General features: G+C 38.9%; 42 protein-coding genes (1 of these 42 running past the window's edge). 19 read left to right on the forward strand and 23 right to left on the reverse strand.

The genetic code is table 11. The annotated features are described in order from the left end of the window. Nucleotides 1-342 (reverse strand): GTP-binding protein (locus Q0486_RS07815; protein ID WP_299231848.1); only part of this gene is annotated, 342 nt, incomplete at its 3' end. Nucleotides 343-635: 293 nt separating this feature from the next. Between Q0486_RS07815 and rpsO the strand changes: the two genes are divergently transcribed. From rpsO to Q0486_RS07845, 6 genes are all read left to right on the forward strand, one after another. Beyond that, the gene (gene rpsO / locus Q0486_RS07820) at nucleotides 636-905 is read left to right on the forward strand and encodes a 30S ribosomal protein S15 (RefSeq protein ID WP_154043767.1); all 270 of its coding nucleotides are present in this window, start codon (nucleotides 636-638) and stop codon (nucleotides 903-905) included. A 177-nt stretch (nucleotides 906-1082) separates the two neighbouring features. Further along, nucleotides 1083-1772, forward strand: coding sequence for a response regulator transcription factor (locus tag Q0486_RS07825; RefSeq protein ID WP_299231852.1), 690 nt, complete (start codon nucleotides 1083-1085; stop codon nucleotides 1770-1772). Next, nucleotides 1769-3139, forward strand: coding sequence for a HAMP domain-containing sensor histidine kinase (locus tag Q0486_RS07830; protein WP_299231854.1), 1371 nt, complete (start codon nucleotides 1769-1771; stop codon nucleotides 3137-3139). The genes Q0486_RS07825 and Q0486_RS07830 overlap by 4 nt, the downstream gene beginning before the upstream one ends. 124 nt (nucleotides 3140-3263) lie before the next feature. Further along, the gene (gene mgtA, locus Q0486_RS07835; RefSeq protein ID WP_299231855.1) at nucleotides 3264-5909 is read left to right on the forward strand and encodes a magnesium-translocating P-type ATPase; all 2646 of its coding nucleotides are present in this window, start codon (nucleotides 3264-3266) and stop codon (nucleotides 5907-5909) included. Between the two features lie 19 nt (nucleotides 5910-5928). Then, complete coding sequence (locus Q0486_RS07840) at nucleotides 5929-6978, forward strand: hypothetical protein (RefSeq protein WP_299231856.1); 1050 nt, start codon at nucleotides 5929-5931, stop codon at nucleotides 6976-6978. A gap of 85 nt (nucleotides 6979-7063) precedes the next feature. Further along, a complete protein-coding gene (locus Q0486_RS07845; RefSeq protein WP_299231858.1) occupies nucleotides 7064-9715 on the forward strand; it encodes a beta-N-acetylglucosaminidase domain-containing protein in 2652 nt (883 codons plus the stop codon). Nucleotides 9716-9823: 108 nt separating this feature from the next. Here the strand turns inward: Q0486_RS07845 and Q0486_RS07850 are convergent, their stop codons facing one another. Next, nucleotides 9824-10303 (reverse strand): S-ribosylhomocysteine lyase, encoded by a 480-nt coding sequence (locus tag Q0486_RS07850; RefSeq protein ID WP_299231860.1) that lies wholly within the window; start codon nucleotides 10301-10303, stop codon nucleotides 9824-9826. A gap of 32 nt (nucleotides 10304-10335) precedes the next feature. Further along, a complete protein-coding gene (locus Q0486_RS07855) occupies nucleotides 10336-11034 on the reverse strand; it encodes a 5'-methylthioadenosine/adenosylhomocysteine nucleosidase (protein WP_299231862.1) in 699 nt (232 codons plus the stop codon). Between the two features lie 122 nt (nucleotides 11035-11156). Here Q0486_RS07855 and Q0486_RS07860 point away from each other — a divergent pair, with 122 nt between their 5' ends. Then, entirely contained in the window at nucleotides 11157-13646 is a 2490-nt protein-coding gene (locus tag Q0486_RS07860) for a hypothetical protein (RefSeq protein ID WP_299231865.1), read from the forward strand. Nucleotides 13647-13832: 186 nt separating this feature from the next. Here Q0486_RS07860 and uraH read toward each other — a convergent pair whose 3' ends face one another. The 5 genes from uraH to Q0486_RS07885 form a co-directional block, all read right to left on the reverse strand. Further along, nucleotides 13833-14249, reverse strand: a complete 417-nt coding sequence (uraH, locus tag Q0486_RS07865; RefSeq protein WP_299231867.1) for a hydroxyisourate hydrolase — start codon at nucleotides 14247-14249, stop codon at nucleotides 13833-13835. Between the two features lie 143 nt (nucleotides 14250-14392). Then, complete coding sequence (locus Q0486_RS07870) at nucleotides 14393-15169, reverse strand: glycosyltransferase family 2 protein (protein ID WP_299231869.1); 777 nt, start codon at nucleotides 15167-15169, stop codon at nucleotides 14393-14395. Further along, a complete protein-coding gene (locus Q0486_RS07875; protein WP_299231871.1) occupies nucleotides 15162-16424 on the reverse strand; it encodes a glycosyltransferase family 4 protein in 1263 nt (420 codons plus the stop codon). The genes Q0486_RS07870 and Q0486_RS07875 overlap by 8 nt, the downstream gene beginning before the upstream one ends. Nucleotides 16425-16528: 104 nt before the next feature. Then, nucleotides 16529-17437: a glycosyltransferase gene (locus tag Q0486_RS07880; RefSeq protein ID WP_299231872.1), complete on the reverse strand. Its 909-nt coding sequence runs from the start codon at nucleotides 17435-17437 to the stop codon at nucleotides 16529-16531. A gap of 15 nt (nucleotides 17438-17452) precedes the next feature. Continuing rightward, nucleotides 17453-18553, reverse strand: coding sequence for a hypothetical protein (locus Q0486_RS07885; RefSeq protein WP_299231873.1), 1101 nt, complete (start codon nucleotides 18551-18553; stop codon nucleotides 17453-17455). Between the two features lie 157 nt (nucleotides 18554-18710). On the opposite strand from Q0486_RS07885, the gene Q0486_RS07890 reads away from it, so the two are divergent. Next, nucleotides 18711-19547, forward strand: coding sequence for a hypothetical protein (locus Q0486_RS07890; RefSeq protein WP_299231874.1), 837 nt, complete (start codon nucleotides 18711-18713; stop codon nucleotides 19545-19547). Between the two features lie 7 nt (nucleotides 19548-19554). Here the strand turns inward: Q0486_RS07890 and Q0486_RS07895 are convergent, their stop codons facing one another. The 4 genes from Q0486_RS07895 to metG all read right to left on the reverse strand — a co-directional run bounded on the left by Q0486_RS07895 (nucleotide 19555) and on the right by metG (nucleotide 25072). Further along, nucleotides 19555-20580 carry a glycosyltransferase gene (locus Q0486_RS07895; RefSeq protein ID WP_299231875.1) on the reverse strand — a complete coding sequence of 342 codons (1026 nt, stop codon included), beginning with the start codon at nucleotides 20578-20580 and terminating at the stop codon, nucleotides 19555-19557. Between the two features lie 4 nt (nucleotides 20581-20584). Then, nucleotides 20585-21511 (reverse strand): glycosyltransferase family 2 protein, encoded by a 927-nt coding sequence (locus Q0486_RS07900; RefSeq protein ID WP_299231876.1) that lies wholly within the window; start codon nucleotides 21509-21511, stop codon nucleotides 20585-20587. Continuing rightward, complete coding sequence (locus Q0486_RS07905; RefSeq protein ID WP_299231877.1) at nucleotides 21508-22953, reverse strand: lipopolysaccharide biosynthesis protein; 1446 nt, start codon at nucleotides 22951-22953, stop codon at nucleotides 21508-21510. Before Q0486_RS07905 ends, Q0486_RS07900 begins: the two co-directional genes overlap by 4 nt. 76 nt (nucleotides 22954-23029) lie before the next feature. Beyond that, on the reverse strand, nucleotides 23030-25072 hold the full coding sequence (metG, locus tag Q0486_RS07910) for a methionine--tRNA ligase (protein WP_299231878.1): 2043 nt from the start codon (nucleotides 25070-25072) through the stop codon (nucleotides 23030-23032). Nucleotides 25073-25381: 309 nt separating this feature from the next. Here metG and Q0486_RS07915 point away from each other — a divergent pair, with 309 nt between their 5' ends. Further along, nucleotides 25382-26380 carry a cation diffusion facilitator family transporter gene (locus tag Q0486_RS07915; protein ID WP_299231879.1) on the forward strand — a complete coding sequence of 333 codons (999 nt, stop codon included), beginning with the start codon at nucleotides 25382-25384 and terminating at the stop codon, nucleotides 26378-26380. A gap of 12 nt (nucleotides 26381-26392) precedes the next feature. Here Q0486_RS07915 and Q0486_RS07920 read toward each other — a convergent pair whose 3' ends face one another. From Q0486_RS07920 to xerD, 4 genes are all read right to left on the reverse strand, one after another. Then, the gene (locus Q0486_RS07920; RefSeq protein ID WP_299231880.1) at nucleotides 26393-27931 is read right to left on the reverse strand and encodes a YifB family Mg chelatase-like AAA ATPase; all 1539 of its coding nucleotides are present in this window, start codon (nucleotides 27929-27931) and stop codon (nucleotides 26393-26395) included. Between the two features lie 6 nt (nucleotides 27932-27937). Then, a complete protein-coding gene (locus Q0486_RS07925; protein WP_299231881.1) occupies nucleotides 27938-28945 on the reverse strand; it encodes a thioredoxin-like domain-containing protein in 1008 nt (335 codons plus the stop codon). A gap of 130 nt (nucleotides 28946-29075) precedes the next feature. After that, entirely contained in the window at nucleotides 29076-30749 is a 1674-nt protein-coding gene (locus Q0486_RS07930; protein WP_299231882.1) for a hypothetical protein, read from the reverse strand. Nucleotides 30750-30912: 163 nt separating this feature from the next. Next, the gene (xerD, locus tag Q0486_RS07935; protein ID WP_299231883.1) at nucleotides 30913-31830 is read right to left on the reverse strand and encodes a site-specific tyrosine recombinase XerD; all 918 of its coding nucleotides are present in this window, start codon (nucleotides 31828-31830) and stop codon (nucleotides 30913-30915) included. 65 nt (nucleotides 31831-31895) lie between these two features. Here xerD and aroQ point away from each other — a divergent pair, with 65 nt between their 5' ends. Genes aroQ through Q0486_RS07960 form a run of 5 tightly spaced genes read left to right on the forward strand, consistent with a single transcriptional unit; the run spans nucleotide 31896 to nucleotide 36053 of the window. After that, complete coding sequence (aroQ, locus tag Q0486_RS07940; protein ID WP_299231884.1) at nucleotides 31896-32318, forward strand: type II 3-dehydroquinate dehydratase; 423 nt, start codon at nucleotides 31896-31898, stop codon at nucleotides 32316-32318. A gap of 29 nt (nucleotides 32319-32347) precedes the next feature. Continuing rightward, nucleotides 32348-33808: a pyruvate kinase gene (gene pyk / locus Q0486_RS07945; protein WP_299231886.1), complete on the forward strand. Its 1461-nt coding sequence runs from the start codon at nucleotides 32348-32350 to the stop codon at nucleotides 33806-33808. A gap of 6 nt (nucleotides 33809-33814) precedes the next feature. After that, the gene (locus Q0486_RS07950) at nucleotides 33815-34456 is read left to right on the forward strand and encodes a class I SAM-dependent methyltransferase (protein ID WP_299231887.1); all 642 of its coding nucleotides are present in this window, start codon (nucleotides 33815-33817) and stop codon (nucleotides 34454-34456) included. A gap of 8 nt (nucleotides 34457-34464) precedes the next feature. Next, nucleotides 34465-34800 carry a 30S ribosome-binding factor RbfA gene (rbfA, locus tag Q0486_RS07955; RefSeq protein WP_235325624.1) on the forward strand — a complete coding sequence of 112 codons (336 nt, stop codon included), beginning with the start codon at nucleotides 34465-34467 and terminating at the stop codon, nucleotides 34798-34800. Between the two features lie 29 nt (nucleotides 34801-34829). Continuing rightward, nucleotides 34830-36053 carry an FtsX-like permease family protein gene (locus tag Q0486_RS07960; protein ID WP_299231890.1) on the forward strand — a complete coding sequence of 408 codons (1224 nt, stop codon included), beginning with the start codon at nucleotides 34830-34832 and terminating at the stop codon, nucleotides 36051-36053. A 2-nt stretch (nucleotides 36054-36055) separates the two neighbouring features. Here the strand turns inward: Q0486_RS07960 and murI are convergent, their stop codons facing one another. The 6 genes from murI to Q0486_RS07990 form a co-directional block, all read right to left on the reverse strand. Next, the gene (murI, locus tag Q0486_RS07965; RefSeq protein WP_299231891.1) at nucleotides 36056-36898 is read right to left on the reverse strand and encodes a glutamate racemase; all 843 of its coding nucleotides are present in this window, start codon (nucleotides 36896-36898) and stop codon (nucleotides 36056-36058) included. A gap of 88 nt (nucleotides 36899-36986) precedes the next feature. After that, nucleotides 36987-37544: an OmpH family outer membrane protein gene (locus Q0486_RS07970; protein WP_299231892.1), complete on the reverse strand. Its 558-nt coding sequence runs from the start codon at nucleotides 37542-37544 to the stop codon at nucleotides 36987-36989. Between the two features lie 75 nt (nucleotides 37545-37619). Further along, nucleotides 37620-38135: an OmpH family outer membrane protein gene (locus Q0486_RS07975; protein ID WP_299231893.1), complete on the reverse strand. Its 516-nt coding sequence runs from the start codon at nucleotides 38133-38135 to the stop codon at nucleotides 37620-37622. Between the two features lie 57 nt (nucleotides 38136-38192). Continuing rightward, a complete protein-coding gene (gene bamA / locus Q0486_RS07980) occupies nucleotides 38193-40817 on the reverse strand; it encodes an outer membrane protein assembly factor BamA (protein ID WP_299231942.1) in 2625 nt (874 codons plus the stop codon). Between the two features lie 36 nt (nucleotides 40818-40853). After that, nucleotides 40854-41585: an isoprenyl transferase gene (locus Q0486_RS07985; protein WP_299231895.1), complete on the reverse strand. Its 732-nt coding sequence runs from the start codon at nucleotides 41583-41585 to the stop codon at nucleotides 40854-40856. A 22-nt stretch (nucleotides 41586-41607) separates the two neighbouring features. Then, the gene (locus tag Q0486_RS07990) at nucleotides 41608-43014 is read right to left on the reverse strand and encodes a DUF6242 domain-containing protein (protein ID WP_299231897.1); all 1407 of its coding nucleotides are present in this window, start codon (nucleotides 43012-43014) and stop codon (nucleotides 41608-41610) included. 404 nt (nucleotides 43015-43418) lie between these two features. On the opposite strand from Q0486_RS07990, the gene Q0486_RS07995 reads away from it, so the two are divergent. Both Q0486_RS07995 and Q0486_RS08000 read left to right on the forward strand, forming a co-directional pair. Then, entirely contained in the window at nucleotides 43419-44717 is a 1299-nt protein-coding gene (locus tag Q0486_RS07995; RefSeq protein ID WP_299231899.1) for a BNR repeat-containing protein, read from the forward strand. Between the two features lie 16 nt (nucleotides 44718-44733). Then, the gene (locus tag Q0486_RS08000; RefSeq protein WP_299231901.1) at nucleotides 44734-47043 is read left to right on the forward strand and encodes a DUF2264 domain-containing protein; all 2310 of its coding nucleotides are present in this window, start codon (nucleotides 44734-44736) and stop codon (nucleotides 47041-47043) included. A 95-nt stretch (nucleotides 47044-47138) separates the two neighbouring features. Here Q0486_RS08000 and Q0486_RS08005 read toward each other — a convergent pair whose 3' ends face one another. Continuing rightward, nucleotides 47139-51191 carry a hybrid sensor histidine kinase/response regulator transcription factor gene (locus tag Q0486_RS08005; RefSeq protein ID WP_299231903.1) on the reverse strand — a complete coding sequence of 1351 codons (4053 nt, stop codon included), beginning with the start codon at nucleotides 51189-51191 and terminating at the stop codon, nucleotides 47139-47141. Between the two features lie 267 nt (nucleotides 51192-51458). On the opposite strand from Q0486_RS08005, the gene Q0486_RS08010 reads away from it, so the two are divergent. From Q0486_RS08010 to Q0486_RS08020, 3 genes are all read left to right on the forward strand, one after another. Next, on the forward strand, nucleotides 51459-52568 hold the full coding sequence (locus tag Q0486_RS08010) for a glycoside hydrolase family 43 protein (protein WP_363317984.1): 1110 nt from the start codon (nucleotides 51459-51461) through the stop codon (nucleotides 52566-52568). A gap of 246 nt (nucleotides 52569-52814) precedes the next feature. Beyond that, nucleotides 52815-56033, forward strand: a complete 3219-nt coding sequence (locus tag Q0486_RS08015; RefSeq protein ID WP_299231905.1) for a TonB-dependent receptor — start codon at nucleotides 52815-52817, stop codon at nucleotides 56031-56033. A gap of 12 nt (nucleotides 56034-56045) precedes the next feature. Beyond that, on the forward strand, nucleotides 56046-57671 hold the 5' portion of the coding sequence (locus Q0486_RS08020) for a RagB/SusD family nutrient uptake outer membrane protein (protein ID WP_299231907.1). 390 nt of this gene lie beyond the right edge of the window; only the first 1626 of its 2016 coding nucleotides appear in the window; it begins with the start codon at nucleotides 56046-56048; the stop codon falls past the right edge of the window.

Raw genomic sequence — 57671 nt, forward strand, 5'->3', positions numbered from 1 at the left:
TTTTTCAAGAACAAATCGTGTCTGTGGCATTGGACCTTCAAAGGCATCCACCAAAAGTAGACATCCGTCAGCCATATTAAGTACACGTTCAACTTCACCACCGAAATCGGCATGCCCCGGAGTATCAATAATATTAATTTTTGTTCCGTTGTAATTTATAGATACGTTTTTCGAAAGAATTGTTATACCTCTTTCACGCTCTAAGTCGTTGTTATCCAATACCAAATCACCATTTGTTTGGTCGTTACGGAACAGATGTCCCGCTAACATCATTTTGTCCACCAAAGTAGTTTTTCCATGATCGACATGGGCTATGATGGCAATGTTTCTAATATCTTGCATATTAACCTATATATTTGAGCGCAAAGGTACGATTTTCTATTGTATAATGTATTTATTATTAACTATTATTTTGTTGGGGTACTTATCTTTATGCTATTTTGAGTTCTACTAATAAGGAAAAAAAATAATAAAAAGCCCATTCCTATTGACATATGTATATCTGAATTCAATTCTTTTTTTTTACAAAACAAAAAATAATCATAAATAATAATCTCATATTCATTGTATTATAAATAATAATCAATATCTTTGCAACCGCTATAGAAAAAATAACATATAAAATTTTTAGAACTATGTATTTAGACGCAGCTAAAAAACAAGAAATCTTTGAAAAGTACGGAAAGTCTAACACTGATACTGGATCAGCTGAATCGCAGATAGCATTGTTTTCATACCGTATTTCTCGCCTGACTGAGCACATGAAGCTCAACAGAAAAGATTATAGTACTGAAAGAGCTCTTACAACTTTGGTAGGTAAGCGTCGTGCTTTGCTTAACTACTTGAAGGATCGCGACATCGAAAGATATCGTGCTATCGTTAAAGAGCTTGGCTTGCGTAAGTAATTATTACTTGCTGCACGGAAATTTAGAAATGAGTTATCTCCCGAACTAAAATGGGTGATAACTCATTTTTTTTTAACGCCCTGACGTTTTGATTAAAACGCTTTGTTATTTTAATTAAAACGACGAGGCGTTTTTTTTATTAATATTATCTTTGCCGAAAACAATAAAAAACGTGCTATGCAAAGTATATTGATAGTAGAAGATGAGAAGCGTGTAGCCGACCTGTTGAAAGCCGGGCTTGAAGAGAATGGCTATAGTGTGATGGTGGCATACGATGGAGAGATGGGCTTGCGCTTGTTCCGCTCAAATGAGTTTCATCTGGTAATCTCGGATATCGTTCTTCCCGGGCTTGACGGTTTCGGTTTATGCAAGGAGATAAGGAAAATTAATCCAGATGTACCGGTGCTTATGCTTACCGCACTAGGCTCAACAGATGATAAGCTCGACGGTTTTGATGCCGGAGCAGATGACTATATGTTGAAGCCATTTGATTTCAGGGAACTTAACGCACGTATCAGGGTATTGCTGAAAAGGTATTCATTGCCACAGACTGTAAGACCGGACTCTGTATCATATTCTGACATATCAATCAATCTTAATACATGCGAAGTAACAAGAAACGGGGTGCAGATAAAACTGTCTCCTAAGGAATATAACCTGCTTGTTTATATGGTGGAAAATCCGGAAAGGGTGATAAGCCGTATGGAGATAGCCGAGAAGGTCTGGAACACGCATTTCGATACTGGAACAAACTTCATTGATGTCTATATAAACTATCTGCGCAAGAAGATAGACAAAGATTTCGATACCAAACTTATACACACAAAACCAGGAATGGGATTTATTCTGACAGATAAACCGCTATGAAGATAAGAACCGCACTTACTCTTAAAAATTCGCTTGTAACGGCAGCTGTTTTCGCGCTATGCTTGTCATTGGTATATGTGGCAAGCGAGCATATCCGAAGCAAAACATTTTTTCATGACCTTAGGAGCGAGGCTGTGACTAAGGCTCATCTCTTTTTGGGAGGGCAGGTGGACTCGGAAATAATGCAGTCTATCTATCTTAATAACCGCAAGTTCATCAATGAGGTGGAAGTGGCTGTGTATGACACTTCATTCCGTATGCTCTATCATGATGCAGTCCAGAATGATATAATAAAGGAAGACAGTGCTATGATACAGACCATAGTGACTGATGGCGATATGGAGTTTTATGTTGACGGTTATCAGTGTATAGGTATGCTTTATGACTATGGAGGAAGGAAATATGTGGTTACAGCAGCTGCGTATGACGGATATGGATATGATAATCTTGCCTCTCTTCTTAATGCGCTTATAGTATTGTTTGTTATCGGACTGAGTCTTTTGTTCGTTTCCGGATATTATCTTTCGCGTGCGGCATTGAAACCAATCCGTGATATTGTGGCGGAGGCAGAGAATATCACAGCTACAAGTATAAGTCGCCGCTTGCCTGTCAAGAACGAAAAGGATGAACTTGGCGAGCTGGCAACTACATTCAACGATTTGCTTTCAAGGCTTGAAGAGTCTTTCAATTCGCAGAAGATGTTCGTAAGCAATGTGTCGCACGAACTGCGTACTCCGCTTGCGGCTCTTATGGCAGAATTGGGAATAACACTTCAGAAAGAACGTACTCCGCAGCAGTATAGGGATGCGCTTGACAATGTGATGAACGATGCGCGTAGGATGAACAGTCTTATAGACGGACTGCTTAATCTTGCTAAGGCCGATTATGGTAAGGAGCAGATAAGTATGCAGGAAATACGTCTTGACGAACTCCTGCTTGATGTGCGCGAATGTATTCTCAGGGCACATCCTGAATATAAGATTGAACTGGTTTTTGATGAACAGGAAACGGATGATGACCGTTTTGTCACTGTCAGCGGAAACTTATATCTTCTCAGTATCGCATTCTCAAATCTGATAGAGAATAATTGCAAGTACTCACCGGACAGGACTTCATTTGTGCAGATTTCGTTTTGGGACAAATGGACAGTAGTCCGTATGTCCGACAATGGAGCGGGACTTTCCGATGATGAGCGACAGAATATGTTCAAACTGTTTTACAGAGGTAAGCAGGAACATGTTGCGGCAGGTCATGGTATAGGTATGGCTCTGGCCCAAAAGATAATAAATCTTCATCAGGGTAAAATAGACGTATTGTCCGATGAGGGAAAGGGAACAACATTTGTGGTCGAAATAGAGCATCTTTAAACATTATTCTAATGGAATTCTAATACCGTTCTAATAGTCTTCTAACACTGTTCTAAACGCCTCCACACTACCTTTGCAGCGTGAAATTTAACCATAATGTGTAACGCTGAAAAAAGAAAGAACAATGTTGAGGAAGAAAAAATTCGGACCAAATTCAGCTTTTAATGCAGAGAAAGTATTTCTTGCTGCTTCACAGCCTGTAGGCTCAGTATTCAACTATTTTCAGACCAACCCGCGAGGGCTCTCTGCTGAAGAAGTGGAAATCCGCCGTTCCGAGTATGGAGCGAACGAGGTGGAACATGAGAAAAAGAAAAATCCTATATCAGTTTTTATCAAGGCGTTCATAAATCCGTTTATAGGTGTTCTTACTATATTGGTCATTGTCTCGTTTATTCTTGATGTGGCTCTTGCCGCTCCGGGTGAACAGGACTGGACTGCCATAATAATCATATCTGTAATGGTTGTGTCAAGTTCGATACTTCGTTTCTGGCAGGAGTGGAAAGCAAATGTATCGAGTGAGGCCTTGCTGAAGATGGTAACCAATACTTGCAGTGTAATAAGGCAGGACAATGACGATACATGCGAGATAAGCATTACGGAACTTGTTCCCGGTGATGTAGTGAGAATAGCTGCCGGAGATATGATTCCAGCCGATGTGCGTATTGTTGAGTCTAAGGACCTGTTTGTAAGTCAGGCATCGCTGACTGGAGAATCGGACCCTATAGAAAAAACACCGGACTGTAAGGGCGCAAAGAGTGGCAGTGTGGTGGAACTGGGTAATATCTGCTTCATGGGTTCTAATGTAGTGAGCGGTTCAGGTGTAGGTATAGTCATTGCTACAGGAAATAATACATATCTTGGCACTATTGCGCGCAGTATAGCAGGGCATCGTGCAGCTACAGCTTTCGACAAGGGGATCAGCAAGGTCAGCTTCCTGCTTATACGCTTTATGCTTGTGATGATTCCTTTTGTTTTTCTTGTTAACGGCATTACCAAAGGCGATTGGCTTGAGGCTTTCATCTTTGCAGTGTCTGTGGCAGTAGGCCTTACTCCTGAGATGCTTCCTATGATTGTTACTGCCAATCTTTCAAAAGGTGCAGTGGCTATGTCGAAAAAGAAGACTATAGTAAAAGACCTTAATGCCATTCAGAATTTCGGAGCAATGAACATTCTTTGTACGGACAAGACCGGTACATTGACTTGCGACCAAATAGTCCTTGAAAAATATATCAATGCCGATGGCAGCAACGACGAGAACAAGCGTATCCTGCGTCATGCCTATTTCAACAGTTTCTTCCAGACCGGACTGAAAAACCTTATGGACAAGGCTATCCTTTCGCATGTGAAAGACCTTTCGCTTGAATATCTTAAAGATAATTACCGTAAGGTGGATGAAATACCTTTCGACTTTACACGTCGCCGCATGTCGGTAGTTGTGGAGGATACTCAGGGAAAGCGTCAGATAATAACCAAGGGAGCGGTAGAAGAAATGCTTGAAATATGCTCGCATGCAGAATTTGCCGGTGACGTACATCCGCTGACTGTAGAATTGAAGGATAAGGCACGCGAGATAAGTGAGAGAATGAACCGTCAGGGCATGAGGGTTATTGCTGTGGCTCAAAAGAGTTTTCTTGATAAAGAATCTGATTTCTGTATTGACGATGAAAACGATATGGTTCTGATAGGATATTTGGCTTTCCTTGATCCACCGAAACCATCGGCAGCTAATGCTATCCGTCAGTTGCATGAGCATGGTGTAGAGGTGAAAGTCCTTTCCGGAGATAATGATGCCGTTGTGCGTACTATCGCCCGTCAGGTAGGTATTGATACTGCAAACTCTGTTACCGGACCGGAATTCGATTCAATGTCAGATGAAGAACAGAGAACAGCCGTAGCCAAGGCTACTGTATTCTCAAAGCTTACACCGATGCAGAAGACACGTATCATAACTCTCCTTCAGGAGCAGGATAATACTGTGGGTTTCCTTGGAGACGGAATAAATGATTCTGCAGCATTGCGCCAGTCGGATATAGGTATATCTGTTGATTCCGCTGTTGATATTGCAAAGGAGAGTGCGGATATCATCCTGTTGGAAAAGGATCTTATGGTTCTTGAAGACGGAGTGCTTGAAGGCAGAAAGACTTTCGGTAATATTACAAAGTATATAAAGATGACTGCAAGTTCCAACTTCGGTAATATGTTCAGTGTGATGGCTGCCAGTGCATTCTTGCCCTTCCTGCCTATGATGCCTATTCATCTGCTGATACAGAATTTGCTGTATGACGTATCGCAGACCACAATACCTTTCGACAAGATGGATGCGGAGTATCTAAAGAAACCTCGTCGTTGGGATGCTTCTGATTTGAGTCGTTTCATGATGTACATAGGGCCTATAAGCTCAATATTCGATATACTGACATATGTAGTGATGTGGTATGTTTTCGGATGTAATTCTGTGGAACATCAGGCTTTGTTCCAGTCAGGCTGGTTTGTAGAAGGACTGTTGTCGCAGACTCTTATTGTACACATGATAAGAACCCGCAAGATACCTTTCATACAGAGCCGTTCATCCTGGCAGGTTGGATGCCTTACAGTGATAATTGTTGCCATCGGTCTGTTCATACCTTTCAGCAGTTTCGGAAGTGCCATAGGCTTGCAACCTCTACCGTTGAGCTATTTCCCATGGCTTTTTGGAATATTGTTGTCCTACTGTGTTCTCACACAGATGATAAAGAACTGGTATATAAGAAAATTTGTAAAATGGTTATAATTGAAAATTTAAATGGAAAATGACAGTAAAAAGAATAAGAATGATGGTGGGTGCCTTGATAATTGGTACCCTCCACCTTAATGCCGGTAATACGGATTTCGGAATGGAATATACTACAGAGATGCAGACAGATTTCCGTAAGAAAATTAATTGGGTTAATCTCCTTCGTACAGATTTTACATACAGTCCGATGCGTAATATAAGTTTTGCCATGGCAACGGTAAGTATCTCGGAGACAACGGCTGACGGATTGATGGACGACAGACTAACATTCTCAAATATTGAAGAGGAAAATACTCCATTGGCTCCTGCTGTGATTGGACTGGAATGGAAAAACGGTGCTTCTGCACTTTTCATAGGTGTCAGAAATCTGAATGAGGATTATTTTACATCTCCTGTTACTTCTTTGTTTACCAACAGTTCATGCGGGATATTCCCTACATTGTCAGTAAATTATCCTTTGGCCAATTATCCTTGTGCCTCTTTGGGAATAGATTATAAATTGTCATTGGATAAAATAGACTTTGAGGTTTCAGTATATAATGGAAAAGGATATAAAAACTTTTTGGGAAGAGATAATGTGTTTCGTTTCTGTCCGTCTTCCGATGGAGTGATAGGTGTAACTTCTTTAAACTATACTAATGATGTTGGCTGTTATTATATGGGCGGTGCTGTATGTAGCAGCGTCAGTGTTTCTGATGTGGAGAGAACTGAAGAACTTCCGGAACAGAAAAAAGAAAATAAAGTGAACGGAGTGTTATGGGGATATACTGAACGGAAATTATCAGACAAGGTTTATTTGCTATTGCAGGCTTCAGGTTCGCTGAATAAGGATGCGGAATGTAGAAACTATTTCGGTATAGGGTCACTGGTAGAACTTGGAAAAAATATAGAAGCTGGTGCTTTTGTAGGATATGCAACTTTCTCAACAGAATATGAGGTAGCATCGGAATTAACCTGCAAAATTCAATTGAGGAGGAACATTTACGTTCAGCCTGCATTGCATTATGTTCATAATGGACACTTTAGCGGTGTGGCAGGATTATTCAGAATGGAGTGGAGTATATAGTGTAATGAAGTATTTTCTTATATAACTTCTTTTAATTAATTATTTTTCCATATTTTTGTGCCCGAATTTAAACCTTGTGACCTATATGAAAATTCAGAAGATTATTGTATTTGTTATGTCTGTTGGCTATTGTTTATGTGCCAATTCACAAATTGTTAGTATTTCTCCCAATCCGCAGTCAGTCGAATGGTCTGAAGAATCTTTTAAGAAACCGGAAACTATAAAACTAGTAGGAGATAAGAGTGCTGATATCGACGCCCTGAATCTTATTAAGCATAATTTATCTGTTTCTGATAAAGGATTGAAACTTGTAATAGGAGAAAGGGGAGACAGTTCCGTAAAACCATATCTGAAATATATCCCAGCTAAAGAAGAAGGATATTATTTAAAAGTCAGCAATGATGTCATAGTAGTGGCAGGAAACGATGAGGCTGGTACATTCTATGGAGTCCAGACATTGTTGCAGTTGATGCAGAACGAAAGTTTTTATTGTGTAACTGTCTCTGATTATCCGGATGTATCGCAACGAGGAGTGGTTGAAGGTTTTTATGGTAATCCATGGAGCCATAGAGACAGGTTACGTCAGTTTGATTTTTATGGAAAGAATAAACTGAATGTTTACATATATGGTCCGAAAGACGACCCATATCATCGCGAATATTGGCGAAAAGAATATCCGGAAGATAAGGCAAAGGAAATAGCGCAGCTGGCTGAAGTAGCTTCAAGAAATAAGGTTCATTTTGTTTGGGCTATGCATCCCGGTCAGGATATTAAGTGGAATGAAGAAGATCGTAAAAGTTCTCTCAATAAGCTTGAAAGCATGTATAAGCTTGGTGTTCGCTCGTTTGCAGTTTTCTTTGATGATATATTCGGAGAGGAGCAGTCAAAAGCTGATGGCCAAGCCGATTATCTGAATTTCCTTCAGAAAGAGTTTGTAGAGAAGCATCATGATGTAGCACCTCTTATAATGTGTCCTACTGAGTATAATAAAGGATGGGCCGGAAAAACATATCTGCCGTTGTTGGGTGACAGGCTTGATAAGAATATTCATATCATGTGGACCGGAAATTCTGTTGTCGATATGATAAACGACGGGGATATGGACTGGATAAACCAGCGTATTGACAGGAAAGCGTATATATGGCTGAATTATCCGGTAAACGATTATTGTATTGATCATCTGTTGATGGGACCTACATACGGGAATGACAAGACCATTGCTTCTAAAGTTGGTGGTTTTGTTTCAAATCCTATGGAATATGCCGAAGCTTCAAAGGTGTCATTGTACAGTATAGCTGATTACACATGGAATATGGAGCAGTACGATGAGAATAAATCGTGGGCAGATGCTATGAAAAATCTTATGAGTGATCATTATGAGGCATTCAGAGTATTCTGTGAGCATAATATTGATTTGGGCGCAAATGGCCACGGATTAAGACGTGAGGGAGAATCTCCGAAGCTCCGTATTTTTATAGATGAGTTGGAAGGAAAGAATGGATCGGCATACAACAAGCTGTTGCTTGATTCCATTAATAAGGAATTTGACAGGATGATAGAATCGGCTGATGAGCTTTTGTCTTCTAATTCGGAACCGGAACTATTGTCAGAAATCAAACCATGGCTCAAAGTAATGAAACTGATAGGTCAGAGAGGCAAACTGGTTATTGATATGTACGAGGCACTGAATGACAAAGATGAAAAGAGATTTGTTGATGATTATGAGTCATCTATAAAGCTGGAACAGGAACAAAAGGGAATAATTTCAAGAAACTTTGAAGGTTCTATCAAAAAACCGAATCCGGCAGTAGCAAGTGAGGTGGTTTCTCCATTTATAACTCGTACTGTCAGATATCTGATACGTCTGTATAAGGAAAACTATACATATCGTACAGATATATTCCCTGTTGAAGTTCTTGAGGGAGGCAAATATTATATTAAATGTAATGGTATGTGGCTGACTAATGCCAATGCTGACGCAAACCGTGTAGGAGATTTTCCAGTTTGGAAGAAGGAAAAAGATATGATTAATCCTCAGCGACAGGAGTGGATAGTTTCTATGGAAGCATTGACAGGCAGATATAAGATAGTTAATGCTCAGGATGGACGATTCCTTACTGATGGAGGTACTTTCCGTGTTTCAGAGAACGTGAAATATGATAATGAACTACATTCATTTGACATATATAGAATTAACGGTAAATATGCTATAGTAACTACATCAAAGGCCGGTGGAATGATATTTACTGCTGATGAATCAGGAATTAAGACAAAAAAAGCAGACGGACTGAATGAAAAACAATTTGTTTTTGAGTTTGTACCGGTGGAAAACAATCAGACATCACATCCTGTAATAGAAGATAAAAACTATTATAATGTGATTAATAATGATGGAATGTATCTCACAAATACTAAGGCTTCATTACCTGTTTTTGATAATGGCAATAATTCTGTTTCTCAGAAATGGCAGTTGATATTTGATGAAAGAACGGGTCTTTATGAACTCAGAAGTGCGCTGGACGGACGTAGTGTGGCAGCAAACGCTTATTTTGTGAAAGATGATATAAAATCCGGTAAATCATTTTTCATCTTGCTCGAATCCGGCGGAAATTATTCCATAAGTGTACATGCAAATGGAAAGGATAAGTATATGATAAAGAATAATAAGTTTCCTATGATGACAGATCAGATTTCCAGATCAGTAAGTTATCTGTATAAATTGAAACTTGTTGAATAAGATGGATTACTCAAGTAATATTTAGATAAACGCCCGATGAAAAGTGTTAATAGCTTGTTCATCGGGCGTTTATTATTATATTTGGATTTGAATTTGTTCGGGAATAAATTATCCAGGATAATTAAGATTATCTTCTGTAGCCTTTTCCAATACCTCTTCCAGATATTTCTTAGCTTCCCATTTTGCCATAGGAAGATTCATCATCAGATAGTTACCGCAGTCTTTGGCTGTAGCTCCCGGTACTTCACCCTCATAATCGGCAATGAAACGGAAAGTTTCTATCATCAGCGGAAGTATATCTGCCGATTTCAAGTTACCTTTTACTACAAGATAGTTACCTGTGAGGCAACCCATAGGTCCCCAATATATAATCTTGTCTGCCCATACTGGATGGTTGCGAAGGAATGTTGCAGCCAGATGCTCAATTGTGTGGATAGCCGAAGGACTTAATGCAGGTTCACGGTTAGGCTCCTTCATACGGACATCGAAAGTGGTTACTGTTTCCGTTCCCACCTTGTCTTGTCTTGATACGTATATTCCGCGTAGCAGACGGATATGGTCTATTGTAAAGCTTGGTATCTTTTCCATGAGTGAAGAATTAAAAAATTAATAATTAAAAATTATCCAATTCTGTTAGGCAATGCCTTAAGAAATGTTTCTGTCACCTTGAACGAACGGTTAGCCATTTCTCCCCAGAAGTTCAGATACTGGTCGAAGTGGTTTTCTGCTCCAGGAGTATCGCTTATTATTCTGAAGCTGATGAACGGAACTTTATACATATAGCAAATCTGAGCTATTGAAGCAGATTCCATATCTACGGCCAGACCTTCGTGGAAGTTTGATTTTATCTCGTCCAGTTCCTTGCGGTCGGTGATGAATTTGTCGCCAGTACAGATGAGGCCTCCGTGGATGGCTGTTTCAGTATCAAGAGACATTGCTGTAGTGTAGAGGGTTTCGTTACCTTCGAAGAAAGTAGGCAGTCCTTGAATCTGTCCGTAGGCATTACCTTCGCCGCACCATACATCGTGATATACAATATTGCGGCTTACAACTACGTCCATTATCTTCAGACAATTGTCTATACCTCCTGCCACACCGGTACTGATGATACAGTCAGGCTGGAAGTTGTTTATCATTTCCACTGTTCCGGCAGCTGCGTTTACTTTTCCTATACCGCACTGCATCAGTACTATTTCGTTGCTGTTGATTTTTCCTTCTATGTAGCTGAAAGGACCCTTACTCGATTCTTTTATCTCTGTGAGTTGGTTTGCCAGTTGCTTCTGTTCGGAAGACATGGCTGTGATAATTCCTATTTTCATTCGGTAAATTTGTTCTAATTTTGATTTTCACCGGCAAATTTACAACATTTCAAGCAGTATTATGTTATCTTTGCCGACTGAATACTAATAGTTTATTTAATTTTTCAATTCTTTGATATAGTATGAATTTATTCAAGAAACTTATTCCGGACATTGTGGCTGTGGTATTGTTTGCGGTAATATCGTTCGCATATTTCTTTCCGGCAGTCACCGAAGGACGAATATTGGCCCAGCATGATGCCGTAGCGGGTATCGGCTCTGGTCAGGAACAAAAGGAGTATCTGGAAAAAACTGGTGAGCGTACCCGTTGGACAAACTCTATTTTCGGAGGTATGCCTACCTATCAGATGTCTCCAAGTTATGATTCTACCGAAGCTTTGGGATTCATCCAGAAGGTTTATCATCTGTTCCTGCCTACATACGTGTGGTATGTGTTTGTGATGCTCCTAGGTTTTTATATCCTGCTTCGTGCATTCAACTTCAAGGTATGGCTTTCTGCTCTTGGCGCAATAATATGGGCTTTCTCATCCTATTTCTTTATTATCATTGCGGCAGGACATATATGGAAATTTGTTACTTTGGCTTATATTCCGCCTACAATAGCCGGTATGGTGCTGGTATATCGTGGAAAATATCTTGCCGGAGGATTGCTCACGGCATTGTTTGTCGCACTGCAGATAGTTGCAAATCATCCGCAGATGAGTTATTACTTCCTGTTCGTTATGCTGTTTATGGCTGTAGCCTACGGTGTGATGGCTTATAAGGAAAATAAGCTGAAAGATTTCTTCAAGGCAACCGGAGTGCTTGTCGTGGCAGGTGTGATAGGTGTCTGTATCAATCTTTCTAATCTTTATCACACATATCAGTACAGCAAGGAGAGTATGCGAGGCAAGAGTGAACTAGTGAAGGAAAACTCAGCCAATCAGACAGGAAGCGGACTTGAACGCGATTATATCACACAGTGGAGTTATGGTATAGGCGAAACATTCTCGCTGCTTGTACCTAATGTGAAGGGTGGAGCGTCTGTGCCTTTGGCTGCAAATGAGGATGCGATGAAGAAGGCAAATCCTATGTATCGTGGGTTGTACTCGCAGTTGGGACAGTACTGGGGCGAACAACCGGGTACTTCAGGTCCGGTTTATGTAGGTGCATTTGTGATGTTCCTTTTCATCCTTGGATGTTTCATAGTGAAAGGGCCTATGAAATGGGCTCTTATAGTGGGAACAGTCTTCTCTATTGTGCTGTCGTGGGGAAAGAACTTCATGGGAGTGACAGACTTCTTTATCGATTATGTTCCTATGTACAATAAGTTCCGTGCCGTTTCGTCTATTCTGGTAATTGCGGAATTCACTATTCCTCTGCTTGCCATCATGGCATTGAAAGAGATAATGGAGCGTCCTTCTGTAATAAAGGAGAATGCGAAAGGATTTTATACCAGTCTGGCACTGACAGGAGGGTTGTCGCTTCTGTTTGCTTTGGCTCCTCAGGTGTTCTTCCCTTCGTATATTTCCACAATGGAGATGTCAGCTCTTCAGAATGCTATCCCTCAGGACCAGCTTGTTCCTATATTGACAAATCTTGAAGAGGTTCGTGTTTCAATATTTACTTCCGATGCATGGCGCAACTTTGTAATTATTCTGATAGGTGTAGCTTTGGTATATGCTTATTCGATTGGAAAACTGAAACCGAAGGTTACGGTAGCTCTTATAGCTCTGTTGTGTCTTGTGGATATGTGGAGTGTGAACAAACGCTATCTGTACGACGAGCAGTTTGTGGCAAAAGGAACTGAGATGAAACCATATCTGGAACCTTCGGAAACGGATAAGGAAATCCTGAAGGACAAATCTTTGGATTACAGAGTATTGAACCTGGCTGTAAATACATTCAATGAGAACAATACGGCTTACTGGCATAAGAGTATCGGAGGATATCACGCAGCAAAACTTCGCCGTTATCAGGAGATAATTGAGGAACATATCCATGGTGAAATGAACGGTATATTCTCTAAACTATCAGAGGCAGGTGGTGATATGAGTAAGGTTGATCGGAATGCTTTCCCTGTTCTGAACATGCTTAACACAAGATATTTCATTCTTCCGCTTCAGGACGGAAAGACTGCTCCGGTGTTTAATCCTTATGCTTGTGGAAACGCTTGGTTTGTAGGCGATGTGAAATATGTTGACAATGCAAATGATGAGATAGATTCATTGCATGATATTAATCCGCTGCACACGGCAGTTGTTGACAAGAAATTTGCTGAACAGGTTAAGGTGACTGCCGCTCCAGACTCCCTCAGCTCAATAGTTCTGAAAGAGTATCAGCCTAACGCATTGAAATATGAGGTTGATTCCAAAAATGGTGGGGTAGTGGTATTTTCGGAAATATATTATCCGGGTTGGATTTCAACTATTGACGGTGAAGAGGTGGAACACGGACGTGCCGACTATATCCTCCGTGCGATGAAGGTTCCTGCAGGAAAGCATGTTATAGAGTTCAAGTTTGACCCAAAATCGCTTCATGCTACTGAAACCATTGCTTATATAGCATTGGCTTTACTTGCCTTTGGGTTAATAGCAGTGATAATTTCAGAATATAAAAAGTGTAAATTATAATCATATTTAGCGTAACACGCTCGTGTTACGCCAGTGACACGAATGTGTTACGCGTGGAACACGGCCGTGCAACGCGCGTGACACGAGCGTGTTACGCTAAATAAATACAGGCGTTTCAAGGATTGTGTTGGTAATAATCCTTAAAACGCCTTCTTTCGTATCATTTATGTTTGTGAGCTATATTGGTCAGTTTCCTCTATAGGTGGAGTATCCGTAAGGTGAGAGGGTTATAGGTACGTGGTAATGGCTATCGTCCTTTATCTCGAACACTACCTCAATAAAAGGATAGAATGAGCTTTTGTCCTGCGATTTGAAGTAAGGTTCGGTGTGGAATGTCAGTTTATATATACCTTTATTGCCCGATTTATCATTTTGTGGAAGGAAGTCTTTTACCCTGCCGTTAGTATCAGTCACTTTCTCGTCTATTACAGTCCATTGGCTGGCGTTGTTCATTTTTGAGAGACTTATTTTTACATCCTTTGCAGGGTAGCCTGTATTTATATCGAGAATATGACTTGACAACTGATATTGTTTCTCCTGCGAGAAAACTTGTATGGTTGATAATAATGCGAACAGTGTGAATAGTGTTAAGATCTTTCTCATAAGTTTTTGGTTTTAAATGGTTAATGAATTGCTTACGAGACAAAAATATATAAAATTGTAATCATTACAAATTTATAAGCTTGATCTTATTTGTTTTTCGTATTTATTAAGATGTATTTTCAACTTTCGGTTGAAATGTCTGTTTATTTTTTCAAGACTGCTCTGATTACAAACCACAGATGATGAGCTATGGTAGATATATATCCGTAATGATGACACATAATATGGAAACGTTCCATGAGTGAAGCCTTATGGTTTTGTGTGGTCATACCTTCGTTCAGATAGTCTATTACAGTAAGCCCTGAATTATGAATACTCCTGCTTTTCTTCATTATACGTATGCACCAGTCGAAATCGGCAGAGAAACGGTATTTCAGGTTGTATGGCTCATTTACTGCTAGTTCGCGGCGTGCGAAGAAAGCCTGATGGCATACAAGCATACCTTTCTTGAAACTCTTCCACGTAAGTACTTCCGGAGCCGAAAGGCGTCGCATTCTAATGAAATGTCCGTTTTCGTCAACTATCTGTGTTTCTCCATAAATCACGTCAGGCAGTGTATCTCCTTTTATACTATGTACCATATAGAACAAAGTATCATCCTCATGCAACTCGTCACCTGCATTGAGAAAACACAGATAGTCACCGGTAGCAAGTCTGATTCCTTTGTTCATCGCGTCATACAGACCTTTGTCAGGTTCGCTTACCAAGTGCGTTATGTGCTGTCTGTATTTTTCTATTATACCTAGTGTGCCGTCTTTTGAGCCGCCGTCAACTATAATGTACTCCACATTCTTGTACGATTGGGTAATGACACTCTGTATAGTGTCTTCCAATACCTTTTCGGCATTATACGTTACTGTGATAATGCTGAATTTAGGATGTTGATGCTGTATGTGATAATTTGAAGTGGTATTATACATTTTTACCTGTCAGCTTGTTATATATTTGCAGATACTGGTGTGCGACAACAGACTCGGAGTAAGTGTTTACAGCCTTACGGTGCGCTTCCTCGCTTAGGGTCTGATAGTCACCGTCGGTAAGAACCCATTTTATGCCGTTGGCCAGGTCGGATGCCGATTTGTATTCTGCTACATATCCGTTGTGCAAGTGGTCTATCATCTGTGGGATACCTCCTGTTTCGAATCCTACACAAGGAATACCGCACGACATGGCTTCTACTATAGTATTGGGCAGATTGTCCTGCAGTGACGGAGTAACGTATATATCTACTGCATTGTATATATCTACCAGATCTTTTTCACTTTTCACATAATTCATCGTATATATAGGGAATGGGAACAGTGAAGAATGTTGTTCCGGATGCGATCCCAATATTACAACTCCGAGTTCTTTGCTTAGTTCCGGATTGCTTTGTGTCAGTATCTTGCATGCCTCTATTAGATAGTCTATACCTTTACGTTTGTCAGTAATCTTGACAGATCCGAAAAGCAGAAGTTTCTTGTTCTGAGGTAAGTTAAGTTTCTCCCTTGCCTGACGTTTGTTACGTGGCATGAACAGGTTGGTGTTAATGGCATTAGGAATGCTTGTTATGTTTTGCCTTCCTATAAGCGCACTGCTCTTAGCCATTTCCTCCAGCCAGTGACTGCATGCGACGAAGGTGATGTTGGCATTAGAGAAAATCTTTTGTTTCTTTTTGAATATTTTGTATGAAAGGTCTTTCTTGTGAGGTTTTAGAAGAAGTTCACAGTTATGGCAATGTTCTTCATACTTATTACATGAGCCTGCATAGTGACATATTCCGGTGAATGGCCACATGTCGTGCATTGTCCATACTACAGGTTTTCCTGATTTCAGTATTTTGTCGATGTCATTAAGCGAAAGCATTCCCTGGTTTATCCAGTGTAGATGTATCACGTCGGCTTGTATGAATTCGTGCAGATTTGTGATATCTGTTCCTGTATTTGCTATATCAACGGCAAAAAGATTGCGGCGTGTGAATCCGTTTGCGATCCATATTACGATACGTTCCCAGGCAAATTGCCATATTCTCCTCCATGAGTTTTTCAGAGGAATAACGGTTAGCTGCTCTGTCTGTTTATTTCGGACAAGCATCTTTGTTTTTATACCATTGTTCTTTAGTGCGTCCATCAATCGGCTTGCTGCAATGGCTGCACCTCCTATACGTTCTGCCGTGTTTATGATTAGTATTCTCATGGTCGGGAATTTTTTGCAAAGATAATGCTTACTGACCTTTTTTATCCCAATTGAAGCATGAATAATTAATGATAATATAGTTAAAAACGATGTCTGGAGCTATTTTATCTGCCAAAGTCACCTTTCAGTGTGCGTTTTATTCTTCTGATTGCTTTAGCCATGAATGAATTGGTGCGGGCATAGTATTTCACGTATGCCTGTCTTGCTTCTTTGTTTTCCACTGCCGGAGTGATTCTTTTCACATCAATTCTGTTCATGAACAGATTTGAGGAATACAGTCCGCCACCTCCGCAGTTAGTACCGCTACCGTCGAAACCTTCGTTCTGTACAAGTGATTTTCCTACATTAAGCGAAAGTATGTCATTAAGGAATAGCGACGCATTCCATCTTATGGCCCAGGAATTGTTTTTCCCCTCAATCTGACGGCGGAGCATACGTGTATATCCGTATTTCCCGTTGAAGTCGAAGGTGTATGTCAGTTTTCTGTCCTGAAGTTCCTTTAGAAGAGCCTTTCCGTCTGGGTTGAAAAACTTCCATGCACGTTCCCATGTTGCCCATCCCCAGCTCCCTGTCCATTTTATAAGGAACGTTTCAGGCAGGGAAGAATCCTGAGTGAAATCACATCCCTGTATGTGTCCCACTCTCTCTTCATCTTTATAAGTCTCCAGAGCATCATTCATGAACTGAAGGAAATACGGTGCAGTGATAAGGTCATCTTCCAGCACTATTACTCTTCCATACTCTTTCACACGTGTTGTAACGCCGTCTATTATGCTTTTGGCAAGTCCCCAATTCTCCTCTCTCTCAATGATGTTTATTTCCTTGAATCCGTCGATGGTGTGTATATATTTTCTTACTTTTCCTACTGCATCTTGTTGCTCCGAAGTGCGTGCGGCATCGGAATATATATACAGTATGCTTTCCGATGCAAGAGTGTTGCGTTGCAGCGCTTCCATAGTCCGTCGTACATGATCCGGACGGTTGAATACGAAGAGGAGTATAGGGGCATTCATTGTTGTCTTGTTATTTTATTTAATGAAACAGAATCTGTCTGCAATTTTGTTATACCATTTATAAGGTTTTGCCTTTCCGGTTTTTCGTTTTTCTTCCAGGCAGTTGACAAGTGACTGTACGGGAGCTTCGAAGAACAATTCTTTCAACACTTTGCGCTGTTTGGCCAATAGCTCCTGATACAGATCCGGATTGTTTTCCAACTTGTTTATAAGGCTTACCATCTGGTCCATAGTCTTCACGTCGCACTCGTCAATTATCAGTTCGTGGTGTGTCACTTCGTTCTTGTCCATTATAGCCAGTGTTCCTAAAGAAACAGCTTCTGCAACAGAGTTTCCGCGTATGTGACGTCCTCCCATTTTCACGAAATATTTTGCGTCGTATATGCTCTTCAGATTGTCGAATATACGCTGCTTGTGGAGAATTATTTCGTATCCTGCTTCTATGAGAGGCTGGAAGTGTGCGGGTGCCTTTGTTACGGGACGTTCTGTAGTGGAATTTATTTCCATAAAGATTCCTTTATTCTCCGATTCTCTTCCCAGATGATTCTGCATGATTTTCTGTAGAGTGTCCGAACTGAGGAATGTATATGGAAAATCCATAATTCCACATTTCCTGGAGATTATTCCTCTTGCCATCTGGTTCATGGTGACATCGTATCCGAAGTGTACGCTTCCCGTAGCCATGTTGGCTTCGCCTATCATATAAGCGAAGAGTGTCTGAGGGTAGCTTCTTACGACAGAAGTCGGAAGACTGACGTTAATGGAAATCACGACATCGTATTTACCCCAGTCTATATCGTGGCAGTTAATGGCGAATTTACCGTTCGGATACGGACTGCCCGGCTGTTTAAATTCCTGTCCCGGAATCTTGTCGAGTGTCTCAGCCTTGAGCAGATAAAGATGTTTGGAGATGTGCGGTATTACCTTACGGTAAATCTGTGTTTCGTACTCCGGCTCTTCCTTCACTATATAGAAGTCGGCATCAAGTTCTGCCATAAGGCCGATAGGTCCCACTCTTCCCATTGACGAGAAGAGAATGTTTGCCGCGTTTTTCTCTGTTACCGGGCAAACGTAAAGGTCCTGATATACTTCTTGTTTGACTAATGCTATTTTCATAATGGGTGTGAAGTTAATAATAAATAATATCAGAAAGTACGGTTATTTCATTTTTTTGATTTATAATCTGCGTTGGTGAATGGAAAACCGATAAACTTGTCTATTTTTGCATTCAAAATTCAAGCTTGGGTTACAGTTAAAAAAACAGAAGACAGAAATGGGTAAAAACGGAAACATAACTTTGCTCCCGATAGGAGGACTTGCAAACAGAATGCGTGCTATAGCTTCGGCTGTATATTTGTGCAGACTTTCCGGAAGTTCCCTTAATGTCTATTGGTTCCGCGACAAGGGTTTGAATGCATCTTTTGCCGGTATCTTTAATGAAATAGAATCCGACAATATTACAATTCATGAGGATTCACGGTTAAGCAAATTATTGTACGACCATCCCCGAAAGCATAATCTATGGTTGCCTTTAGTGCCACAGATTGTTCTTTTCCGTAACAGAGCTTACGACCATAAAATGAATGGTTATAATAGAGATGTAAATACATTCATGAATTTTGTTGCAGAAGGAAATCTTTATATCTCTTCATGTTATCCTATAATTGACTTTCCTGAAAGCTTGTTCTCCGAATTGTTCAGACCTGTACCGGATATACAGGCAAAGATTGACTCTGTAGTTTCCGGTATGTCGGACTATAGAATTGGTGTTCATGTCAGAAGAACAGACCACAGTGTGTCAATAAACAATAGTCCAAATGAACTGTTTTACAAAGCAATTGATGAGGAGCTCCTTCTTCATCCTTCTCTTTCCATATATCTGGCTACAGACTCTGAAAGTGTGAAACGTGAGTTTAAAGACAGATATGGCGACAGAATATACTGCTCATCATCCGAGGCTGACCGTAATTCAGTTTCAGGTATCAAAGAGGCGGTGTCCGAAATGTATATACTCTCCAGAACAGACAAGATTTTCGGTTCGTGCGGTAGCAGTTATTCTGAGGTTGCTTCAGCTTTGGGGAATATACCTCTTGTGGTACTGAAGAAATGATAATTAATCATTTTTTGTTGATTATCAGGTTGAGTGATTTCTGTATAAAGTTCTTCCAGTTGTTGTCGTTCAGGAACTTACTGTAGCCCTCCGGTGATGTCTTGATTCCTTTTTGGGTTTTTATAATGTCATATATGTCCTTATATTCATCGAATACGTAGACATTAAGATTCTTGTATTTTGCATAATCTTTGAATGAACCTGTATTTGGACCTATGACTTTGGCTCCGAAGGACAGCGAATCCATCAGGATGCCTGAACTTAATATCGAATCCTGTATATAAGGCATCAGTACAAATTCCGATGAAGCTATATATTCTGCCAGTTCTTCAAAAGATGCTCCTTTGAAAATCAGTGTGGTATTTTTGCCGGCAACGGATTCTATGTCGGATGCAATCTTGGGCGTTGTGCAATTGCCTATTATACAGATTCTTATATCTTCAATCTTTTCTTCTTTAATGAATTTAAGATATTGATAAACGCCCTTATATCCTATTATATTTCCCCAAACAAGTAAATCGTACTGTTTTTCCCTTTCAGACCGGTCAATCATATTAAGTCTGTTTTTGGTAGGGTGGTCTAAATATATAGCTTTGCCAATTGTAAAACTGTATCTGTTGTTTATAAGCTCTACTCCTTCGCTTGCATGGGTGATGATATAGTCTGATTCTTTTGCAATCAGGTAGGTGAGAAATCTTTTTACAATCTTTTTATTCCCACTATGCGGTTTTTTATTGTGAAGAATCCATATTATCTTCTTGCCTTTGATTTTAAGTATAAATATTAGCAGAATTGCAAGCAACGACTGTAAATATCCGTACTTGAAGTCTGGTATACTCTCGAACCAATTGAAAATGAACACATCACCCCATCTGGAAGGTCGCAGAATACTCAGTAGAGGGTTCTTGTGACTTTCGTTAATAACCTTACAGTCATTTTCTTTGTTAATGGCAGAAATGAAATCGTTGATATACGGATTTCCTTTTCCTCCGGATGATGGCTTTATGTTTGGGAAAACAGTAAATGTAGGCATGGTGTTATTTATGTTTTAACAGGTTGTTTAGTTCAAGTATACTTTTACCGGTAATAGCAGAAATTAGAGAAATTATGAAAGATGTATACAGCTTTTTCTGAAACGGCATAATGGTAAGTGCCTTAAAAAAGTGTTCTGTAGCTATCCCATATTTACGAAGAGTCAGTGCCCTCGACATTCTTCTTTTATGCCATGATGCCAGAAACAGACGTGCGCCTTTTTTATGTTTGGATACTTTGTAGTTCTCATAAAAAAGCTTATCCAAAGGATCGTGCTTTAATACCGGACGTTCGCTCTTTACTGTTTCGTTATGGAGATAGTAAGTGGAAGTGGCTTTAGTGGTATATGCAAAATCGCATACTGCATTTAGTCTTGCAATGGTCAGGATATCCTCACCTGAAGGAATACCCGTAGGGTAACTGCCAATTGATTCAATGATATTTTTCCTTACAGCGTATGTGTTTGAGTTAATCGGAAGATTGGTTCCTGAAGCTACCTCATAATAATTGTACAGTATTCCGTCGTCTTTAAAAGGTATTTCGGGATTGAATTCAGGGTATATGATATTATTACTGACAGACATTCTGTATGAAGCAGCGAATACTCCACACTGTGGATATTTGTTGTACAGATACATAATGGTTTCCAAATGGTCGGTATCCCATTCGTCGTCTGCATCAAGAAAAGCAATCAGCTCGTATCTGGATTCCTTTATACCTCTGTTTCTTGCACATGACACCCCCTGATTTTTCTGATGAATCAACCGTATAAGCGGAGAATTCATTTTCTCCACAATTTCCGGTCCTTTGTCTGTCGAGCCATCGTCTACTACTATTATCTCAAACTCCTGTACCGTCTGTTTGAGGACAGAGCTGATACTACGTGTGATAAACTTCTCACAGTTATACAGAGGTATAATAACACTTATCATTTTATTTTTCTTTTAAGTAAATATGAGAAAATCTCATCCTGTATTTTTGAGTTTGCAATGCGTGATATACCCAGATACAGAACAGCGGTAATGATGATTTTGGAGGCTAAAATCATGTAAGGCGAATCCATGAATCCACAAATTACTTTTGATGTGAATGCTGCAACTATAGTTATAATTATGAACGGACATATATCTTTGATAGCGTCCATAAATCGCAATCCTATTTCTTTTCTCACCATAAGGTACCAAACAGTCATCCATAGAATGTTTATGATTACGTATGTAGAGATCATTATTGAAATTCCAAATCTCCAACTTATCAGCAAGGCTACGATTTGCAGACAGCCTAATGTTATATTGCTATAGAGATTGAGGTTTGATTTTCCACGGCTTATCAGGAGGTGGGAACATAGTGTTGTAATAGGGAAAAATGCTCCCCATATACATAGTTGTTGAAGGATAGGAATACAGTCCACCCATTTGTCCTTTATCGTCAGAAGTATGAATTCCGGTGCGATAAGTGCCAGTCCAAGCATGGTTGGAAAAGATATATATGATGTAAACCTCAGCATTTTTCTGAATATGCTGAGTTGTTGGACTTTGTCGTCAGTTGCTTGTGCGAAAATCGGTTGGGCAACACCTCCTATTGTGGAACTTATCAGTGATGAACCCATTGAGTTCCATTTGTTAGCCTGAGTGTATAGACCTACGGAATATGGGGTAAACCTACGACCTATAATGGTTGAGAATATATTGTTGTTTACCTGATTGAATATATTGGTGAGCAGTATCTTGACACTGAAACCGAAAAACTCTTTTATCGGACCGAAATCAATATTAAATGTAGGACGCCATGGTGAGTAAAACCATAGGCTGAGGTTTACTATGGCAATATATATCAGGTTCTGTATGGCCAGCCCCCAATATGACATGCCGTTATATGAAAGAATTATTCCTATAAGGCATGATATGGTTATTGCGTAAATCTGTGCAGTCGCTTTTTCTCTTGTCATCAGGTTCCTGAACAAATAAGCATTGTGCGATGTGGCAGTGCTTGATATGACAAATCCCAGGAAGTATATTCTTGAGAGCCTGATCAGATCCGGCTGATTATAGTAGTCGGCAATCAGAGGAGCCGACAGAAAGAGTATTATATAGAGCAGTCCTCCGGTCAGCGTACTGAACCAGAACACGGCATTGTAGTCATTGTGAGTAATGTTCTGTTTGTTTGCCAGAGCATTGGTAAATCCGCTTTCCTGTATTGTACCGGCTATGGCACTGAAAATAGCAAGCATTCCAACCATTCCATAATCGGCAGGAGTAAGCAGACGAGCAAGAAATATGCCAAAGACCAGGTTCAGGATTTGCATGATTCCATTTCCCAGTCCTCCCCACAGAAGTCCTTTAGCTGTTTTTTCCTTTAGAGAATTGTTTGACACGTTTCTGATTTTTTATGAAAAAGGCGGGACATCCGTATCCCGCCCTCTTTATGATTGATTTTCTGTAATAATCTTATTAGCAAACCTGACTTCCCGGTTTTACTTCCTTAAGCAGTGAAGTAACAGCCAATGAGCCGTCGAAGTTTTCTGCACTCAGAATCATACCTTCGCTCACCAGACCGTTCTTGAACTGACGTGGAGCAAGGTTGGCAATGAACAATACCTGTTTTCCTATCAGTTCTTCAGGTTTGTAGTGCTGTGCTATACCGCTCACGATAGTACGGTTTTCAAGGCCGTCGGCAATCTTGAATTTCAGTAGTTTCTTCATCTTAGGGACTACTTCGCATTCCAGAACTGTACCTACACGGATATCAAGCTTTTCGAAATCTTCGAATGCTATTGTAGGCTTGATAGGGTTAGCTTTGTAAGCTGCAGCTTCGTTGGCTTTCTTTGTATCAAGAAGTTTCTGAACCTGTGCTTCTATTGCGCTGTCCTCAATCTTTTCGAACAGAAGTTCTGCTTTACCAAGCTGATGACCTGTAGCAAGAAGATCTGTACGCCCCAGATTATCCCATTCGAATGAGTCCATATTGAGCATTGTGCGTAATTTTGCAGAGCTGAACGGCAGGAACGGTTCGAATGCAATAGCAAGGTTGGCAACAAGCTGAAGAGCTATGTTCAGAATAGTAGCCACACGATCCATATCTGTCTTGGCAAGTTTCCAAGGTTCTGTATCAGCAAGATACTTGTTACCGATACGTGCCAGGTTCATTGCTTCCTTCTGTGCGTCGCGGAACTTGAATACATCAAGAAGTTTTTCCACTTCAGCCTTAACGTCAGCAAATTCTTTCAGAGTTTCACGGTCGTAGTCTGTCAGTTCGCCTGCAGCAGGAACTTTACCGTCGAAATATTTGCCTGTAAGAACGAGTGCGCGGTTTACGAAGTTACCATAAACGGCAACAAGCTCGTTGTTATTGCGTGCCTGGAAGTCTTTCCAAGTGAAGTCATTATCTTTAGTCTCAGGAGCGTTAGCTGTGAGGACATAACGCAGAACATCCTGCTTGCCTGGGAAGTCTTTCAAGTATTCGTGCAACCATACAGCCCAGTTGCGTGAAGTTGAAATCTTGTCTCCTTCAAGGTTCAGAAACTCGTTTGAAGGAACATTATCCGGCAGGATATAGCTGCCTTCAGCTTTCAGCATGGCAGGGAAGACGATACAGTGGAACACGATGTTGTCCTTACCGATGAAGTGTACAAGACGTGTTTCCGGATCTTTCCACCATTTTTCCCATGAATCAGGAAGCAGTTCCTTAGTGTTTGAGATATATCCGATAGGAGCGTCGAACCACACATAGAGCACTTTGCCTTCTGCTCCTTCTACAGGAACAGGGATACCCCAGTCAAGGTCACGGCTTACGGCGCGTGGCTGAAGTCCCATATCAAGCCAGCTCTTGCACTGACCATATACGTTAGGACGCCATTCCTTATGGTCTTCAAGAATCCATTTGCGCAACCACCCTTCGTGTTTGTCGAGTGGCAGATACCAGTGTTTTGTTTCCTTCATTACAGGCTGGCTACCGCTGATGGCACTCTTAGGATTGATAAGCTCTGTAGGAGAGAGTGTACTACCACACTTCTCGCACTGGTCGCCGTATGCGCCTTCTGCATGGCAGCGAGGGCATTCGCCGGTAATATATCTGTCAGCAAGGAATGTCTTTGCTTCTTCGTCATAGTACTGTTCAGAAGTTTTTTCTATGAACTCGCCTTTATCATAAAGTTTACGGAAGAAATCTGAAGCTGTCTGATGATGTATTTCTGATGAAGTACGTCCGTAAACATCGAATGAAATACCGAATTCCTTGAATGAATCGCGTATAAGTGTATGATAACGATCTACTACATCTTGTGGAGTAACGCCTTCTTTCTTTGCGCGGATAGTGATAGGCACACCATGTTCGTCTGATCCTCCGATGAAGATTACATCTTCCTTCTTGAGGCGAAGATAGCGAACGTAAATATCGGCAGGAACATAAACTCCGGCCAGGTGTCCTATATGTACAGGACCGTTGGCATATGGAAGTGCCGATGTTACGGTTGTTCTTTTGAATTTCTTTTCCATTTGCTATATAGTTATATTTTTTGTTGTAACTAGTTTAATATGAGTGCAAAGATATACATTATTTATCAGCTGTGCAATTTGAATAGTCCAAAGTTGGTTTTATGCGTTTTGAAAAAATGCCTTGTTATTCAACCTTAAATGACAAGGCATTCTGATTAAAATTAGCTGTCGTTTTAAAATTGTATTTATATAGATGTTTTGACCTGTTCTTCAATGCAGTTTAAACACCATTTTAAAAAGCTAATATAAATTATTAATTCAGTTAAATCTAATATTTATATCTTTGTCGCAGATTAAATTATTTGATGTATGAATGAAGAACAGATAAAGCTTAAAGTCCAGAAACGAATAGTTACTATATCAGGACTTATACTTATAGGAAAATTTATTGCTTATTTTGTTACAAACTCTGTGGGAGTACTGACTGATGCCATGGAAAGTATTGTAAATGTCGTAGCAGGACTTATAAGTCTTTATTGTCTCAGTTGGGGAGCCAAGCCGGGCGATAAGGAACATCCGTACGGACATGGAAAGATTGAACTTATTTCTGCCTCAGTAGAAGGTATACTGATAAGCGTGGCTGGTGTCATGATTATCTACGAAGCTGTTAAACGACTTTTGGTTCCAGCAGAGGTAGAAAAACTGGATGTTGGTATAGTGATAGTAGCAGTATCTGGTGTGTTGAATTATCTTATGGGATATTACAGCATCAGGACAGGTAAAAAGTATGGTTCCATGGCTTTGATTGCCGGTGGAAAACATTTGCAGTCTGATACATACTCCACTATAGGTCTTGTGGCAGGATTGCTGGTATTGTATTTTACAGGTCTGGCATGGATAGACAGTGCCTTGGCTCTTATCTTCGGATCCATAATTATTATAACAGGCGTATCTATTTTGCGAAATACGATAGCCGGATTGCTTGACACGGCTGATGATAAACTTCTGGAAGAATTGGCAGACTTGCTTAACAAAAACCGCCAGCCAGAATGGGTCGATATACATAATACGAAAGTCATTAAGTCCGGTAACTGCATATACATAGATTGTGACCTGACCGTGCCTTGGTATTATACTGTATCAGAAGGACATAAAGCAGGTGAGAAGCTTAAAAAGGTTCTGACTGACAAATATAATGAGAAAGTTCAGCTTACCTTACATCTTGATCCATGTGATATTTTTGAGAAACCCAAGTGCAGTACATGTATATTTGAATCGTGTAGATACAGAAAAACTCCAATGGTAAAACCTGAGAAAATAACTTTGTCAAGTTTTATTCTAAACGAGAGTGAAATGAATGTCGGGTAATTCGGTATGCTTTTAACCAGCCCAGTTTTCACGATCAAGATTTCTGTAACTTATAGCTTCGGCTATGTGAGACGACAGAATATTCGGGCAGCCCTCCAGGTCGGCAATTGTTCTTGAAACTTTCAGTATTCTGTCGTAGGCTCTTGCAGATAGGTTTAGGCGTGTCATGGCATTTTTAAGCAGATACAGCCCTTGTGTATCTGGTTGGGCATGAATGTGAAGGAGTGATGATGTCATCTGTGCGTTGCAGTGTATTCCTTTCTCTTTTTCGAATCTTTTTTCCTGGATTTTACGTGCCTTTATCACTCTTTCTCTTATTGTAGAACTGCTTTCACCTTTTTCCCGTTCGGATATTTTTTCGAATGGAACCGGAACTATTTCCACCTGAATATCTATTCTGTCAAGCAAAGGACCGGAAATCTTATTGAGGTATCGCTGTACTTGTCCGGGCGAACATACGCAATTACGAGTAGGATGGTTATAGAAACCGCACGGACATGGGTTCATTGATGCTACCAGCATGAAACTGGCAGGATAGTCCAGTACATATTTTGCTCTGGAAATAGTGATGTGTCTGTCCTCAAGTGGCTGTCTGAGAACTTCAAGTACACTTCTGTTGAATTCAGGCAGTTCGTCCAGAAACAAAACGCCGTTATGTGCAAGGCTTATTTCACCTGGATGAGGGTTTGCTCCTCCGCCTACCATGGCTACTTGTGATATGGTATGGTGAGGACTGCGGAACGGACGTGTGGCTATGAGTGAAATATCTTTCCCAAGCTTCCCGGCTACTGAGTGTATTTTAGTTGTCTCAAGGCTTTCTGATAACGTCAACGGTGGTAATATTCCTGGCAGTCTTTTAGCCATCATTGACTTACCGCTTCCAGGAGCACCTATCATTATGATGTTGTGTCCACCTGCAGCAGCCACTTCAAGTGCTCTTTTAACGTTCTCCTGTCCTTTAACATCTGCAAAATCGAAAGGAAAATCAGTCTGATTCTGATAAAACTCTTCTCTGGTATGTACTATTGTTGGTTCTAAAGCACGTGTGCCATTGAAGAATTCAACAACTTCCTTTATATTTTCTACTCCGTAAACATCCAAGTTGTTCACTACGGCAGCTTCGCGTGCATTCTGTTTTGGTAATATGAAGCCTTTAAATCCTTGAGCTCTTGCCGCTATAGCTACAGGTAAGGCTCCTTTTATAGGTTGTAGGCTTCCGTCCAAACTAAGTTCTCCGATAATTAGATACTGTCCGAGCTTTTCAGATGATACAATACCTGTTGCAGCCATAATGCCTATTGCCAGAGGAAGATCGTATGATGAACCTTCTTTACGAATGTCTGCAGGTGCCATATTAACAACTATCTGGCAACAAGGAATCTTGTATCCGTTTACGTTTAGTGCCGACATAATTCTCTCATGACTCTCCTTTACAGCAGAGTCAGGTAGTCCGACGAGAAAGAATTTTATTCCTCTTGAACTGTTTACTTCTATGGTCACTATTGTAGCGTCAATACCTTGTACTGCAGCTCCGTATAGCTTTACAAGCATAATCGTTTATTTATTTTTCTTGTTTTCCTGTATAAGACTAGCTACTTTCTCTATAAGTTTATCGCCGTATATGCATGATGATATAATTTTTCTGTTTTTTGTTACCAGAATATTATGAGGAATTCCTGAGATTCCCATTTGTTTTATAATTGGGTTTTGCCAACCTTTGAAATCACAAGTTTCAATCCATTGTTCATTTTCTTGCTTGCAGTTTTTTATCCATTCTTCTTTATCAAAATCCATGGAAATATTCAGTACTCTGAAATTCTCTTTTGGCAGCTTTGTAAGTTTTTTGTAGAGTGAGTCTCTTTGTTGCAGACTTTTATTATCCCATGAGGCCCAAATATTTACCAGAGTATATAATTCTTCTTTGCTGCTCCACCCTACATATTTACCACTCCTGTCTTTGGATGAAAAGTAGTTGAGATATTCTGATGTGTTTTCTTTGTTATCTGAAAGCTCTTTCTGTATTATGTCAACTACTCTACAATCCTTTACATGTCCGTCCATTTGAGCTATAATTTCTTCGAGCTCTTTGGGGTTGGGATTCTTTTTTTGTATAAAGAATTCGTTGAAAATATATGCTGAAGCATACGACATTCTATTTTTCAGAATGAAGTCTTTAGCAAGTTTGTATACATTGGAAGTGTCTTTCTTGCATTCCTCTCTAAATTGAGCAAGTTCGTCGTTAGGACCGTCACCTGATATTCCAGGATTTTTGAAACTACCTTTGAATTTTACATTCCAGTTTTTATCTGCGAATATTGGAAGTGCTATACCAGAATCATTCACTAATCTAAAGATAGTTATAGTATCTGGTATGAAAGTATATTCAAATTTCCCATCTGAAGGTTTTATTGTATCAATTTTTGCTATTGGATCATCGTATATTGCATATATGTACTTTTCTTTCTTGTTGCTGAGTTCACCGTAAAGTGTAAACTCTTTGTTATTCCCGCAGGATGTGGTTAGAATAATTGTACAGAAAATGATGGCTCTGATTATTATATTCATATATTATATTGGTTTGTTTTCTGCGAAAATACATAAAAATGATGTAAAGTTGGAATTATACTGTATTTTATTTACAAAAAAAGGCTGGAACAATTAGTCCCAGCCTTAATCGATTCAATTATTGTATAATTTATTTGATTTCGTTTGCATATTTAGCAAATTCGCGGTCGTTTGCAGCTTTAGCAGCAAGAGCAGCGTCTTTCTGAGCAACCTTAGCCATGCTAGTCTTAACCAAATCAGCATTGTTTGTTCTAGCACCAACAATAGCCATCAGATAGTCTGTATAAGCATCTGGGTTTTTAACAGCTGACAAAGTGTTCTTAGCTTTGTTGTAATCCTTAGCCAAGATCTGAGCCAAAGCAGCTGAATTAGTCTTAGTATCACCGAATGCAGCTACAGCTTTGTCATACTGACCCTGTTTGATATACAAGTTACCAAGAGCTTCGTTTGCAGTGTTAGCACCTGTAGCCTTAGAAAGATGTGTTTCAGCGTTAGCTACATTACCCTTAGACATTTCGATCAAACCAAGGTTTGTTTGAACTTCAGGAGCATTTGCGTTTTTGCTTGCAGCCTGTTTGAAGTATTTCTCAGCAGTAGCCTTGTCTGATACGTAAGCCATTTCACCAAGATTGTTGTATGCACGGTAGTCATTTGGATAAAGTTCGATAGTCTTCTTGTAGATAGCTTCTTTACGTGCGTTGTCGTTAGTCAAAGTAGCAGCGTACAAAAGTTCTTCTACGCTCAATACTGAAGCGTCTGAGTCGAATGCAGCATTGATTTCTTCGTCACTACGTCCAATGATATCATAGTTAGCTGTCAAGCGTGCACGACGCAACTGAGGAAGAATTTCGTCAGCCAAAGTCTTGTAAACTGAAGAAATATTCTTGATTTCAGCTTCACGCTGTTCTGGATCCTGATACATTGAAAGAACACGTAAGATAAGGTCTTTGTCCTGAATGTTTGATTTAGATACCAATTCTTTGAAACCTTCCCAGTCCTGTGCAGTGTATTCTGTGTCAACATTAGTTTCAATCTTACCTTTCTTTAACTGCTGTTTCATGTATTTTTCAGTGTTGTCCTGACGTTTTTCAGCCAATCCTGTGTTCAGTTTAACACCACCATCAGGTGAAGCGTAAGCAGAAATTTCGATATTGTTAAGTTTGTAGTTCTTAGTGTCACCGGCAACGATAGCTACTTGTTTGTGGAAATCTTTGATACCTTCTGCTTTCAATTCGCTAGAGCGAAGGTTAGCTTGCTGGATCAAGAACATAATCTGAGCCTCTTTAGCTTCTTTTATGATGCGCTGGAAAGCGTCAGCTGCATTAGCAGCATTAGCAGAAGCAACAGTTGGAAGTTCAGAAGTAGCAATTACACCGTCAGCGATTTTTACTGAAGGGATTGTGTATTCTTTGCTTCCTAATTTTATCTTGAAGTCAAGATAAAGTTCAGATTTAGCCATTTCAGGAACATAGTCGAAAGAAGCTTTCATAGTGTAAGTACCACCAGCTTTGTAAGAAATAGTCTGGTCGTTACCTTGTACTCTTTCACCCTGGAACATTGCTGGCTGACCTTTAGCCTCGCCGCCTTCCCATCTTAAAACTGGAGTAACTTCTACAGTTGCAGTTTTCTTGAAATACTTTTCAGGGAACTTACCTGTTATAGTTACAGGAACTTTACCTCCAACAGCTTCCAAAACTTCAGGATTTGTTGTGAAGTAGTCAGAAGACAATTCTCCCATCTTGCTACATGAAGAGAAAGCAAGAACTAATAATGCCACGATAGGCAAATACAACTTCTTAATCATGATTTTTAAAAAATTAGGTTTGTATAATTATATAAATTTATTCTTTTAATAATGTTCACTCGGGGGCAAAGATACGAAAAAAGATATAGTTTAGTTCTATTTTGTCCGTTTTTTTATCTGATAACTAATGAAAAATGCTTAAAAAATAATGCAACATATAGTTTTATGTTTGTTTTTTGTTATTTCTGGGGTGGTGGTTGATTATTTCGTTCCTTAATCTTGCCCTGTCGATGTGTGTATATATTTCTGTAGTACCGATATTTTCATGTCCCAACATGCATTGTATTGCCCTTAAATTTGCGCCTCCTTCAAGTAGATGAGTAGCAAACGAATGTCTGAAAGTATGTGGGCTTATAGTTTTCTTTAACCCTATTTTATTTGCCAGTTCTTTTATGATATGAAAAACCATTATTCTTGAAATATTTTTACCGAATTTGCTAATAAACAGAAAATCCTCGTACCCAGGTTTTATCAATCCTTCGTCTCTTGATATAAAATAAGTTTTTATTTCTTTTATCGCTTTAGGAGAAATTGGTACAAGTCTTTGTTTACTTCCCTTTCCTTCTACTTTTATAAAACCTTCGTTAAGGTATAGGTCTGAGATTTTCAGGTTACATAATTCCGAAACTCGCAATCCGCAACTGTATAACGTCTCAAGAATTGCGCAATTCCTTTGTCCCTCTCTTGTGCTCCTGTCAATGGCATTTATAAGACTGTCAATTTCTTCAACGCTTAAAATATCTGGCAAATGTTTCCCTATCTGAGGTGATTCTAGTAGTTCTGTAGGGTCTTGCTTTATGTATTCCTCTATGAGAAGATAGTGGTAGAATGAACGGACTCCTGAAAGGATTCTTGCCTGGGAACGTGGACATATTCCAATATCTCTGAGGCAGGCAGTGAAGTTCTCCAGATGCTCGAGCCTGACGTCTAGAATGTTTGTCTTTTCTTCTTCAAGATACAAGATGAGCTTTTCCAAGTCGCAAGTATATGCAGCAATAGTGTTCTCGGATAGTGATTTTTCCAATCTCAGATATTGTTTATACTTTATTATAATTTGTCCGTTTGCTACCTGTTTATTCATTCTTTTTTATTATCTTTGCACCATATTTATTACAAAGGTACAAAAGTTTATATTAAAAATAAACGATGCGAATACAAATAATTAATGGCCCTAATATAAATTTATTGGGAAAGCGTGAACCTTCTGTATACGGAAATGTTTCTTTTGAAGAGTACTATGCTGGATTGGTGGCTATGTATCCTGATGTTGAGTTTCATTACTATCAGTCAAATGTGGAAGGTGAGATGATTAATAAAATTCACGAGATAGGTTTCTCATTTGATGGCATCGTACTGAATGCCGGTGCTTATACTCACACGTCTATAGCTTTGCAGGATGCTTTGAGAGCTGTTACAACACCTGCCATTGAAGTTCATATATCCAATGTGCATACAAGAGAGGAATTCAGACATAAATCTATGATTTCATGTGCATGTCGTGGAGTGATATGTGGCTTTGGACTCGATTCATACAGATTGGCAGTCGAGGCATTTATTAATTCGAAATAGTGTAAAACAGGTATAATAGTTTTTTTATTATGATGCTTAAACAAACAAAAATCGTTGCGTCCATTTCAGATTTGCGCTGTGAAGTGGATTTTATCAGAGATCTTTTTAATGCGGGTATGAATGTTGTTCGTATGAACACTGCGCATGCCAGCCGCGAGGGTTTCGAAAAGTTGATATCCAATGTGCGCGAAGTATCTAACCGTATTGCAATCCTTATGGATACTAAAGGTCCAGAGGTGCGTACTACAGCCAGTGCTGAAGGACCTATCGATTTTAAGATAGGTGATAAAGTACAGATCGTAGGTAATCCTGATCAGGAGACTACTCGCGAATGTATTGCGGTAACTTATAAGAGTTTTGTTCATGACCTTTCTGTTGGAGCTTCAGTTTTGATTGATGACGGTGATTTGGCTTTGACTGTAGTTGATAAGAATGAAACAACTTTGTTCTGCGAAGTACAGAATGACGCCACTTTAGGTAGTAAAAAAAGCGTTAATGTTCCTGGGGTACGTATCAATCTTCCTTCATTGACAGAAAAAGACCGTAACAATATTCTTTACGCTATAGAAAAAGATATTGACTTTATCGCTCACTCGTTTGTTCGTAATCGTCAGGATGTATTAGATATACGTGAGATACTTGATGCTCACAACAGTGATATCAAGATTATAGCCAAGATTGAAAATCAGGAAGGTGTTGACAATATAGATGAAATTCTTGAAGTTGCAGATGGGGTTATGGTTGCTCGCGGTGACCTTGGTATCGAAGTCGCTCAGGAACGTATCCCTGGTATACAGCGTCAGCTCATCAAGAAATGTATTCTTGCTCGTAAGCCTGTTATCGTAGCTACACAGATGCTTCATACAATGATTAACAATCCTCGTCCTACACGTGCTGAAGTAACTGATATTGCTAATGCTATTTATTATCGTACAGACGCATTGATGCTTAGTGGTGAAACTGCTTACGGTAAATATCCTGTAGAAGCAGTTAAGACTATGACTAAGATTGCAGCTCAGGCTGAAAAGGATAAAATGGAGGAAAATGATATACCAATTCGTCTTACTCCAGAAAATGCTGATGTAACAAGCTTCTTGGCTAAATCAGCAGTTCGCGCTACAAACTTGATGCCTATTCATGCCATTATTACTGACAGTTTCAGTGGACTTACTGCTCGCAGTCTCGCAGCGTATCGTGGAAAATATCCTGTTCTTGCTATCTGTTATAAAGAAAAGACTATGCGTCATCTTGCTCTGTCATACGGAGTAGAAGCTATCTATATGCCGGAAAAAGCGAACGGTCAGGAATATTACTTCACTGCTCTTCGCAAACTTATTACCGACGGTGTTCTTTCTGGTAACGACATGGTGGCATATTTGAGTAGTGGTAAGGCAGGAACTAAGACTTCATTCCTTGAAATCAATCAGGTGAATGATGTTCTTGAGCATGCTGACGACTATGTTCTTCCAAATAAAAACCGTTACTTATAATCGATAATGAAAGAAACGGACGCACTGGACGATTATATACTTCGTCACATTGATGAAGAAGGAGAATATCTGAAAGCATTATATCGGGCGACGCATGTGAAATTACTGCGTCCCCGTATGGCTTCCGGACATCTTCAGGGGCGAATGTTGAAAATGTTTGTACAGATGATTCGTCCGAAACAGGTGCTTGAAATAGGCACATATAGCGGTTATTCCGCTCTTTGTCTGGCTGAGGGCCTTGAAGATGGAGCAATGCTTCATACATTTGAGATTAATGATGAACAGGAGGATTTCACACGTCCATGGCTGGAAAATTCACCATACGCTGACAAAATCAAGTTCTATATAGGTGATGCTATGGAAATAGTTCCTACTTTGGATATAACATTTGACCTTGTGTTTATGGATGGAAACAAGCGTTACTATGTTGATTACTACGAAATGATTTTCAAGCAGCTTCGTAAAGGTGGATATATCCTTGCCGACAACACATTGTGGGATGGTCATGTACTGGAAGAAAATCCTCATCATACGGACCTTCAGACAATAGGAATAAAGAAATTCAATGACTTGGTAGCTGCCGACGAGAGAGTGGAGAAAGTAATATTGCCCATGCGCGACGGGCTTACCGTAATAAGAAAAAAATAAAAGATAATATGGAAACTACCAGACAAAACAAAATAGCCAGACTCATTCAGAAAGAATTGAGCGAGATGTTTCTGTTGCAGACAAAATCAATGCCGGGAGTACTTGTTTCTGTCAGCATAGTCAGAATCAGTCCTGATATGAGTTATGCTCGTGCATACTTGAGTGTTTTTCCTTCTGAAAGAGGAGAGGAAATAGTTAAGAACATCAATGACAATATGAAGTCAATCCGTTATGAACTTGGTAACCGTGTTCGTCACCAGTTGCGTATCATTCCGGAACTGAAATTCTTCATCGACGATTCACTTGATTACGTTGAAAAGATTGATAAACTTCTGAACGATTAAATGTCGTCATTTAAAAAAATAAGTTCATCGTGAATTTTCCTTTTTTTATTGCTAAAAGGTATCTATTCTCAAAGAAATCGCATAATGCCATAAATGTAATTTCTGTTATATCTGTGTGCGGAGTCGCTTTGGCCACACTGGCCATGGTCTGCACACTTTCTGTTTTTAACGGGTTTCAGGATATGGTGGCGACATTCTTTACGGCTTTTGACCCACAGATTAAGATTACATCCGTCAAGGGAAAAGTGTTTGACGGAAGCGCACCGGTATTTTCCGAAATCAGAACGATGCCTGAGATTGCCGTGTATTCAGAATCCGTGGAGGATAATGCCATGGTGCAATATAAAGGCCGCCAGGTGATGGCAATAATAAAAGGGGTGGAGGACAATTTTGATAAACTTACCCCTATAGATAGCATCCTCTTCGGTCGGGGAGAACTTATTCTTCACGATGAGGTGGTAGATTATGCGATACCAGGTCTCCAACTTCTATCGACATTAGGCTCCGGAATACGTTTCCTTGATCCATTGGAAATATATGCTCCTAAACGTGGAAGTCGTATCAACATGTCAAATCCTATGAGCAGTTTTGTCAGCGACCAGCTATTCTCGTCAGGACTGACATTTACAGTGAATCAGGAGAAATACGATGCCTCGTATATTATAACATCTATTGGCTTTGCGCGCCGTCTCTTCCAGTATACAAATGAAGTAACTGCCGTCAATCTTCGACTTATTGGTAGTGCTGATGAGAATAATGTAATAAAAAAACTAAAAGAGAAATTAGGTGATGATTTCTGTATTCAGAACCGTTATGAACAGCAGGCAGATACATTCAGAATAATGGAAATTGAAAAACTCATTTCTTATATATTCCTTGTATTTATTCTGATGATAGCATGTTTCAATGTTATCGGTTCGCTTTCAATGCTTATTATAGACAAGAAAAATGATGTGCAGACATTACGAAATCTTGGAGCCTCTGACAGTCAGATAGTGCGGATATTTCTTTTTGAAGGAAGGATGATTTCTTTCATAGGAGCAATTTCAGGAGTAATAATAGGCCTTATCCTATGTCTTATTCAGCAGAAATATGGGATAATATCACTGGGAAGTGCAGGAAGTTTCGTAGTAGATTCTTATCCAGTGAGTGTTCATATTGGGGATGTGGTACTTGTATTTGCTACAGTGCTTGTTGTTGGCTTTATTTCAGTATGGTATCCAGTCAGATATCTCAGTCGTAGACTATTATAGGGTTATTCAAGAGTAATACTTCTTACTTCAATATTCTCATTCAGGAAAATAGAAGCCGATTCCTTAAATTTTTCCACTGATTCTGTTGTGAGAAATTCACATTTTCCTTTTTGGGTACATCTGTTAGATATTTCATAATGTCTGCTTAGATAATCTTTCAGGCTTGCAGCAACATATTCTCCCTGAGTTATTATATTTATTCCTTGAGGAGTAAATTTTCTTATTTTGTCAATAAGTAGAGGATAGTGTGTACATCCCAATACTATTGTGTCAATATCTTTGTCCTTGCTAAGCAGTTCGTTGATATATTTCTTTACGAAAAAATCTGCACCCTCCGAATCATATTCCTTGTTTTCAACAAGAGGAACCCACATCGGACATGCAACTCCATTGACAGTAATATCAGGGAATAGTTTCTTTATTTCCATTGGATATGATTCAGAACGTATAGTACCGGATGTAGCAAGAATACCTACATGACGGCTTTTAGTGGCTTCTCCGATACTTTCTGCTGTTGGTCTGATAACTCCAAGTACGCGTCTGGAATCGTCCAAATATGGCAAGTCGTTTTGTTGTATGCTTCTTAATGCTTTTGCTGATGCTGTATTACATGCCAGTATTACTAGTGGGCATCCCATTTCGAATAGTTTTACAACTGCTTCCAGCGTAAATTCATACACAACTTCGAACGAGCGAGTGCCATACGGTGTGCGTGCATTGTCTCCCAAATATATGTAATCATATTCGGGTAATAATTTTCTGATTTCTTTCAATATTGTCAGTCCGCCGTAGCCGGAGTCGAATACACCTATAGGTCCTTTTATCAAGCTTTTCAGATATGGCATGTTTTCTCAAAATTAAAAAGTGAAGAACCTGTACACATCAAGTTTGTGTAAACAGATTCTTCACTTAAACTATATGTTAAATTAAATATTAGTTTCCTGCTGGAAGTGTAGCAGGTACCTGTGGTACGTATGGAGCAGCTGTTAAGCTAATACCGAGATTAGTCTTAATATCGTTTGTGATGTCCTTAGCTTGAGTTTCGTCTATATAAGGTATATCAGTACGGTTTAAGTCAAATACGAATACATAACTACCGGCTTTACCTACAGCTTGAACGGCTTTTTCCATTTTTTCATATATAGGAGTCATCATGTCTCTATATGCTTTTTCCAATTGCTGTTGCGCATCCTGTTGGAACTGCATTCCTTTTTCTGAAAGTTCCTGAAGCTCTTTCTGACGACGTTCAAGGATGTTTTGAGGAAGGTTTTTCTGTTCCTGCTGGAATTCGGCGAACTTTTTGTTGAATTCGTCAGACGCACGTTTGATTTCATCCTCATATTGTTTTCTTAATGCCTGGATGTCTGTCTGAGCCTTAGCGTATTCAGGCATTACAGGGATAATTGATTCTGATTTGAAGTATCCGAACTTCTGTGCAAATATGCTCATTGGTGCAACGAGCATAAGCAATAATGCTAATTTTTTCAACATAATCTTTGTATTCTATTTTATTATTAATTCTTCTGTTGTAGAGTGTGTTTCCCTTTCGGTTGCAAATGTATAAAATTATTTTGAATATCCTAATTTCAAAAGGACTTCATTGCTAATATCTATACGAGGAGAAGCAAAAATCATACTTTGTGCAGATGCTCTGTCTATTACAGCGTCATATCCTTTCTGAGTTGCGATTTCCTTCACTGCATTGTATATTGCATCCTGTATAGGGGATATAAGTTCCTGTCTTTTCTTCATTGCTTCACCTTGAGGACCGAAGTAGGTTTGTCTCAATTCGGCAGCTTCTTTTTCCTTGGCAATTATTTCTTCTTCTTTGGCTGTTCTTTGTTCGGCATTCATAGTCTGAGCAGATTTCTGATATGCTTCATACAATGCTTTTGCTTCTTTGGATTTTGCTTCAATTTCGGTCTGCCATTGTTTTGACAGACTTTCCATTTGCTTGTTCGCCTGTTCGTATGAAGGTATCTGCTTCAGGATAAACTCCATGTCTATAAGGGCAAATTTCTGAGCCTGTGCTGTCATCATGCCTGCCATGACAATCAGTAGAGATAGAAACATTTTCTTCATAATCTTTCGTGTTTTAAATGGTTATTACTATCCGTTAATACGGTCAGGAGTCATTCGTTAGAACTCCTGTCCGATAATAAAGTGGAACTGGCTACCGCTATACTGCATAGAGCCGTTTATCTTGTCGAAACCGTATGCCCAGTCGATACCCATCATACCGATCATAGGGAGGAAGATACGTACACCGACACCAGCTGAACGTTTCAACTGGAATGGGTTGAACTTGGATACGTCAGTCCATGCATTACCTGCTTCTACGAAACCGAGTGCATAGATACTTGTTGAGTTTTCAAGCATAAGTGGATATCTCAATTCTGCTCCAAGTCTTATGTATGCGTAACCTTCGCTACCGTATGGAGTCAACGAGCCGTTTTCGTAACCGCGAAGAGCTATAGTTTCGGATGCGTAGTTGTAGCTGTATCCTGTCATACCGTCACCACCCACGTAGAATGTCTCAAACGGAGAACGTTTGTATTTATTGTAATGTCCCAGAATACCGAATTCAGTACGTGTCATCAATACCGGACATTTCTGAATAGGAAGGAGAGGAGTATAAGTCTTTGCTTTGAATTTCCATTTGTGGTATTCAATCCACTTGTACATGCTAGCTGCCTCCTCATAATTGTCTTTTCCGTAAGTAGAATAGTCTTTATTACTGAATAGTGAGTAAGGAGGAGTGAACGAAACTGATGCCGAGAATTCAGAACCGTATCTTGGGAAGATAGGGTTATCGGTTGAGTTTCTGGAAAGTGTAAGGTTCAAATTGATGTTGTTACAATTACCGGTGTTCATATACTGTCCATTGTTCAGTTTGATGTACAGGTAACTCCAGTCCTTAAGCATGAATCTCTGGTAAGACAGTTCTGCCGAGATAGTGAAATAGTCGTCAGGCCATCTCAGACGCTTACCCCAACCGATTGAAGCACCAAACATCTTGATTGACTTGTCTGGGTCGTAGTAAGATTCGTAGTTATTATAGTAGTTGCCATAATAGTTGTTGTAGTAGCTACCGTAACCGTAAAGCATGTTATAATAATTGTTCATATATGCCGAGTTATAGTAGTTGCTGCTTACGTCAGTCTGAACTGAGTAGAATGCTGATACAGAGAAAGACGTAGGGCGCTTTCCTCCAAACCATGGGTCGAAAAATGAAACACTGTACGACTGATAGTATCTACCGTTTGTTTGACCACTGATTGTAAGTGTCTGACCGTCTCCTTGAGGAAGGATACCACGGTAATTGTCATTCTTTCTGAACAGGTTGGCAAACGAGAAGTTTGTGAACTTCAAACTCAGCTTACCGATAACACCTGTCTGTCCCCAACCTGCAGAGAATTCCACTTGGTCGTTGGCCTTTGATTCAAGCCCCCAGTTAATATCTACTGTACCGTCTTGTACGTTAGGTTGTACGTCTGGTTTAATATTTTCAGGATTGAAGTGTCCCATTTGTGCAATTTCACGATATGAACGTTCAAGTGCCTCCTTGCTGAACAGGTCTCCAGGACGTGTTCTCAACTCACGGCGAACTATGTTTTCATACAGACGGTCGTTACCGTTGATTCGTACATGGCTGATGGTAGCCTGCGGACCTTCGGTGATACGCATCTCCAAGTCGATAGAGTCTCCGTCTATGTTGATTTCCACTGGATCTAGGTTGTAGAACACATAACCTCTGTTGTAGTAGTTATTACCGATAGCGTCTTCATCACCACTTATACGTTCATTAAGAAGTTTCTGGTTATACACGTCACCTTTCTTCATTCTAAGCTGTTCGTTAAGCAAGTCCGAAGGGTATACGGTATTGCCCACCCAAGTAATGTCTCTCAGATAGTATTTTTCACCTTCGTAAATTTTCATGTATACGTTTACCGTCTTGTCATCAAATTGGCTTATACTATCCATTTCAATGAGTGCATCGCGGTAACCAAGTTCGTTATATTTGTCTATGATGAGCTGCTTGTCGGCTTCGAAGTTGCTCTCGATGAATTTCTTTGTACGGAAAAGGTTGATAAGTTTACCTTTTTCGTTTGTCTTTTTCATAACCCTCTTCAGCTTCTTGTCTGTAAGAACTGTGTTACCGTCAATTGTAATCTGGTGAACCTTGATTTTTTCCTTCTTGTCAATGTTCACATCTACATATACTTGTTCTACGTTGGCTGTATCTTCTCTCTCTATGATGTTTACCTCTGCGTTTTTGAAACCTTTTTCGTCGAAGTGTTTTTTGATAAGTATTTTCGCACGGTCAATAAGGTTAGGCGTAATCTGGCTACCTTTCACCAATCCAAGTTTTGCCTGCAAATCTTCGCGTTCGCTTTTCTTCACACCGTAGAAACGGATGTCTGTGATACGGGGACGTTGTTTCAATTCAATGTGCAGATATATTTTGTTGTCTTCTATCTTGTCTGCCGAAATTTTCACGTCCGAAAATAATCCATGTCTCCAGTATTTCTTCACAGCTCCGGTTATGTCATCGCCGGGCACGGTTATGGTTTGCCCAACAGCAAGACCTGAGATTCCTATGAGTACATAATCTTCATAGTTTTTCACACCAGTCACCTTGATATCGGCTATTTCATACTTTTTTGGCGAGCCGTTATATAGTATTACTGGTTTGTTGTTTTCGGTATTATTATCCTGGGCACAGACTTTTGTGTTCATGAAAGTCAGTCCCATGGTCATCATAGATATGAGTAAAAGACGGTATCTCATTGCTTAATATTATAATTGTTCACTAGTTTTTCCAAATCTGCGTTCTCTTCCTTGGTAGTCGCAAATAGCCTTACAAAGTTCCTCTTCCTTGAAATCCGGCCAGTAAGTGTCGCAGAAATACAGTTCAGAGTATGCACATTGCCACAAAAGGTAGTTGCTTAACCTTATCTCGCCTCCTGTTCTTATCAGCAGTTCAGGGTCAGGCATGTAATTTGTAGCCAAATGGCTGTCAATAGTCTTGTCGGTTATTTCGTTGGCAGACAGTTCACCTCGTTTCACTTTCTCGGCAATCTGTTTCGCAGCTTCTGTAATTTCCCATTTCGATGAGTAGCTCAAGGCTAATGTCAGACACATTCCTGTATTATGGGATGTATTTTCTATGCATCTGTTCAAACGTTCAAGAACATCTTCCGGCAGTCTTGAAGTATCACCAATAATTCTGAAACTTATATTGTTTTTCATGAAAGTTTCTTCTTCTATTGAATCCATAAGAAGACTCATCAGAGCTGCTACCTCATCCGCTGGTCTGTTCCAGTTTTCTGTGGAGAAAGTATATAATGTCAGGAATTTTACACCAAGTCTGGCCGATTCTTCTGCTATTATGTGTACAGTTTCAGCTCCGGCCTGATGACCGAAAGTGCGTGCATGCCCTTTTTCCTTTGCCCATCTTCCGTTTCCGTCCATTATTATGGCAATATGTGCCGGAACTTTGGTTTTGTCTATTTTATCTCTATATAGCATTGTTTTTTTCTGTAAATAGTAATTATTCCTTTGGCATTAGTCTGTTTAGAAGTGCTCTTGTGGAACTTCCGTCTTTCCAGATGAACCAAATGAACTCTCCCTTGTTACCATTGTTTTCTACAGCGACAGAATAACTTCCACCGTCACGGTAGTTTGTGAGTTTGTCAATGCCGTTTTTGTTCTCAGTAGGGAATACCATATATCCGGTATCTTTCTTCCAGTTCAATCCGTTGTCTGATGACAGATAGAAATAGTCGAAGTCTTCACCAAATGCATATATTTTCCCATCGTAAGTAATCATTGAAATGTTTCCCTGATTAGGGCAGATTGTAGGACTGTTTGGCTGATATTTCACCCAATTCTTGTCATTTGAAATATGGCTGAACACATTTGCTGTGGTATCTGCTTCCGATGTTCCAGTATTGTTTGTCATTACAATAGTTCTCCATAGATCCTTATTGTGAGACGAAGGCATTGATATAGCAGACAGGCGTCCGTCCAGGTTATTGTCATTTACGAAGTTACTTTCTTCATCTGTAAGTTCGTTCCCTTCTGCGTCAATTGCTATAACCTTGTTGTCGTTAGCCTTGTATGCAAGAAGTTTTCCGTTGCAAACAGATATAAGGTTGGTAATTCCCGAAAGGTTTCCTATTTTTGTTGTTTGGTTATTTAGAGTGTACAGCTCGCCGTTGGCTTCAAAATATACATTATCGTTGAATGCTGTAGCAGAATAAATATTTACTCCTTCTTTTGTGAGGGCAACTTCTTCCCAATTTGACATTCCTCCTCTTTCCAACTTTGATTTGTTTACTTTCACAGTACCGTCTGTTGTTTCTCCGAACACATATATATATTCGTTAGCATAAACTGCTTTCTGTTTTGCATAAACAGTACCATTTGCGAATTTGTTGTTTTCAATGTGTTTCCATACCAAAGAGTCCGGATTCAATTTATGTACGTTTACAGTTACTTCGTATGGATAGCCGGATTTGAACTGGTTTAAAGTAGGACTATATGTCATTACTTTGAATGTCACAGGTTTTGAGAAATCAATGGAATCGGTCTCGGTCCAAACTGTATCTTTACCATTCTTGACATAGTTAATAACCGGATAATCAGCAGAGATGCTGGCAAGAGCTCTAGTCACGTCCACATCCTTAGGAAGAGAATCCTTGTTATATATTTTTCTGTTAATCTGGTCTATAGTGAAAACTACATCGGCATAACTTATTGTGTCCGTGTATACACTGTCCTCCCCTTTTGAACTTTTTACGTAGAATGTCTGGTGCAGTGTACCAATAGAAAATGAAGTGATACTTGATGTAGAAGGATAGTCTATCTCTTCGTAGTCATTTCCTAGACACGAAGACAAAAAAAATGTAGCCGTCATTATGCCGGCAACCAAAGTAGGTAATATTCTTAATTTCATTTGCAAATGATTTCTATGTTACAAGTTGCAAAAGTAGAAAGTTTTTTTTTCTAAACAGAACATTTCCGCTAGTTTTATATAAAATTATGGATAAACAGTCCGTTTTTATCGCTTAACAGTCGAAAGTATAGTATTTTAAACTGTATTTAAACGCTGTTTAATAGGTGCTTAATATTCGTACTAAAGCTTTAAGTCGCTGTAACATACAACGGATAGTTCTTGAAACCTATGTATATATATTGTTATAACGCATTAGAAACCATTATAGACCAGTAATATTGTACATTATGAGCCGAAAAAACTATTTATATATGATATGTGCTCAATTTTTGGTTATAATTGACCGAAAACTTTATATCCATGAGAATGTGATTTTCTACCTTTGTAAAGTAAAAAATATTATTATGAGAAAATTTGTATTAACATTATTGTTTGGTCTGAGTGCAATTTCGTCTCATTCCCAAAAAATGGTTTACGTGGCTGAAGGTTATAGTCAGACATCTGTAAATACTACTGTTTTCAGAAACAGTTCTATTGTAACTTTTAAAGATTATCAGTATATAGCTTTTTATGATGAAGAAGGCTATATGGTTGTAGGTAAAAGAAAATTGTCTTCTGAAAATACTGCAGTTGAGGACAAATGGACTCTGTCACGTTCGCAGTATAAAGGAAATGTTGCCGATGCACATAATGTGATAAGTATAATGGTTGATGGAGACGGATACCTGCATGTGTCATTCGATCATCATGGGCATCCGCTCAACTACTGTCGAAGTCTTGAGCCGGGAGGTTTGAAATTGGGAGAAAAAGAATCGATGACCGGTGTTGACGAATCGAATGTTACTTACCCGGAATTCTACAGGATGCCAAATGGAGATCTTCTTTTCGCTTATCGTTCTGGAGCTTCAGGAAGAGGAAATCTTGTTTTGAACAAGTATAGCTTAACCTCACGTAAATGGAGCAGGATACAGGATATTCTGATTGATGGTGAAGGCCAGAGAAACGCCTACTGGCAACTATATGTCGACGAGAATGGAACCATACATGTGTCATGGGTGTGGAGAGAGTCGCATCTGGTTGAGACAAATCATGATTTGTGTTATGCATGCTCTAGAGATGGTGGCCGGACATGGTACAAGTCAACCGGTGAGAAATACAGTCTCCCTATAAATGAAGCAAATGCTGAGTATGCTTGTCGGATACCACAAAACAGCGAACTGATTAACCAGACAAGTATGAGTACTGACTCTGACGGCAATCCTTTTATCGTTACATATTGGAGAGATGCTGACAGTGAAGTTCCTCAGTACAGAATGGTATGGAATGACGGTAAGAAATGGAATCAGAAACAGATTATGAGCCGTACTCAACCTTTCAGCCTGAAAGGAGGAGGAACAAAAATGATACCTATCTCACGCCCTAGAATAGCTGTTGATAAAGGTGAGGCATTTTTTATTTTCCGCGACGCAGAACGTGGAAGTAAGGTCTCTATGGCGCACACCACAAACTTACTGGAAGGAGATTGGACAGTTAGAGATCTTACAGACTTTTCAGTGGATGCATGGGAACCAAGTATCGATACAGAGTTATGGAAGCAAAATAAGGAATTGCATATTTTTGTGCAGGAAGCCCATCAAGGAGACGGAGAAAAGAAGGTTGTATCAGAACCTACATCTATATATGTAATGGAAGTGTCAAATTAATTAAAAATGTAATATCATGAATAGATTCTTTAAAACAGTCGCAGTCGTAGCTTTAGGTCTTTTGCCGACGGTGACTTTTGCCAATAATGATGAGGCAAAGGATGTTAGAAAGATCATAGACAAGGTTAACCAGCATTGGCAGGCTGAGCATAAACCTGAAGTTCGTTCTTTTTGGGATAATGCAGCCTATCATACTGGAAATATGGAGGCGTATTTCCTTACTGGTAATGAAGCTTATCGTCAGTATTCAGAGGCTTGGGCTAAGCATAATGAGTGGAAAGGAGCAAAAAGCAACGACCGTTCCAAGTGGAAGTATAGATATGGGGAATCAGACGAATATGTGTTGTTCGGCGACTACCAGATTTGTTTTCAGACATACGTCGACCTGTATAATATTGCACCGGAAGAATATAAGATAAAGAGGGCCAAAGAAGTGATGGAGTATCAGATGAGTACTCCTCAGAATGATTACTGGTGGTGGAGTGACGGCCTTTATATGGTAATGCCTGTAATGACCAAGATGTATAAGCTTACCCATAATCATCTGTATTTGGACAAACTATATGAGTATATTACTTATTCGGATAAGATAATGTTCGATAAAGATGAAAATCTTTATTATAGAGACGCCAAATATGTATATCCAAAACATAAGAGTGTAAACGGTAAGAAAGATTTTTGGGCTCGTGGCGACGGCTGGGTTCTTGCAGGTCTGGCAAAGGTGCTTAAAGATCTTCCGAAAGACTATAAACATTATGAATTCTTTGCACAGAAATTCCAGAACATGGCCAAGGCAGTGGCAGCGATACAGCAGCCTGAAGGATATTGGACACGCAGTATGATGGATCCGGAACATGCGCCGGGACCTGAAACAAGCGGAACAGCTTTCTTTACTTATGGATTTCTTTGGGGTATAAACAACGGCTTCCTTGATGAGTCTACATATATGCCGGTAGTGGACAAGGCCTGGAAATATCTTTCCAAGACAGCTTTACAGAAGAATGGAGCGGTTGGTTACGTACAGCCTATAGGTGAAAAGGCAATACCGGGACAGATAGTAAATGCCAAATCTACTGCGAACTTCGGAGTAGGAGCTTTTCTTTTGGCTGCATGCGAATATGTAAGATACCTCGAAGCTCCAAAGAGTCAGGAACGCGCATACTGGTGTGAACTCGCTTATAAGATGGCTGCACCTGTATTGAGCAATATGGCGAAAGGTGAACTTCAGAAAAATATGATTGTAGAAGTAAGTCCAAACTGGGATGGTCGAGATAAAAAAGTAACATACATGGAGGCTTTCGGGCGTCTTATGGCTGGTATCGCTCCATGGCTTACTTTGCCGGATGATGACACAGAAGAAGGCAAGATGCGTAAGCAGCTTCGTGAATGGGCTCTTAAGAGTTATGCCAATGCTGTAAATCCCCAAAGTCCTGACTATCTGTTGTGGAGAGGACATGGACAGGCATTGGTGGATGCCGCCTATATAGCTGAAAGCTTTCTGCGTGCTTACGACCAGCTTTGGATGCCTCTAGATGAAACAACTAAAAAACGCTATATAGAAGAATTTATCCAGCTACGTCGTGTTGACCCTCCATATACAAACTGGCTACTGTTCTCTTCAACTATAGAAAGTTTCCTGGCCAAGATTGGAGCAAAATATGATGAATATCGTGTAAATTCAGCTATTCGTAAAGTCGAAGAATGGTATACTGGTGATGGTTGGTACGCTGACGGACCAAGTTTTGCCTTCGATTATTACAGCAGTTATGTTTTCCACCCAATGTATCTTGAGACACTTCAGGCAATGAAGGATGCAAAAGCATACACTCGCATACACTATTCAAAATATTATGACAGAGCGTTGAAACGTACACAGAAATACAGTCTGGTTCTTGAGCGTCTGATTTCTCCGGAAGGAACATTCCCTGTATTCGGACGTTCAATACCTTATCGTATGGCGGCAATGCAGCCTCTTGCACTTATGGCATGGTATCAGGAACTTCCTGCCGGAGTATCCAATGCTCAGGTACGCTGCGCGCTTACGGCTGTAATGAAAAGAATGTTCCAAAGTGGAAATAACTTTAACGAAGGAGGTTTCCTTACAATTGGTTTTTCAGGGCGTCAGCCTAATATAGCCGATTGGTATACCAATAACGGAAGTCTTTATATGACTTCATTGTCTTTCCTTCCATTGGCCCTTCCTGCAACACATCCATTCTGGAGCGATGCTCCGCAAGACTGGACAAGCAAGCGTGCATGGAGTGAACAGCCTTTCCCGAAAGACCATCATTGGACAGACGATATCCAGACTCGTGATTTGTTCTGAATAAAAATATAAAACCAAATAATCGCAATTATAATCTGCAGGACTAAAAGCATTTCCTGCAGATTTTTTCTTCTCTCATATAGCAAATTTATAACTTACTTTTGTTGCTTTAGGTATTCTGTTGGTGCCATACCATATTCATCCTTAAAGCACTGACGGAAATATGCTACACTACTAAAACCTGTCATGTCAGCCACTTCTGACAGGTTGTATTCACCGTTGGCAAGAAGCTCTATGCTTTTCTTCATCTTGATTTTCTTTACAAACTCGTTGACCGACATGTCTGTAAGACCTTTTATCTTTCGGTATAAAGTGGAGTGACTCATACACATCTTGTCAGCAATAAAGGCAACGTCCATTTTTTCCAGACTAAGATTTTCTTCAATAATACTGTTCACTTTGTCAAGAAATTCCTTGTCCAGCTTGTTTAATATCTGTGAACAGTTTGCCAAATCATTAAGATCTTCCTGGGTGTTACTGCCTATGGATGAGACAGTTCGTGTAGCCACCATTCCTGCAAGTTTTTTTCTCGCATCAAGTAGGTTTTCGATACGCTTATGTAGTAAACGTGCGCTAAACGGTTTGGTCAGGAATGAATCGGCACCTGCAGCATAACCGTCTTCTTTGTCCTGTATGGAATCCTTTGCGGTCAGCATTATGACAGGTATATGACTTGTTCTCATGTCCTCTTTTACTTTCTTGCATAGAGTTATTCCATCCATTATTGGCATCATGACATCAGTGATGATTATACTCGGAATTCTGTTTTTTGCAATTTCCCAACCTTCTTTACCGTTTGATGCGGTCAGGACCTCGTATAAGTCTTCAAATGAACATTTTATATATTCTCTGATTTCATTATTATCTTCTACAATAAGTAATATTGGTTTTGAATCATCATCCTCATTTGGAGAATTCAAGTTTTTGTCTTCAACCTCCTTATTTTTTTTAAAGTTTTCCTTGTGAATAGCATTAGGATATGTATTTTCTGACAGTATGGAGAAGACAAATTTGCTTCCCACATTTACCTTACTTTCTACATATATTTCTCCTTCATGCAGGTCTGTTAATGATTTAACGAGAGCGAGTCCTATACCAGTTCCCGAGGCCTGATGTTTTTCTTTTGCCTGATAATATCTTTCGAAAATATGTGGCAGGGCTTCTTCTGAAATACCGACCCCGGTGTCTTCAACACTTATTTGTGTATATTTTAGACCATTATTTTCTGTCTCATTTAATGTTAGAGTAATCTTTCCTTGTGGGGTATATTTAATGGCATTCGACATCAGATTGTTTATTATTGTAGTAATCATGTCTGGATCGAAAAATATTATTTTGTTCTCAATATCTATTTTTATATCTATCTGAATATTGTTGTTTTGGTTTAGTTCCTTGAAGTTAAATCCAACTTCTTGGACTAGTTTGGCTATATTACCATTGATGACAGTGAGTTTTCTGTTTTGGGTTTCTGTCTTTCTAAATTCAAGTATCTGATTTATTAGCGAGAGTAGTCTGTTTGCACTATCGTGTATGATGCTTATTTTGTTTGAATGCTTTACTGAAAGTGTTTTGTCAGACAGTAAATCTTCGAGCGGACCTATTATTAAGGTCAGTGGAGTTCGTAATTCGTGAGCTATGTTGGTATAGAAACGTAGACGTTCAGTATTTAGTTTCTGCTCGTTTTCGTATAGATTATGCTCTAGTTTAAGCTTACTCTCAAGTTCAAGTTTATGTTTATATACTCTAATTATATAAATGACTATGATACAAATAACAATGGTATATAATAGTTTGGCATACCATGTAAGCCATAATGGTGGATTTATTGCAATCTCAAGAGTTGCTATATTATTTTCATTCCATGACTGATTTCTCAGGCGAGCATTTACTTTAAATTTATAATTTCCGTAAGGAAGATTTCTGAATGTAACTTGGTTATCACCTTCGGTGTTGTACCATGCGTCCTTAATACCTTCCATCATATAGATGTATTCCGCTTGGCTTGATTGGGTATAGTTTGTAATATTAAAGTTTATTCTGAAATTATTTTCATTATATTTCAGACTGATCTTATTATTATCAATTGGGATAATCTTCCCCTTTATGTCTGGTGAAGGTGATTCCAAAAAGGCCAAACAATTGGTGAATTCTATTGGTGAGATAACATCATCGTTCTTTATACTCATAGGATTGAAAAAGCAGACACCGTTTTGAGAGCCAAAATACAGGTTCCCTGTATTATCAATACACACCGAAGTGTTCATGAAATCACCTCTCGGAACTCCATCTTTGAAATTGTAATTTCTAATTTTTCCGCTTCCTTTGTTTAAAGATGAGATACCAGCATTTGTGCTGAACCATATATTTCCGTCGTATCCTTCTGTGATGCCTCTGATGAATCCGTCTTCTAACCCCTCTTTTTTTGTATATATAACTATCTTTTCCGGTTTATCCGTATCTGCTATGTAAACAAGACCGTTTTTTGATCCAATCCACAGGCTGTTGTTCTTGTCTTTAAATATTGTTGAAATATTGTCTGAGGGCAATCCGTTTTTAGTTGTTATATTTCCAATCAGCTTGTTTCTACTGTTGAATATATATAGTCCTTCTCCAGATGTACCAACCCACAGTTTGCCTTCTTTGTCTCTTGTTATGCCAATAATATAGTAATTGGATATTTGATTGTTTATAGTGTCGTTCCTCTTGACATTATTATTGGTGTAATTGAACATTCCACTAGTAGATCCTATCAGGATTTTACCATCTTTTTCTTCGAAGAAGCATCTTACATCTATGTTCTTGTGCTCTTTGCTGATATTTGAATAAGTACTGGTCGTGACATTGTACAGTAAGACTCCACTCATATAAGTTCCAAGTAGGATGTTGCCGTTTTTCATCTTGTGCATGGTGTTAATATGTGTGTTTCTTAAAACATCCGCTTGGTTTATCTCGATGTTTTTTACTATTCTGTTATCCTTGAATATCACTATTTCATCCTCTCCGCCAAGAATAATATCATCGTTATTATTAGCATATATACACCAAACCTGTTTGTATCTGTAAGAGTCTTTGTCTTTGAAATAGTATGGCAGTGTCTTGAATTTTTCTTCTCCGTAACTGATAAAATCAACCCCACCTCTATAATTGGCTATCCATACATTACCATACTTATCCTCTATTACTGCCTGTGCGTTTGGTGATGAGATTCCATTCTCCTGTGATGCCGTATAATTATGAAACTTAACGTCCTTTATGTCTGTAAATGAGTTTTCCTGCATATCCAATACACTTACTCCTCCCATACTTGAGCAAATCCATATTTTACCATCCTTGGTTTGGGTAATATTGGTAATTTTATTTGATAACAGTGAGTTCGGATTCTGTGGAATATATTTAAATGTGATAAAGTCCTCAGTGTTTGGATTAAATAAAGCCAGCCCGTTGTTTGTACCTACCCATACTCTTTCAGCTTTGTCTATGAATATGGTTTTAACCTCATTGTCAGGAATAGAGTTCTTATTGTTAGGATCGTGTGTGTAATTTCGGCAACTCATATCTTTTAGATTGATGATGCTCATTCCGTTATCTTTATGTCCTATATACAAATTACCTTTACCATCGTCACAAGAAGTCCACAAACGTCCTTTAAAATTTTCTATATTGGATGTATTGTAGCTTTTTGAAACCTTTTTAATATTAATGTCATAATAGTCAATACCTAAATTATAATGAGTTATCCATATTCCCCCGTCTGTGGCTCTAGTTAGTTTTATGATATCATTGGTTATGAGTCCGTTAGACATATCAAGAGTCTTAAACGATTTCTCGCTGATATTAAATATGTTTATACCACTCTTTTGGGTACCAATCCATAGTGAATTCTCTTCAGGAACTGATAGTAGAGTGTTATACTCACTGCTATTTCTATTAGGTATCTCTCTTTTGAATACAGTGAATTTCTTGCCATCGAATTTGTTTAATTCATATTCAGTAACCAACCAGATACAACCTTGTTTGTCTTCTGATATATCTAATACATAGTTACTTGATAGGCCATCATTTACATTGAGATTTTTTATAGTTTTACTGTGTGAATAACTGTATATAACAGAAAGTGAAAAAGATAGTAAAGTAAGCAGTGTTCTCATAGATACTGTTTGGTTTTTTTGTTTGTTTTTATTGTTGCAAATGTAATAGTTTTATACTTCAATATTAATTTTTCAATAGTATAAAAATAGTTCATATTGATAGAGAATCGGTCAAAAAACACATTTCTAATTAAATAACTGCTGATTATGCTTATTTTTTAATTATGTGTACGGTAGTTGAATTATATATTTGCTTATAATTTTTTTTAACCTTCAAAAAATAACATTATGAATAGAAAAGCATTTTATGCATGTTTGCCGTTTGCGATGTTTTTGTTTATGTTATCTTGTCACCAGACTGAATCAACCAAACCTATCAGATCCGGTGAGTTGTGGTATGATAATACTGGAACTCATGTGAATGCTCATGGAGGTGGTATTCTGTTACATGACGGTACATATTATTGGTATGGAGAAAATAAATCTGATTCTACAAGTGCAGCCATGGTAGGAATAATGTGTTATTCCTCTAAGAATCTTACAGACTGGAAAAATGAAGGAACGGTTTTGCCTGTTGTAATGAATGATAGCACAAGTGATATAACACAAGGATGCGTGATGGAGCGACCTAAAGTAATTTATAATAATAAAACAAAGAAATTTGTTATGTGGTTTCATTTGGAATTAAAGGGAAAAGGTTATTCGGCTGCAAGAGCAGCTCTGGCTGTGAGTGATTCTCCTGTAGGACCTTTTAAATATGTCAAATCACTTCGTCCTAATGCAGGGAAATTACCTTTCGATATGACTCCCGAACAAAAGGCTGTATTTGACACTTTGAATATTGACAATTTCAAAAAATGGTGGACGCCTGAATGGATAGCTGCTATTACGAAAGGCTTGTTTGTTAAGCGTGATTTTGATGGTGGACAAATGGCCAGAGATATGCAGCTTTTTGTTGATGACGACGGCAAGGCTTATCATATTTTCTCATCGGAAGATAACCTTACTCTTCATATAACTGAGCTGAGCGATGATTATATGAGCCATACTGGAAAATATGTCCGTCTTGCTCCGGGGGGACATAACGAGGCCCCTGCAATATTCAAGAAGAATGGAATCTATTGGCTTATTACTTCTGGATGTACAGGATGGGAACCGAACGAAGCCAGGATGTTTTCAGCTCCAAGAATTTGGGGACCATGGACTAAACATCCTAATCCATGTGTTGGGACTGACTCAGAGATAACATTTGGCGGTCAGAGTACTTTTATTCTTAAATTGCCTGATCAAAAAGATGCATACATATTTATGGCAGATTTATGGTGTCCGAAGAAACACAGTGATGCTCGCTATATATGGCTTCCGGTTCAGTTTAATGATGGAATACCTTTTTTAGAATGGATGGATAGCTGGACTCTTGATTTCTTTAATAAATAGAAACATTATAGAGTAATGGCAATTTAATAATCAATTATTAACTTCTATTTATATAAAAATCTTTCATGAGCCTATCTTTTTATGTCAATATGCGTTTTTTGAATAATTTTCTATGTTTATTGCTTAATTTTTTTATGTAAATTCTATTATTGAAACATATTTTTGCGTTCGAATTTTAAACTAAATCTAATCTAAAAACAATAAATGATGAGATCTAAATCGAGTAAAAACAATCGAAGGGCAATAATGTCTTTGCTACTTTGTTCGGGTTTTATAGTAACCCATCCGTTGGTTATCATGGCGGAGAATGAAAGTTATTCTGTTCAGGATGTACTGCAAAAACAAACAGTTTCAGGTGTTGTAAAAGATTCTAATGGAGAACCAATTATCGGAGCTAGTGTATTGGAGAAAGGTACTTCTAATGGTACTATTACAGATATGGATGGTAATTTTACATTGTCAGTATCTCCTAATGCAGTATTGCAAATCTCGTATATTGGATATAAAACATTAGAGGTGAAAGCTACACCTGATATGGGAGTAACTTTACAAGAAGATACTGAGACTTTAGATGAAGTTGTAGTAGTTGGATTCGGTACCCAGAAGAAAGTTAATTTGACAGGATCTGTTGGTATGGCCTCTGCAAAAGATTTAGAATCTCGCCCTGTGGCTAATGCTGTTCAGGCTTTACAAGGTGTAATTCCTGGTTTGAATATTGATAATAGTGGAAATGGTGGTGAATTGAATGCTTCTAAATCTATCTCTATTCGTGGTACTGGTACTGTAGGTAAAGACGCAAGTGGAACTGCGTATACTAGTGGAAGTCCATTGATATTGATTGATGGTATGGAAGGTGACCTGAGTTCCGTGAATCCACAAGATATTGAAAGTATTTCTGTTTTGAAGGATGCTGCAGCTTCTTCTATTTATGGCTCTCGTGCTCCTTTTGGCGTTATTTTGGTAACAACAAAAAGTGGAAAATCGGGACGTGCACAGATTAATTATAATATGAATGTACGATTTCAGACACCACTCAATATGCCTAAAATGGCTAATTCCTGGGAGTTTGTAAACTTATTCGATGATGCGGAATTCAATGGAAGCGGTAATCATTTGTATGAAGCTGCATATATGCAACAGGTAAAAGATTTCATGGAAGGTAGAACAGATGATTATATCTATGGTGAAGGCTCAGGTGGTAAATGGAATTATGATTATACAGCAGCTAATGTAGATTGGTTGGATCAGTATTATCGTAGTGTGGCTCCTTCACATGAGCATAATGTGAGTGCCAGTGGCGGTAATGATAAGGTTACTTACTATGTATCAGGTAATTATATGGGCCAGCAGGGATTTATGCGATATGGTACTGATGATTACGATAGATATACTTTTACAGGAAAATTCTCTGCTCAATTATCTAAAATATTGAAGGTTGATTATTCTAGTCGTTATGTACGTACGGATTATTCGCGTCCAACTACAATGAATGATGATTTTTATAATCATATTCTTCGTCGTGCCCGTCCTGTTCGTGCAATTTATGACCCGAATGGATATCTTATGTCAGATATTAACTATATTGCTGCTTTACGTGATGGAGGACGCCATAAAGAACAGAAAGATATGCTTTCACAACAATTTAGGTTTACTTTGACTCCTTTGAAAAACTGGAATATTATAGGTGAAATGAATATAAAAACCGATAATAACTGGACGCACTGGGATCAATTGATTACTTATGCACATTATGCTGATAATCCGGAAAATACATATATTCCAGGTACAACAAGTCCTACAAAGGATCAGGTTTCTGAATATTCATTAAAACAGACTTACTTGAATCCGACATTGTACTCAAATTATAATTTTTCATTAGATGATAAACATAATTTTGCAGTAATGGCTGGTTTTCAGGCTGAAATAATGAAATATAGAGATGTTACAGCATCACGTACCGGATTAACAACTCCTGATTTACCTGTTTTAGATCAGACTACTAATGTTAATGACTATACAATGAGTGGTCTGTATAAAAATTGGAAGACTGCTGGCTTTTTTGGACGTATTAATTATGATTATTTAGGTAAGTACTTAGTTGAATTTAACTTGCGTTATGATGGCTCATCTCGCTATCGTAGAGAAAACCGTTGGATTTGGACTCCTTCATTCTCTTTGGGTTGGAATATTGCTCGTGAAGATTTTTGGGGAGATTTAGCAAATTATATTGAGACGTTTAAGTTGAGAGGGTCTTATGGAGAACTTGCCAATCAAAATACAACAAACTGGTATCCTACATATCAGATTATGAATGTAGTTGCTAATTCTGGAAGTTGGTTGCAGGATGGAGCAAAACCAAATGTAGCTTCAGTGCCTGGCCTTGTATCAAGTGCTTTGACCTGGGAAAGAATTAAAAATACTAATATAGGTTTAGATTTTGGTGCATTTAATAATCGTCTGACCGGATCTTTTGATTATTTCTGGCGTAAAACAATGAATATGGTTGGTCCCGGTATCGAACTTCCTGCTATTTTGGGTACGTCTGTTCCTGTGACAAATAACTGTGATTTGACAACATTTGGTTGGGAATTGACTTTAGGATGGAGAGATCGAATAGGTGATTTAAGCTATGGTGTAAAACTGAATATATCTGATAGTCAGACACGTATTGACCGTTACGCTAATCCAACAAACTCTTTGAATACTTATATAACAGGCCAATTAACAGGAGAAATCTATGGATATGAAACAATTGGTATAGCTAAGACTCAGGAAGAAATGGATGCTCATCTAGCTACTCTGCCAAATGGTGGACAGACTGCTTTAGGTACTAAATGGGAAGCTGGAGATATTATGTATGCTGACTTGAATGGTGACGGTAAGATTGATAATGGTAGTAATACATTGGAAGATCATGGCGATTTGAAGAAAATAGGTAATAATACCCCTCGTTTCCGTACTGGTATTACACTGGATTTACAATGGAAGGGTTTTGATATGTCTATGTTCTGGCAAGGAGTCTTGAAGCGTGATTTTGATCCAGGAGAAAATAGTATGGTATTCTGGGGCGTAACTGGTAGTGGACAATGGTGGTCTACTTCTTTTGCAGACCATATGGATTATTTCCGTGCTGAAGATACATCTTCAAATCTTGGTCCTAATGTAGATGCTTATTATCCACGTGCTTTGTTCAATAATAAGAACCATAAGACTCAGACTAGATATTTGCAAAATGCTGCTTATATGCGTTTGAAAAACCTTCAGTTAGGTTATACAATTCCGAAACATATCACTCAAAAAATAGGTTTAGAGAATTTACGTGTTTATGTTGCCGGTGAAAACTTGTGGACAATAACAAGTTTGAGCAGTACAATGGATCCTGAAACAGCTGGTATTGGTAAACAAGGTGGAACTGTTTATCCATTGTCTCGTACTTACTCATTTGGTTTAAGTGTTAATTTCTAATTTAGATGCATTATGAAAAAATATACTAAATATATAAATAGATTTATTTTAGGAATATCGTTATTTTCATTGGCTGCTTGCAATGATTTCTTGGATGAAGAGCCTTTGTCTGACGTATCTCCTGAACAGTACCTTCAAACAGAAGATCAATTGAAGGCTTATGTGGATAATTACTATGCAAATTATACAAGATACGATGGTAATAGTGATGATAAAGGAGGAATGTTGCCAAGTCATTATGACTCAAAATCTCCATATTTTGATGATGATGCTACTGATAACCAGTATGGTACTAATGGACGTTATTTGAAAAATACATGGACTGTAGGGCAAACAGGTGGTAAATGGAATTTTTCTAATATATATGCATTAAACTATTTTTTGGAAACAGTAGTACCTAAATATGAGAAAGGTACAATATCTGGTAATACTACCAATATAAAACAATATATAGGTGAGGCTCATTTCCTGCGTGCATTGGAGTATTTTTATAGATTAAGAACTTTGGGGGATTTTCCAATTATAGAAGGAACATTACCCGATAATAGTGAAGTTTTGATAGAGGCTTCTAAACGTATGCCAAGAAATGAAGTAGCTCGTTTTATTTTAAAGGATTTGGATGATGCTATAACGTTGACTACTAATTCTCCTGCGAAGACTCGAATTACACAAAATGCAGCTCTTATATTGAAGTCGAGAGTAGCTCTGTTTGAGGCTACATGGGAAAAGTATCATGCAAATACTGCTTTGGTTCCTAATGGTCCAGGATGGCCAGGTGCAGAGAAGGATTATAATAGCGGCTATCAGTTCCCAGCAGGAAGTGCAGAAAATGAAATCAATTTCTTTCTGGATCAGGCAATGGAAGCTGCATCCAGAGTGGCTGATGCAATTGAATTGACTTCTAATAATAAAATAAACCCTAATGATGGAATAGTTAATCCTTACTATGATATGTTTGCTTCTCATGACCCTAGTAGCTATTCTGAAGTGGTAATGTATCGTGCATATAGTCTGGCATTAAATGCTACTCATCATTATAATCATTATATTTATAGCGGTGGAAATACTGGTTTTACAGCTCAGTTTGAGAAAGCATTCTTGATGAGCAATGGTTTGCCTTGGTATGCTGCGAATAGTAATTATGCTGGAGATGACTATATCTCTGATACAAAGTTAAACAGGGACTGGCGTTGGCAACTGTTTATGAAAGCACCTTTGGATGTGAAAGCTACAACTAATATTTCAACAATTGAGAGATTTCCTGAAGCTCCTAGATTGTATATTTATGACATGAAGAATTCTACATCTACAGGTTATATTCTTGGTAAAGGACATTCCATGGATTATAATGACCAAATATTGGGACAGGATCAGACTGCTTTTGTTGTGTACCGTGCTGCTGAAGCATATTTGAATTACATTGAGGCATCTTATTTGCGTAATGGAAATTTGAATGATCAAAAGCTGGATAAATATTGGAGAGCTTTGCGTAAACGTGCAGGAGTAAATGAAGACTATAATATTACTATTGCTGCAACAGATATGGCTCAAGAAGGAGAGAACGATTGGGGGGCATATTCTCATGGGCAGTTAGTAGATGAAATTTTATATAATATTCGTCGTGAACGTCGTTGTGAA

The sequence above is a fragment of the uncultured Bacteroides sp. genome (genome assembly GCF_937912035.1).
In the GTDB taxonomy this organism is placed as follows: domain Bacteria; phylum Bacteroidota; class Bacteroidia; order Bacteroidales; family Bacteroidaceae; genus Phocaeicola.

Bases quoted from the DNA above. Each gene is read 5' to 3' on its own strand.
- Q0486_RS07970 (WP_299231892.1), bottom strand. From the start codon at position 37,544: ATGTTGAAAAAATTAGCATTATTGCTTATGCTCGTTGCACCAATGAGC.
- Q0486_RS07845 (WP_299231858.1), top strand. From the start codon at position 7,064: ATGAAAATTCAGAAGATTATTGTATTTGTTATGTCTGTTGGCTATTGT.
- Q0486_RS07875 (WP_299231871.1), bottom strand. From the start codon at position 16,424: ATGAGAATACTAATCATAAACACGGCAGAACGTATAGGAGGTGCAGCC.
- uraH (WP_299231867.1), bottom strand. From the start codon at position 14,249: ATGAGAAAGATCTTAACACTATTCACACTGTTCGCATTATTATCAACC.
- Q0486_RS07925 (WP_299231881.1), bottom strand. From the start codon at position 28,945: ATGAATATAATAATCAGAGCCATCATTTTCTGTACAATTATTCTAACC.
- Q0486_RS07870 (WP_299231869.1), bottom strand. From the start codon at position 15,169: ATGTATAATACCACTTCAAATTATCACATACAGCATCAACATCCTAAA.
- pyk (WP_299231886.1), top strand. From the start codon at position 32,348: ATGATGCTTAAACAAACAAAAATCGTTGCGTCCATTTCAGATTTGCGC.
- Q0486_RS07825 (WP_299231852.1), top strand. From the start codon at position 1,083: ATGCAAAGTATATTGATAGTAGAAGATGAGAAGCGTGTAGCCGACCTG.
- Q0486_RS07930 (WP_299231882.1), bottom strand. From the start codon at position 30,749: ATGATTAAGAAGTTGTATTTGCCTATCGTGGCATTATTAGTTCTTGCT.
- Q0486_RS07975 (WP_299231893.1), bottom strand. From the start codon at position 38,135: ATGAAGAAAATGTTTCTATCTCTACTGATTGTCATGGCAGGCATGATG.
- metG (WP_299231878.1), bottom strand. From the start codon at position 25,072: ATGGAAAAGAAATTCAAAAGAACAACCGTAACATCGGCACTTCCATAT.
- Q0486_RS07900 (WP_299231876.1), bottom strand. From the start codon at position 21,511: ATGATAAGTGTTATTATACCTCTGTATAACTGTGAGAAGTTTATCACA.
- Q0486_RS07840 (WP_299231856.1), top strand. From the start codon at position 5,929: ATGACAGTAAAAAGAATAAGAATGATGGTGGGTGCCTTGATAATTGGT.
- Q0486_RS07915 (WP_299231879.1), top strand. From the start codon at position 25,382: ATGAATGAAGAACAGATAAAGCTTAAAGTCCAGAAACGAATAGTTACT.
- murI (WP_299231891.1), bottom strand. From the start codon at position 36,898: ATGCCATATCTGAAAAGCTTGATAAAAGGACCTATAGGTGTATTCGAC.
- Q0486_RS07895 (WP_299231875.1), bottom strand. From the start codon at position 20,580: ATGCCTACATTTACTGTTTTCCCAAACATAAAGCCATCATCCGGAGGA.
- xerD (WP_299231883.1), bottom strand. From the start codon at position 31,830: ATGAATAAACAGGTAGCAAACGGACAAATTATAATAAAGTATAAACAA.
- Q0486_RS07890 (WP_299231874.1), top strand. From the start codon at position 18,711: ATGGGTAAAAACGGAAACATAACTTTGCTCCCGATAGGAGGACTTGCA.
- aroQ (WP_299231884.1), top strand. From the start codon at position 31,896: ATGCGAATACAAATAATTAATGGCCCTAATATAAATTTATTGGGAAAG.
- Q0486_RS07850 (WP_299231860.1), bottom strand. From the start codon at position 10,303: ATGGAAAAGATACCAAGCTTTACAATAGACCATATCCGTCTGCTACGC.
- Q0486_RS08005 (WP_299231903.1), bottom strand. From the start codon at position 51,191: ATGAGAACACTGCTTACTTTACTATCTTTTTCACTTTCTGTTATATAC.
- rpsO (WP_154043767.1), top strand. From the start codon at position 636: ATGTATTTAGACGCAGCTAAAAAACAAGAAATCTTTGAAAAGTACGGA.
- rbfA (WP_235325624.1), top strand. From the start codon at position 34,465: ATGGAAACTACCAGACAAAACAAAATAGCCAGACTCATTCAGAAAGAA.
- mgtA (WP_299231855.1), top strand. From the start codon at position 3,264: ATGTTGAGGAAGAAAAAATTCGGACCAAATTCAGCTTTTAATGCAGAG.
- Q0486_RS07880 (WP_299231872.1), bottom strand. From the start codon at position 17,437: ATGAATGCCCCTATACTCCTCTTCGTATTCAACCGTCCGGATCATGTA.
- Q0486_RS07830 (WP_299231854.1), top strand. From the start codon at position 1,769: ATGAAGATAAGAACCGCACTTACTCTTAAAAATTCGCTTGTAACGGCA.
- Q0486_RS08010 (WP_363317984.1), top strand. From the start codon at position 51,459: ATGTTTTTGTTTATGTTATCTTGTCACCAGACTGAATCAACCAAACCT.
- Q0486_RS07855 (WP_299231862.1), bottom strand. From the start codon at position 11,034: ATGAAAATAGGAATTATCACAGCCATGTCTTCCGAACAGAAGCAACTG.
- bamA (WP_299231942.1), bottom strand. From the start codon at position 40,817: ATGATGACCATGGGACTGACTTTCATGAACACAAAAGTCTGTGCCCAG.
- Q0486_RS08000 (WP_299231901.1), top strand. From the start codon at position 44,734: ATGAATAGATTCTTTAAAACAGTCGCAGTCGTAGCTTTAGGTCTTTTG.
- Q0486_RS08015 (WP_299231905.1), top strand. From the start codon at position 52,815: ATGTCTTTGCTACTTTGTTCGGGTTTTATAGTAACCCATCCGTTGGTT.
- Q0486_RS07950 (WP_299231887.1), top strand. From the start codon at position 33,815: ATGAAAGAAACGGACGCACTGGACGATTATATACTTCGTCACATTGAT.
- Q0486_RS07995 (WP_299231899.1), top strand. From the start codon at position 43,419: ATGAGAAAATTTGTATTAACATTATTGTTTGGTCTGAGTGCAATTTCG.
- Q0486_RS07990 (WP_299231897.1), bottom strand. From the start codon at position 43,014: ATGAAATTAAGAATATTACCTACTTTGGTTGCCGGCATAATGACGGCT.
- Q0486_RS07885 (WP_299231873.1), bottom strand. From the start codon at position 18,553: ATGAAAATAGCATTAGTCAAACAAGAAGTATATCAGGACCTTTACGTT.
- Q0486_RS07860 (WP_299231865.1), top strand. From the start codon at position 11,157: ATGAATTTATTCAAGAAACTTATTCCGGACATTGTGGCTGTGGTATTG.
- Q0486_RS07920 (WP_299231880.1), bottom strand. From the start codon at position 27,931: ATGCTTGTAAAGCTATACGGAGCTGCAGTACAAGGTATTGACGCTACA.
- Q0486_RS07985 (WP_299231895.1), bottom strand. From the start codon at position 41,585: ATGCTATATAGAGATAAAATAGACAAAACCAAAGTTCCGGCACATATT.